Origin of the sequence: Methylotenera oryzisoli (genome assembly GCF_004661485.1) — a bacterium.
Taxonomy (GTDB): domain Bacteria; phylum Pseudomonadota; class Gammaproteobacteria; order Burkholderiales; family Methylophilaceae; genus Methylotenera; species Methylotenera oryzisoli.
In genome coordinates, this window is the sequence record NZ_PQVH01000015.1 from 1 (window position 1) to 56,167 (window position 56,167).

Consider the following 56,167-nt stretch of genomic DNA (forward strand, 5'->3'; position numbering starts at 1 on the left):
ACCACCACGCTTGGGCTGTTGGTGTCGACAACGGCAGCATTACCAGTCACGCCACCAACTTGATTGAGGGTATCTGCAAAACTGTTACCTGACAATGCTTGATCATTAGGCGCTGCAGAACCAAACTCATAAGCAAATCTAAAATTGTTTAGGTCATCGTTAATTCTTAGTAAATCAACAAACCCGAAACCGTAACTATTAGATGAGCCACCCGGGCCAGCAGCAGTTTCTTCTAATACATCACTAATATCCTTACCCTCTTCGATTGCCTTAACCACAGTATCGATGGTAGCAACATTAATCGAAGTATCCAGTGTCGCAGGCACAAATGCCTCTACGAGCTCGTCAGCAAAAGCAATCAGTTGCTCCGCGCCAATATGGATGACCTGCCCGTTCGCTAATTGCAAGTCCACCTCAACACCAGCACCTGTTTTAATCGTGTCTGCAGTCTGAATGTTATCGCCCAATCTCAAATCACGCTGATTGCCGTTATTTGAAATTAATGACGCAGTACCTGTCATCGCAATGATTTTGCCGATTAATGCCATGTTAATATCCTAAGAAATATTAGATGTTGCCGTTAAACTTTTATGAGCTGTTTAGCATTAAACACCTTACGTTAGCTAAAACATATTGTACTAATGGCCAATACAAAGATCTGCTAGCTAAGCAACTATAAAAATCCAAGTCAGTTAGGGTATGATGCCTAAAACCAATGTCGTAACGACATTAAATTTTGGAGCATGCGTGGCTGGTATCACTAACAAAACATTAGGCACACTGAGGTTGCAACTATGCATCGCTGTGATGATGTCTTTGTCATTGTTTTTTAGCTATATCGCTGCAGAAGGCTACGACTTCAATAAACTGGCCACCCTCGCAAAGCAAAGATATGGAGATGAGGCGGCTAATGACTTTTTAGAGTTACAGCAACTAACCGCCACACTCAAAAACGCAAGCGAATCCGAAAAGCTCTCCCAAATTAATAACTTTTTCAACCAAAAAGTCATGTTTGCAGACGACGCCAATGTTTGGGGGCAATCCGACTATTGGGCAACACCACTTGAGTCTTTAGGCTTACATGCAGGTGACTGTGAAGACTTCAGCATTGCTAAGTATGTGTTTCTAAAAGCAGTGAACATCCCTAATGACAAACTAAGGCTCACCTACGTAAGAGCTGAGCTTTTAGAAAATAATAGAAAAGTAGTCAAGGCACACATGGTGCTGAGCTATTATGCGACACCGCAATCAGAACCCCTTATTTTAGATAACCTGATCCCGCAGATATCCCCAGCATCCAGCAGAAAAGACTTATCACCGGTGTTTAGCTTTAACGATAAAGGGCTGTGGGTTGGCAATAGCGCAAAACCAAAATCAGACTCCCAATCCAACCTATCAAGATGGCGAGATGTGCTAGCACGTATGCGCGCAGATGGAATTGAATAAATGAAAGTAAGGATGAACTTATGTCACTAATTAAACAATTATGGTTAGCCATTATTTTAATTTTAGCCTTAGCGTCTAGCGGAAGCTTTATCTTAAGCACCTTATCCAGCAAGCAATATTTAGAAAAGCAGCTACAGATGAAAAATAACGATAACGCAGTCACACTGGCGTTATCGATGACTCAGCTACCTAAAGACCCCGTTACGCTGGACCTGCTACTTTCCGCACAGTTTGACTCAGGCTACTACCAATACATCGCGCTACTGGATACCAATGGCAAGCCACTAAGCGAGCGTGTTAATAAAAACCTTACGACCCACGCACCACAGTGGTTTATCAATGCGATTCCGCTACAAGTAGAACCAGGCATCGCTGATATTCAGGAAGGCTGGGCACAGTTTGGCACATTAAAACTAGAAAGTAACACTACTTTTGCCTACAACAAACTTTGGGATTCAACCATACAAATTGCACTATGGGTAATGCTAATCGGCTTAATCAGCTGCTATTTGGCTGGACAATTGCTTAAAAAAATCCTAAAGCCGCTTGACGATGTGGTAGACCAAGCCCAAGCGATTGGTGAAAGCCGGTTCATTATGATTAATGTACCAAAAACCAAAGAGTTTAAGTCCGTGGTCAACGCCATGAACACCCTCTCCAACCGCGTTAAAAAGACTGTCACTGAAGAATCCGCAAGACTGGAGGAGTTGAGATTTGATAACAACTATGACCATGTCACCGGCTTAATGAACCACGATTACTTTGTTAAAAAGGTCAACGCCAGCATCAGCCACGAAGAGTACTTCAATGAAGGCGTGATGGTGATTACCAGAATACTCAACATTGCAGAAATTGACCAAAAGCTGGGTTACAAAGAAACCAACCAACTACTAAAAATCATTGCAGATGCATTACAGCACTTATGCGAGCAAAACACCGCGTTATCAGCTAGCCGGCTAAGCGGTGCCGATTTTTCAGTGTTCTCAAATCAGCCTGCAGACTGCTATAGCCTTGGCACTACGATCAACAGCGTGTTTGAGAAAGTAAGCAATATTACAGGCCAAGATATCTTGGTAAATTTCCTTACCATCTCTGCGCGCATCACCAGATCAGACAGTGCCGAGCACATTATTAACTCGGTACATCACGTATTAGATGACATCGGTACCGAAGCTAGCAACAATTTACATGTCATCAACTCCGGTGAGTTGGGTCAATATCAAGACCATAACTTACAAGAGTGGAAAAGTTTGCTGACTTCAGCGCTAGATAACAAGAGGATCAAGCTAGAAAGCTATGCTGTAGTTAATCAAGTAGGTGATTTAATCCACTACGAATCACCTGTCAGGTTACAACTTGCCAGCGATGGCAAATGGTTCTGCGCAGGTGAGTTCATCACTTGGGCAGACAAGTTAGATTTAATTAATCGGGTAGATGAACTTGTATTACAAACAGCCGTTAACTCACTAGCACATGGCGCCATGCCTATCGGGCTTAATATATCGGCCAGTGCCATCTGCAATCCCGCATTTATTGATGCCGCAATGACAACGATTAAGCAGCAAATTCAGATTGCAGATAAGCTATATTTTGAGGTACCAGAACAAAGTGCTTTTGATCATTTACCAGAGTTCAGAAAGTTCTGCGTTGCAGTCAAAGCACTAGGCTGCAAGGTGGGTATAGAACATGTGGGCACACGTATCTCACGCTTGGGTGAACTACATGATATTGGTTTAGACTACATTAAAATCGACGCTTCAGTGATTCGTGATATTAATAAAAATGAAGCTAATAAAACCCTGTTGAGAGGGCTCTGCATGATTGCGCACTCAATTGGCGTGATCGCAATTGCCGAAGGCGTGCAAAACAACGATGAGATTAATGCTCTAAAACTGCTTGGCATTGATGGAATGACTGGCCCAGGCATTTCGCTCTAAATAAAACAAGCCTAGCTGAGGACAACGCTAGCGTTGGCACAAATCTAGGCTTAGCCCACTTATTAGTTTTGGCGTTGCTCGGCTACTGCAAAAACAACAGTGTCAGAGTTGGCATCGGCTAATGCGTATTAAGCATTAACGCCAGCTGCAGCCTATCTTTAGCACCTAAGCGCTCAAAAGTTGAAGCCAAATGTGCCTTAACAGTTCGTTCTGTAATATTAAGCAGTTTTGCCACCTCTTTATTACTCAAGCCTTTTGCCACTTCAACCGCCACTTCGCGCTCACGACTGGTCAACTGCTCAAGCAAGCCGTTAACGTATGCGGGCTGATTCCCTACCAATTTAGTAGAGGTCTCAATCAGGCGTAGCAACAACTCCTGTCCTAACCATAAACCACCATGACCAATAACAGTCTTAATTTCCTTTAACATCGCTGAAGGCGAATAAGCATGCGCATAACCCACGGCGCCAGCACTTAATGCAGAAAAACAATCGGCTTGATTAGGTGTGTTTGCCAGCACCACAATTTTTGCGGATGAAAACTGGCTAATAATCTTGGTAATCATGTGACTCAAGCGGTCCGGCTTTTCTTCATTCACATGTAACCAAAACACCAATCCATCACAATCAGCTACGGCACGATCTAACTTCTGAATATCCGTTGCAAATTCCCTAATGATTTCTGACTCTGGAAATGCATCAACCCAATGACTAATGCGTTCAGATAAATTACTAACAAATATATCCCGCATCTATCTCTCACTAAAAGCGTATGACTTTGCTTTTAAAACTGGTTTCAATAAGTAGGAAAGTATGGTTTTTTTACCAGTCATAATATCAACTTGTGCCACCATCCCCGGAATAATCGGCAGCCCTTTACCAAGACTGGATTTAAGCGTACGTACGCGTACAACATAATAGGCATTACCTTTTTCATCGACAACAGAATCCGGTGCAATATTTTCCACAACCCCATCTAATGCACCATAAATCGAATAATCATAGGCAGTCAACTTAACTACAGCAGGCTGTAGCAGGCTAATAAAGGCAATATCTTTAATCTGTATTTTGGTCTCCAAGATTAAAGCATCATCCGTCGGCACCACCTCTAACACTTCTTTGCCAGGCTGAATCACCCCGCCCACCGTATTGTAAAAAAGGCGGCTCACTTTACCATTCACCGGAGATTTTAGCGTGGACTGATTCACCTTATCTTTAAGCGAAACACTGACTTCAGAAACACTGTTCAAACGTGCAGTAATATCATTTAACTCAGTACGTACTTTGCTCTGAAAAGTCTGCTGAACTTCAGAAACCTTACGCTTTGCCTCGCCAATAGCACTTTCAATTCGGCCGATCTGGGCACGCGCCTGATCGATATCACCTTTCGCTTTATTCGTTTCACGCTCTAGTTTTAGAATATCAATCTCAGATACCGCGCCACTGGCTAACAAAGGTTTATTTGCGGCAAGCTCTCGTTTTGAAGACTCATAATTCTTTTCAGCAATCTCTTTACGAAACTGTACTTCAAGCAACTCTTTTTCACGCTGTACCATCTGATCACGCGCAATGGCAATGGCAGAGGTTAACTCATCCTTACTAGAGTTATACAATGCATACTCTTGATCATAAGTCTCAGGCACTTGTTTGCGCACCTCATCAGGCGGATTAAAGCTGATGCCTTCTGCCAATGCTCTCAACCGATATTGCTTAGCCAAGTAAGCCAGATACTGAGATTGATTCTCTCTCAGTGAAGACACTGCGCGCGTTTCATCAATACGAATCAACGGCGCACCTACCGCGACTGATTCCCCCTCACTCACCAATATCTCTGAAACTATGCCGCCATCTAATGACTGAATCACTTGTACTTGTTTCGATGGAATTACCCGTCCATCACCGCGCACCACCTCATCTACCTGTGCAAAAAATGCCCACAGCACCAACAACAACATCAACGCCGCAATCGTGTACAGCAACAATCTAGCCCTCACCGGCGTTTGCTCCAAAATCACCAGATCAGCTTCTTCATGCCAAGGTAGGTCTTCCTTGGTTTCAGTCGGCGTCCATTTATCCAGAAAGTAATAAATAGGCTTAGTCAACCAAGTTTGGCTTTTAAGAAAATGATTTATCGTCCCTAGCTTTTTAAACAAGTCTTCACTCATAGCGCTTTACCAATCTTGCCGTTTCTTAATGCGTCAGTCACTTGTTCTTTTGCACCGTCGGCAACTATTCGTCCTGAATCAATCACGATGATGCGATTCACCAACGCGTAAAGCGACGAGCGGTGCGAGATTAACAATAAAGTTTTGTTCTGAGTGTTTTCAGCCAGACGCGTCTTAATCGCATCCTCACCAGAGTGATCCATGGCACTGGTAGGCTCATCTAATAACAATATTGCTGGCTTGTTAATAAACGCACGTGCCACCCCAACGCCCTGCCGCTGTCCACCAGACAGCGTTTCACCGCGCTCACCAATCAGCATATCAAAGCCTTTAGGATGAGAGTTCACAAACTCATCAATCCCACCAATCCGCGCTACGGCAATCACGGCAGCATCATCCACGTGCGGTGCGGAAATCGTTAAGTTATCGCGCATAGAGCCATAAAACAACTGTGTATCCTGCTGCACATAACCAATACTGCGTCGCAACTCTGCCGGATCAATTTGACGCGCATCTATACCATCAATCAACACAGCACCTTCTGTGGGCTGATATAGCCCAAGAATCAATTTGTGTATGGTTGACTTACCTGAGCCCATGCGCCCAAGAATCGCAACATGCTCGCCTGCTTTAATTTTGAAAGAAACTTTAGTGAGCGCATTGCTTTCAGCACCCGGGTAACTAAAAGAAACTTCTCTAAACTCAATATCGCCATTAAACACCGGCCTAGATAAAAATGTACTATCGGCAGGGCGTTCTACTGGCCTTTGCATAATTTCATCAAGAGAATTTAACGAGGTTGCGGCATTATGGTACTGCGTTAACAAGCCTGCAGTCTGCGCAATCGGTACCAAGGCACGTGAAGCGAGCATGGTGGAGGCAATCAAGCCCCCCATAGTAAGCTCACCATTAATCACCAGATAAACGCCCAGAATCACTAAACTTACGGTGATTAATTGCTGCATGGTCGCTGCACCATTGTTAATCGATGACGACAGTAAACGTAACTTGCTAGAAACCTCAGTTAAGAAATGTGCGCTATGTTCCCATTTACGCTGCATCTGCCCTTCAATCCCTAAAGCCTTCACCGTTTCTAAGCCCACAAGGCTCTCAATCAGGGTAGCGTTTCTGGTAGCACTGGCACGGTACATCGTTTCAGATAAATCATGCATTTTGGTTTGCACGCTAAATGAGTAAATAAGAATCACCACTGCACCCAGCAGGACAGGAATAATCATCGGCCAGGAAATCCAGGCCATCACCCCAATAAAGATCAGACCGAACGGAATATCAATCAGGGTAGTAATCGTGGCAGAGGTAATGAAGTCACGCACAGTTTCAAACGAGCGTAAATTAGATGCAAAAGACCCTACAGAGTTTGGCCGCTGCTCCAAACGGATGCCTAACACTTGCTCCATAATACGCGCGGTGAGCTTAATGTCGATTCGGGTACTGGCCCAATCCAAAAAGTAGCCACGCATGGTACGCAGCACTAAATCACCAATAAATATGAACGAAATACCAAGCGCCATCACCCACAAGGTTTCTGTGGCGCGGTTAGGTAACACACGATCATAAACATTCATCGTGAACAGCGGCATGGCTAATGCAAACATATTGACCACAAATGCTGCCACCATGATATCTCGGTAAATTCGGCTATTTTCGGCTAGAGAGCCCCAAAACCAATGTCTTACGGTAACCTTGCCTACGCTAGGGGCACGCTGGTCAAAAGTAAATCTAAGTTTAGCAACAATAAAATAGCCAGCGCTTCTGGCCATAAGCTCACCTAGAGGCACTGCAACCTCAGCGTCACCAAGCTCCGGGAAAATAACACCAGCGGACATATTATCAAGACTTACATTGGTCACCACGCAAGCTTCATCATTCTTTAACAGCAAAATAGCTGGTAAAAATTCCTGCCTGGTTTTATCCAATGGTTTTTTTAGAATAGTTGTGGCTAAATGTACCCGGCTTGCTGAGCGTTTCACCAATGCTGGCGTCATTTTGCCATCACGTAGCGGTAAACCCGCAACCAGTGCATCACGTGAAGTAGCTACACCATGCAAGCGGCAAACCAAGAATAGGCTCTCTAGTAACGTATCAACAACACCTTCGCTAGCTAACTGGCTCACATCATCTTGGCCCATGAATTCACTTTCTTAGAATCAATTTTGATTACATTATGCAACGAATATACGTATCGTACTAAGTATTAAGCGCTCACTACAATAGAAATAATGTTAAATGTTATTAATTTCTAGAGAAATAAGCACCTATCCATTCGGATAGTTGACAACAAGCAACCATGTTAAGTGCGTCAATGTAGGATTTTAGGACATATCAGCAATGCTTGCAGCATCAGGCAAACGTAGGCTCAGTGAACATCACGCACGATTATTTTGCTGCTCAGCCAGCTCCTTCAGGTAGTCAGCCACATCCCACTCGCAACCGCCGCAACCCGACAGTGCACCAGTCCATTGCGAAATTGCATCCATATCCATCCCGCGTTCAAAGTACTTTTGTAGCTCACCACGTGTGGTGCCACTGCATTGACACATGACTTCATCTGCGGCGTTATCATTCGGTGCATTCATAGGTGAATATAGATTCAAAACTTTGTTGATTGCTTAATATTGTAACACTAGGCAGTTTAACGCTGAGAAAGCGTGGAGTGAAGATACTTGTGTTGATTCAGGATTAAATCACAGACTTAAAAACAAAAACGGCGAATACAGTTATGTATTCGCCGTTTTGCAGATGGAGCGGGAAACGAGGCTCGAACTCGCGACCTCAACCTTGGCAAGGTTGCGCTCTACCAGCTGAGCTATTCCCGCGAAAATCTATGCTAAAAATACTGGAGGCGCGAGCCGGAGTCGAACCGGCCTAAACGGCTTTGCAGGCCGCGGCATAACCGCTTTGCTATCGCGCCATTTCTAGCATTATTACTATACATCAAAAGTATTAAGCTTGATTAAACAATCTAAAACCATACTTTTTTAAAACTAAAACGGCGAAGCTATTATGCATTCGCCGTTTAATATTTGGAGCGGGAAACGAGGCTCGAACTCGCGACCTCAACCTTGGCAAGGTTGCGCTCTACCAGCTGAGCTATTCCCGCGTCGTTGTTACGTTGTGTCATCGTTAAGACAGGCGCCATTATAGAGAGTTTGAAGATATCGTCAAGTACTAGTTATGCATTTTTTATTAAATTATTGTCGCTTAATTTTCGGCATGGCTGCACGCAAATAATAAGCCATTGATAGCAATGTTAAAAATGCCGCAATTACGATTAACACCTGACCAAATAATTTTGTAGGGAATGTGCCTACGTTCGCAATCTCAATACTGTCCCAATATAATAAAAATAAAATTGCCACCATTTGCACTGCTGTTTTCACTTTACCTATCATGGCAACACCTACGCTACTACGCTGGCCTTCACCCGCCATCCACTCACGCAATGCGCTAATGGCAATTTCACGACCAATAATAATTAATGCCACCACCGCGCCTACACGCTCAAATTCAACTAATACAATCAGCGCCGCTGCCACCATCAATTTATCAGCAACCGGGTCTAAAAAAGCACCGAATGATGAAGTTTGATTAAGTTTGCGTGCTAAGTATCCGTCAAGCCAATCGGTAAATGCAGCCACGGCAAAAATGGCGGTAGCTGTCAAATTAACCCAATGCGCAGGAATAGCACCAAACGCGTGTGGATTAGTCGGCAAATAAAAAATCACCACAAACACTGGTATGAGTAAGATGCGAAGCCATGTCAGCATGGTTGGAATATTGCAAATCATATAGTTAATCCCAAAAAATAACGATTTTCAGCGGTAGCTTAATGCAATTCGCCATATATTTTCTCAGCCAAACTTTGGCTGATGCCTTCAACACTGGCAAGTTCATCAATACTAGCATTTTTTACACCTTCTAAACCGCCAAAACGGGTGAGTAACGCCTTACGGCGTTTTGCGCCGATTCCTTCAATATCTTCCAAACTAGATTGCAGCCTCGCTTTGGCGCGCTTGGCTCTATGCCCAGTAATGGCAAAACGATGCGCTTCATCACGAATCTGCTGCAGCAGGTGCAGGCCTTTGTTATCTTTTTCGAGGTTAATCATCTCACCGGTATCTGAGAAGATCATAGTCTCCAGACCGGGTTTACGGTCTTCACCCTTGGCAATACCAACCAGCAAGATATCATCCAGCCCAACTTCGGCCATTACCTCGATTGCCACGCCAAGCTGACCCTTGCCGCCATCAATAAATACCAAGTCCGGACGCTTACCCTCGCCTGCCGCCACTTTCTTATAGCGTCTGGTCAGCACATCGCGCATCGCCGCGTAATCATCGCCCGGGGTAATGCCGGTAATGTTATAGCGTCGGTACTCACTGTTTTGCATATCACCACGATCAAACACTACACAGCTCGCAACCGTAGCCTCACCCATGGTATGACTAATATCAAAGCACTCCATCCGCTCTGTACTATCAGGCAAGCGCAAGGCTTCACGCAAGGCAAGCAGTTTAGCTTCCTGATTGGCGGAAGTGGCTGCACGTTGCCCTAATGCCAGATCTGCATTGGTTTGCGCCATTTTCAACCATACCCGTTTATCGCCGATTGGGTTGGTATTGATTTTTACTTTGCGGCCAGCTTGCTCGCTTAACACTTCTTCAATCAGCTCAGTTTCTATTTTTACGCCAACCACAATCAATGGCGGGGTATTTTGGGCAACATAATGCTGCGCCAGAAAGGCTTGCACTGTAGTTTCCAAGGTTTCACCATCGGTATTCTTAGGCATATAACTGCGATCGCCCAGGTGGCGTCCGCCACGAATCATCACTAAATTAACACAGTGCTGCCCTTGTAACTCAGCACCGGCAATGACGTCAGCATCCGACACGTTAAAGTCGCTGACAAACTGTTTCGCCTGCACCTGATGCAGCGCCTGAATACGGTCTCTAAACACAGCCGCTAGCTCGTAATCTTGCTTAGCCGCGGCAGTATTCATTTGTTCGGCAATGGTATCGATAACCTCAGTGGTCTTGCCTTGCAGGAACATAGCGGCCTGATGCACATCATTACGGTAATCATCTGCCGAAATAAAGCCTACGCAGGGCGCAGTGCAACGCTCTATCTGGTGTTGTAAACATGGACGGCTACGATTGGCAAATACGGTATTTTCACAAGTACGTAGCTTGAAAACCTTTTGTAGTAATTGAATACTTTCACGCACAGCCACTGAGTTAGGAAATGGCCCAAAATACTGGTTACCTTTACGTTGTGCGCCACGATGAAACGCTAGGCGAGAATATTCATCACCGGTCAGCGTAATATAAGGATATGACTTATCATCCCTAAACAATACGTTATAGCGCGGCATCAAGCCTTTAATCAGGTTATTTTCCAGCAACAGCGCTTCTGCTTCGCTACGCGTCACCGTGGTTTCTATACGCGCAATATTACTTACCATCACACGTGTGCGTGGGCTAGGCAAGGTTTTATTAAAATAGGAAGAAACGCGTTTTTTAAGGTCTTTGGCTTTGCCAACATAGATAACCTCATCGCTAGCGTTAATCATGCGATAAACGCCCGGTAAGTTGGGCAAGTTTTTTAGAATGGGCTTAGCATCGAACATGAGCGTATTTTACAGCCCATTAATTGAATTGGATTAAATCAATCACGGTAAATATTACAAAATGCATAGTTACCGTGATCATCAAGCCTGAGATAAATTACTCTGAAATCTTTTTAATATTTTCTAAACCTGATTTGAAAATACCTAAAATCGCGGCTTTCGCTGCGGCATCATCTTGACCAGCAGCACCCGGATTTGCCGGATCTTTACGTTTAAAGTTTGCACTCCAAACTACGGTTGTTTTGCCATCTGCACTGGCTTTAACTTTTAAAGTTGCGCCATATTCACGTACTGGCAATACGCTTTCTGTGATTTCATACTTCATGGTTTTAGCATCAGCATCGAAGCTAGTCAGCACTTCATTAATTTTGCCGCCATCTTGTGTGGTTAATACACGCGTAGCGCCAACTTCAGTTGCGTTGCCACCAGTAATTTCAGTTTTTGCGATCGCTGGGTGCCAGCGCATATCGGCAAAACTACCTACCGTTGCCCATACTTTATCCGCTGGCGCATTGATTTCAATACTTTCTTTCACGCGGATTGTTTCATCAATCGCAGCAGATGCTTGGTTAGTAAACGCAAACAATGAAACCAACATTGCTGTCATAAATTTACTCATAAAAACCTCGAAATATTATTATTTAAGAATACGCCCGCTAAAAGCGGGCGCACAAGAATATACATGATTATTAAAACGAAGGGGACACAACATGATTAACGCATGCAAATGCATGCTAGCAATTACAAATGATCATTTGTAATTTCTACTTAATATTAAGTAACGTTAGGCGTCTAACAGTTCACCGGCGATAGCCCAGTCTTCATAAGCGACTTCTTCAAAAGTAATATAGGTGTAAGACTTTGGCTTATGGGCGACGCGCTCTAATGTTTCGGTGATTTCTTTAGCAATTTGCGCCTTTTGCTCGCGTGTCACTTCACCAGCTAGTTTGATGTTCACGTATGGCATGCTTCATTCTCCTTTAATTGATAAAAGTTTAATGCACTTAACTACACTATAGAAAACCAGCTACAGAAAACAGCGAGCCATGAGCACCAGCTGCAATTTAAAGTTACTCATTTAATTTAATGATCGTGATCATGATGATGTTCGTGTGCATGAGCGTGCTGATGATATTTAGTCAACTGGCCTTTTAAGGTTAACCAAATATCCCGCATTAAATTTAAAGTCAGTATCAATAACAACAATGAAATTAACAATGATAGGATAGGGTCAATCAACATCCAGCCGGTAAAATAGATCACTACACCTGCGACCACTGCGGCAACAGAGCCCAGTAAATCACCTAAAACATGCAGAAAAGCCGCACTATTATTTAAGCTCTCACCATGATGATGGGCCTGATGATGCAATTGTTTAGCCACCACCAGATTAACAATTAAACCGATGCTGGCAATAATAATTAAACCAACCCCCTGCACTTGATGCGGCTGTTGAAACCTTTTAATTGCTTCCATCACAATAAAAATCACGACCAGCAACATAGCGACTGCATTGATGATGGAAACAACCAGCTCCGCATAACTCACACCAGAGTGGTGGCGTGCAACATTGGCACGTTGACTCATTACCGATGCTATCCAAGCCAAGCCAAGTGCGGCAACATCAGAAAACATATGCCCAGCGTCACTTAATAACGCCAATGAACCGGTGTACCAACTACCGACGGCTTCTACGATTGCGAAAATAAGAATAAGTAAAAAAGGGACTAAGTAATGATCGTGATCATCGTGCTTGTGGTGTGTAGATGTATTCATAAGCTAAATGCTAACCCAAAAATCTGGGATAATGTCGCCTTATCACAATTTTTCATTATTCTATGCTCAGTTACCGCCACGCATTTCATGCAGGCAACCACGCCGATGTACTTAAGCATTACGTACTAGGCTTAGTGCTTGCCCATACTGCTCAAAAAGACAAACCATTTTGGTACATAGACAGCCACGCCGGTGCCGGCATGTACAGCTTGCAGCATGGTTACGCAACCCAAAATGCAGAGTTTGAGGCAGGCATCAGTAAACTCTTATCTGCCCAACACCTGCCGCACAGTCTTGCTGATTACGTTGCCAAGATTAAATCTTTCAATACCGGCAATACACTGGAGTTATACCCAGGCTCACCCATGGTGGCTGAATCGCATATGCGAGCAGATGACAAAATGCGCCTGTTTGAACTGCACCCCAGTGATTACGAACTGTTGTCAGATAACTTTGAAGGCTTTGGTAAACAAGTTAAAGTGGAAATGCAGAATGGCTTCAAAGGTCTAAAATCGTGCTTACCACCACCGCCACGCCGCGCGGTAGTTTTGATAGACCCGCCTTATGAAGATAAGCAGGATTACCTATACGTCGTAGACGCAATTAAAGACAGCGTGAAGCGATTCCCTACCGGCACTTACATTATTTGGTACCCGTTATTACAGCGCCCTGAGCCCGCAGAGATGCTAGATAGCCTCTTAGCATTGAACTTACCTAACTGGTTGCATGTCACTTTGTCGATTGAGGCGCCGTCAATGGATGGGTTTGGTATGTATGGTAGCGGCCTATTTATAATTAACCCACCGTGGACCCTACCTAAAACTTTGGCAGAAAGCATGCCAGTTTTAACCGAACTACTGGCACTGGATGCGAGCGCCAATTTCACTTTAGACAGCCAGATTGAGTAAATTTACGCTCAATCTAACTGCTACAATACTCCACGTTTTACGTAATTAATTTAAAGGCTTTTACAAACCATGCAAGAAAAAAATAAACAACATGCGACCGCCTACAAACAAGGCAGCATTATGACTAATATTTTATTTGGTAGCCGCTGGCTACAGTTACCGCTGTATTTAGGCTTGATTGTGGCACAAGCGGTGTACGTGTTCTTTTTCGGCGTAGAGCTTATTCACTTGGTAGCAAGTGCAAATAAAATCGTTGAAGCAGATATTATGCTGATCGTGTTAGGTTTGATTGACGTAGTGATGATTTCAAACCTGCTGATTATGGTAATTGTGGGCGGCTATGAAACCTTTGTGTCACGCCTAAACTTGGAAGGCCACCCAGATGAACCGGATTGGCTATCTCACGTGAATGCCAACCTATTAAAAGTGAAACTGGCGACTGCGATCATCGGCATTTCTTCAATTCACTTGCTCAAGACCTTTATCAACGCACAAAACTTATCAGATAAAGTATTGATTGCCCAAACCGTGATTCACATGACGTTTGTGCTTTCTGCGGTGGCAATTGCTTATATCGACAAGCTCATGTCACATCCACAACCGGCTGAGCACTAAATCACTAATATAACAGCACCACTCTCTGTGGTGCTGTTTCTACTTGCTGTACTGAGAACTTGTGCACGGTAATCGTTTTCTCGTTTTCAGTTTCCACGCTAACGCGCCACTCACCCGGTGCTAAGTTGCTCTTGTAGGTATATCCTCTAAAACCTTGGTAACGACCGCCAGATAAATCAAAACCGATGCGTGACTGCGTCACCCAGCCTAATTTTTTATCATAATGCTGCCAGCGGTGATAAAGCTTTGCCTGCAAGCCAGGCGGGGCAAATATAGAAGAAAAACAATACACGCGCTGCCCTCCTACCATTTCTAAATCATTGCTGGTTTTACGCCAGAACACCCACCACGGAGACGCCTGCTGCGATAACCGATATTGACCATTGGTCTTTTCTAACTCAAATGCCACCACCACATCACGCTTGACCAAAGGCACAGGTGGAATCATATCTGCCGCATAAGCCAGCATTAACAGTGCCGCAATTGCGGCAACTGGCTTGATGCTACCCAGATGATTAGGCGTTTTCTTATACAACCAAAATGCCAAGCTGGCACCAAGTAGCGTACTTAAGTAAAACCAAATCGCATGTATGCTGCCCAGTATAAAAGGCAAGGCAAAGTTAAACAGCAACATGGCACACAAGCCAAACATAGACCAGCTCAGTGTGAAACGTTTGTACTCGCTTTCTAAAAACTCATTCGCTACCAGCAATACAGCCAGCGCCAGTGACATTAACCAAGCCAGCCAATGGCTAGAGCTTTTAAAATACAAAATAAATAAAGCACTGAATAAACTGCCAAACAAAAACTGCAGTAAAAAATAAGGTACACGTGGTGAATAATGCTTTTTAAACAATGAGACTAGCTTGCTCTCACTATTTTCTAAGGGAATCGGGCGGCCAATCAGATAGAGAATCACTGCGGCACAAAACAGGTAGCCAGCAAATATCCATAAATCCAAGGCAGCGACATTTCGGCCTATGGTTAATGCATCCCACACAAAACCCGCCACAAAGAATACGGCTGGCATGATGTCGGCAACTTTACGCACATGGCGCATGGCCGTCTGCACCCAGGCTATATTGGTTAATTGGCTTAACATATCAGAAAAAACGAATAGACTTACAGAAAATGGCCGATAACATAGCCAATAATAATACCAATGATTAACGCAATGGTTAACCCACGGTAAGTGAGCACATCTTTTGAATAGCCGCGTTTAATCGCGACAAATGAAACAATATAACCAATGGCATTTAACAGCCAAATGATAGAGAGGCTCAGCACCTTAACAATTAAGGGACCAACAACAGGCACCAAACCAATCACACCTATAATCCACACAAAAACATTAGATACCACGCCAAACAGCAGGATACCGGCTGCTACTGCTTTTGCGTCCCAGCCGAAATACCATGCCACACAGATAACCGCAACCAGCAACAAACTTAACGGCAACATCCGCTTCCACGCATCACGTTTAGGCGGCTCAATCGCTTTAATATCAAAAATGTGTTTTTGGTCCATGGGTAAACTAACATTAGTTATGATGGAATGATTCTAGCATTGAACTGTACGTTTCGAAGATTGCTAACTCTATAAATAATCCATCATTTCAGCACTCGTCTTTGCAAGTGCTTTAGCGAATAGAAAATAGGATTGGCTGTAGTGCATAAAAACGATAGCGATGAACAAATGGCTTTGACTCTATCCCCTGTTGCAGCGCCTTAGTTGCTCAGATTTAATGGGCGGCAAGCTGAAACTCGCTTTGCTCAAACAGCCGCTTGCCGAAAACTCCCATTAAACCTAAGCAACTAAGGAATGAAGCTGCATAGGATGGCCTTTCACAACCGACTTAGTGCGTTAGCACTTAGTGAGGTTGGGGATGCCCCTTGCGGGTATTCTTTGGTTTCTTTCTTTTGGCTAAGCAAAAGAAAGAAACTCGCCAGTCGGGCGAGACCGACAAGCTAACTAGCGAGAAGTTGTGTGGTTACCGAGCTGATGGCGGAATAGAGTACGTACCAACAACATGAGCAACAGGCTCATCACTACCTTCGGAGAACAAGCTTACTTCGCCCACTGCGAGCGACTTGCCTAGCTTGAGTAGCCTGCACTCGCCGATGATTGCGGCGCTTGCAGAAGGCCTGCGGAGGAAGTTGATGCTCAGGCTCGTAGTAACCGTCAGCGGGACGATTCCAATCTCGCCAAGGATTGCTACATACAGGGCGACATCAGCTACTGCCATGAGTACAGGACCGGAAACCGTGCCGCCAGGGCGCAACTCGGCAACTCCCACTTCATGGCGGACCATCGCGCAACGGTTACCGACTGCCTCGACTGTGCATTTGGTTTGCGGGAACTCTCGGGCAAGGAACTCCGCTATATCTGATACTGATGGCATGGTGGCGAACTCAACGCCTAACGTGGAGCTAAGGGGCTCGCCGCAGGCGCGTCCCAGCGACCGGAGGGAGCGAGCTTGAGCCCAGAGTTAGCCGAAAGCATGTTCAATTAGAAGTTTTCCGTCGAACTTCTTTAACAAATAAGTGCGATCCATTTTTGTTGTGTCTGTCATGTTGTATTTCGCGATAAAAAGAAAAAGCTGATCATCGTCATCATCATTTCTCTGAATTAGAACATCTGTGATCTTTTCCCAATCGTATCTAGCCATGCTTGATAGAGAGCATGGCTCATAAAATGTCGAATGATTAGACCAATATCTTTTGTGAATCTCGATTTTCTTGGCAATTGAGTTTTGTTTGTATTCTTCGCTTCGCGAGTCGGCTTGAAAATAGGCTTCATCATCTTTCTCCGTTTCGTGAAGTTCAGAGAAATAGCTATTCAGAGTTTTGATAACCGCCCTATCGCTTGCCAAGTTGATTTCTGGGAGATTTTCAAACCTCCTCATCATGTTCATTGCTTCGATTATGTCCATAATAAATTCTGCGCTAACGTAAATTAGCCACACTATTTGACGTATATCTTTATGTCAAACCAGCATGGCTAACAATTTCAAACATGTTTAAAGCTTAATGTTTAGACTGCCTCAGCAATCGGGATGACTTTCTTACCATTAGAAAGTGCTTCTAAAGATGGTGTGTAATCTGTCATTTGATCGAAATTCAGGTATTTATAGATTTCAGCCGCGTTAGCCAGCTTGTTACCTACCGTCTCCAAATACTCTGCATGCGTCGGCATACGGCCTAACTTGGCACAAACCGCCGCCAACTCAGCTGAACCCAAGTACACGCGTGCGTCTCTACCCATACGGTTATCAAAGTTACGCGTACTAGTTGAAAACACAGTGGCTTTATCTGCTACGCGCGCTTGGTTACCCATGCACAATGAGCAGCCTGGCACTTCAGTTCTGGCACCAGCAACCCCGAATACAGAGTAAACACCCTCATCACGTAATTGCGCTTCGTCCATACGGGTTGGTGGTGCAATCCATAAACGGGTAGGAATGCCGCCTGAACCTTCCAGCACCTTAGCAGCCGCACGATAATGACCAATATTAGTCATACAGCTACCGATAAACACTTCATCAATTTTATCGCCCACTACAGCCGTTAGTGGCTTGATGTCATCTGGGTCGTTAGGGCAAGCCACTAACGGCTCAGTAATGGTGTTGAGATCAATTTCAATCACATGTGCGTATTCAGCATCTTTATCCGCCTCTAGCAACTCAGGCTTAGCTAACCACGCCTGCATGCTTGCAATACGACGTTGCAATGTACGCGGATCTTGGTAACCATTATCAATCATGTTTTGTAGCAATACGATGTTTGAAGTCAGGAACTCAATCACTGGCTCTTTGTTCAATTTCACGGTACAGCCGTTAGCAGAACGCTCAGCCGAAGCATCTGCAAATTCAAACGCTTGCTCTACTTTCAAATCTGGCAAGCCTTCAATTTCCAGAATGCGGCCGTTAAATACGTTTTTCTTACCTTGTTTACCAACCGTTAGCGTGCCTTCTTGGATGGCAGCGTAAGGAATCGCGTTCACTAAATCGCGCAAGGTAATGCCAGGCTGCATTTCGCCTTTAAAGCGCACTAGTACAGATTCAGGCATATCTAGGGGCATCACGCCCATTGCTGCAGCAAAAGCCACCAAACCAGAACCAGCAGGGAAAGAAATACCAATTGGGAAACGTGTATGCGAGTCACCACCGGTACCGACGGTATCTGGCAACACCATACGGTTTAGCCATGAGTGAATCACGCCGTCGCCTGGGCGTAAACTCACACCGCCGCGGCTGCTCATAAACTCTGGCAAGCTGTGCTGTAATTTAATGTCGACTGGTTTTGGGTAAGCCGCTGTATGGCAGAAACTTTGCATGACTAAATCTGCGCTAAAGCCCAAACACGCCAACTCTTTAAGCTCGTCACGCGTCATACCGCCTGTCGTATCTTGTGAACCAACCGTTGTGGCCTTAGGCTCACAATATGCGCCTGGGCGCACGCCTGTACCTTCAGGCAAGCCACAAGCTCTACCCACCATTTTCTGTGCAAGTGTATAACCTTTGCCAGTATCTTTTGGTGCGATTGATTGAATAAATAAATCTGATGCTGGTAAACCTAAGGCATGGCGTGCATTGGTGGTTAAGCCGCGCCCAATAATCAATGGAATACGGCCGCCGGCACGCACTTCATCCGGCATCGTAGTTGGTGCCAGCTCAAATGTGCTAATGACCTCACCTTGCGCATTTAATACCTGACCTGCATAAGGTTTAATAGTGATGACATCGCCTGTTTGCATTTTTGACACATCACATTGAATCGGCATCGCGCCTGAGTCTTCTGCAGTGTTAAAGAAAATCGGCGCAATTTTAGTCCCTAAGATTACCCCGCCAGTGCGCTTGTTAGGGATGTTAGGGATATCATTACCCATAAACCACTGTACGGAGTTAATGGCTGATTTACGTGATGAGCCGGTGCCGACCACGTCACCCACATAGGCCAGTGGCAAACCTTTTTGTTTCAAGGTTTCAATCGTCTTTAAGCCATCAGGCATTTTGGTCACGAGCATCGCTTTTGCGTGCAGTGGAATATCCGGACGGCTCCATGCCTCTTGCGCTGGGCTTAAATCGTCAGTGTTGGTTTCACCATCCACTTTAAATACAACGACTTTAATTTCTTCAGCCAACTTTGGCACATTGGTAAACCACTCTGCATTTGCCCAAGACTCAATGAGTTTTTTAGCATGCAGGTTGCCTGCCTTCATTTTTTCATCAACATCATGAAATGCATCAAACATCAAAATCGTTTGCGACAAAGCTTTAACCGCAGCATCCGCCATGGCTGGATTAGTCGCAGATAAATCTAACAGCCCTACCAAAGCCTGTACATTGTAGCCACCCAGCATGGTACCTAATAAGGCAACTGCTTTTTCAGCGCTAACTAAAGGGGATACAGCTTTACCATGCGCGATGTCTGACAAAAACGCTGCTTTCACATAAGCAGCCTGATCCACACCTGCTGGTACGCGATTTTCAAGCAAATCGACCAACAGTTTTTCTTCACCCGCTGGTGGGGCTTTGAGTAGCTCTACAAGTTGTGCGACTTGTTCAGCTGATAATGGTAATGGAGGAAGTTGTTGTGAAGCACGTTCTTGCACGTGCGCTGCATAGGCTTTTAACATAACGATTTTCTGCTTAGATTTCTAGTTAAATAAAATTGTGTTTATTATAAACTAGCTTAACTTAATGTTGATTGGTGCATGTGTGATGATTCATGCATTTATAGTGATTAGCGCACTTTCACCGTGCCCGTCACATACAAAATCAAACTATCCGCCAAACTAGTTGGTTAATTGCGAGGCCCCTGCAAAAGGGGTACCGCAGCTCGTGCCTTTAAGCGAAGCTTCGAATCTTTCTAAAACCTCACTCTCATAGCCTTTGCCATGCTTCAGCTCTAAAAAAGCACGCACCTCACTGGCATCGGCGAATCCGTTTTTATCGGTATCCATCGACACCACGTTTTCTTCAACAGTAGGTCCTGTATAGCGACCTTGGGTATCGGTCAGCACATCAAGGATAGTAGCGGCATGCGCAGGCACTACCGCCATTAAACCAAGCATCAAGCCAGCCATTACAGCCACCAAGTTAAACAGCGTAATTCTATGTGATTTCATCAACTTACTCCTTTACACGTATTAAGAGTAAAAATCTGGATAATAATTCATTCAGTCTATCACTTAACTAAACGATAGGCATCTAGCGATGACTCACTGCTGATTACCTCGTTGCTACTGACTAGGCTGGATGAACCACAATCACCTCGCCAGACACTTTGCGCTGTGCTATTTTTTGCTGCCACTCGGCGGGGCCAGTGGTATGCACGGAACTGCCGCGGCTATCAACCGCAACCGTTACCGGCATATCTTGCACGGTAAACTCGTAAATGGCTTCCATGCCTAAATCAGCAAATGCCAATACTTCAGCTTTTTTGATGGCTTTGCTAACCAAGTAAGCTGCACCACCTACTGCCGTTAAATAAACGGAACGATGCTTGGCAATGGTTGCGATGGTTTCCTCTCCGCGCTCAGCCTTGCCCACCATCCCTAACAGCCCAGTTTGGCTGAGCATGGTTTCTGTAAAGTCATCCATACGCGTCGCTGTGGTTGGGCCGGCTGGCCCTACAGCTTCATGTCCCACTGCATCTACAGGGCCCACGTAATAAATAAAGCGATTGGTAAAATCTATTGGCAGCTTTTCACCATTGTTCAACATGGTCACCATACGCTTGTGCGCAGCATCTCTGCCGGTCAGCAACTTACCGCTTAATAGCAAGGTCTGCCCTGGCTGCCAAGCTTCAATTTCTTGCTGCGTAATCGTATCCAGATTCACCCTTAATGATTGTGTACTTGGCGCCCAATGCACATCTGGCCAGTCATCCAAACTTGGTGCCTCTAGCAGGGCTGGGCCGCTACCATCCAATTCAAAATGCACGTGCCTAGTAGCCGCACAATTAGGGATAATTGCTACCGGCAAGCTGGCTGCATGGGTTGGATAATCCAGTATTTTCACATCTAACACAGTAGTTAAGCCGCCTAAGCCTTGCGCACCGATGCCTAGATTATTGACCTTTTCATAGATCTCCAGCCTTAATGCGTCAATTTTATTTTGTGCACCATTGGCTTTAAGCTCATGCATATCGATAGGCGCCATCAGTGATTCTTTCGCCAACAGCATGGCTTTCTCAGCGGTACCGCCAATACCAATACCCAACATACCGGGTGGACACCAGCCAGCGCCCATGGTGGGCACCACCTCTAATATCCAATCAACAATGCTGTCGTTTGGGTTAAGCATGGCTAGTTTTGCTTTATTTTCACTACCGCCGCCCTTAGCCGCAATGCTCACTTCAACCTTATCCCCAACCACTAGCTCCACATGCACCACAGCCGGGGTGTTGTCTTTAGTATTGGCACGCTTACCGGCCGGGTCGCTCACAATCGAGGCGCGCAGTTTATTTTCTGGCAACAAATAAGCGCGATGCACTCCTTCGTTCACCATTTGCGCTAATGAAAGTTCAGCGTCAAAACGTACATTCATCCCCACTTTAACAAAAGCCACCACAATGCCTGTATCCTGACACAGAGGGCGCTTACCCTCAGCACACATGCGCGAGTTAGTCAAAATCTGTGCAATTGCATCTTTTGCGGCAGGAGATTCCTCCTGCGCATAAGCGGCAGCTAATGCATGGATAAAATCAGCGGGGTGGTAATAAGAAATATATTGCAAAGCATCTGCAATGCTCGCAATAAAGTCCTCTTGTTTAATCGTAGTCATCGTGTTGATTTTGCTGTAGCAATGGTTGAGTTGATATCTTTACGTAAGATTTTACCATTCTTAGTGCGTGGAAAATCTTTTGCCAGATAAACCGTTTTTGGCGATTTATAAGCCGCCAGGTGTTGCTTACCAAAATGCAATAAATCGTCCGGTGTGATGCTAGCCTCTGGTTTCAAGATCACATAAATCACCACCAGTAGCTTATCTTTCTCGATTTCTTCACCGATGGCAGCGCAATCTGCCACGTCGGGATGGCCTTTGTACACACGCTCAATTTCATAGGGTGAAACGCGGTAGCCAAAACTTTTAATAATGTCGTCTTTGCGTCCTAAAAACCAGATGTAGCCATCAGCGTCATATTTTGCATAATCTCCGGTAAAAAAGTAGCCATCATGCTTGTACTTGGCAGTTTCCTCATCCAGATTCCAGTAACGTAAAAACAAGCCAGGGTCTGTATCCGTGACGCAAATCATGCCCTCTTCACCTGCAGCCACAGGCTCCCGTGTATCTGGGTTAAGTAGCTGAATCTGATGCCCAGGCTGTGGAAACCCTGCTGAACCAGCACGAATAGGACGGTACTTGCTTTGTGACAAGTAGTATGAAAATTCACTCATGCCAACCGCTTCATAGATATCCAAACCAAAACGCGCACGCCACTGGGTTAACACCTCATCTGACAAGTGCTCACCAGCACTCATATAGTGGCGCATGCTAGGCAACTGCTCTTTGGCTGTCGTGGTTTTTTGTAGAATTTGGCGGTAAATGGTAGGTACACCGATAAAAATAGTCGCTTGGTGCTTTTGAATTAAATCCAGCCACTTTTGCGCATCATTTTTACCTTCATGCACAATCACGGTTTTACCTAAATACAGCGGATCCATCAAACCGGTACCTAGCACATAGGTCCAGTTAAACTTACCTGAGTGCATGATTCTATCTTGTGCCTGCTCACTATAATTAAACCAATACTGGGCTGCGGGTTGCCTTCCCAGTAAGGCACGGTGCGCATGCAGCACACCCTTAGGATAACCAGTGGTGCCCGAGGTGTAAACCAAATAAGCGGGATCTTCCGCCTTGGTGCGCGGCATTGCATCCACCGCTTTCACATTAGCGATTGTTTGCTGTAAATCATGCACCGCTAATTTGCCGGCTGTCGGCATTTGTGTCAGCTGTGTCAGTAGCACATGTCTCAGGTTAGGTGTATTGCCCAACGCGCCTTCCAGCTGCGATTGCATCCCTGTCCAAGCCGCAGCATCGGTCACCAATACGGTAGCGCCCGAATCTTTTGCCAAATAAGCAACTTCTTCTGCGGTAAGCAAGGTAGATGTGGGGACGGATATTGCCCCCATTTTCATCGCGCCTAAGAACGCGATTGGGTAATCCAAACTATTAGGCAGGCGAATTAGCACGCGATCACCGACTTTAACACCAATATCACGCAATATTTGCGCAAATAAATCAGTTTTAAGTGCCAAATCTGCAAAAGTGATGGTAGAGGTACCTAATGCATCATCCTCAACAATCATCGCAATTTCATTTGCTTGCGCCGTACCTAAATGACGGTCTGAGCAGGCTACACCAATATTAAAATACTCTGGAATTTGCCAATCCCACTTTGGAAAGTCAGTCAACATTATAAAAGTACTCCATATGGCCAGTTTTCTCGCACAACCTGTGCAGGTAGTAGTTGTAAGACATGTAAAGCAAATTCCATATCACTGGATTTCAGCGCGCGTAATGCATGCGCCCTTAATAATGTTTGTAAAGCTTTACCAAACATTGGCGGATCCAACATCTCGCCTTCAAACTTAATAGCACCACCCAGCAAAGCATCTGCCTCAATTGCCGCTTTCAAAATACAGACTTTTTGTGCAATTTCGGTTGGGGATGGCGTGTACGCAGTTTTACAAAGGTGAATATGCCCCGGGTGTATCACTTGCTTGCCAGTTAAGCCCATAGCTGCCTCTTTACAAGCATGCTTGTAAACCACGCGCGACTCATTATCACCATGCAAATCAAGCCAGCGGCGCACATCATGCGGCTCAAGATACTTTTCCGGCATAGGACTGGCGCCGATTAACGTTTCTACGCCACCAATCACCCCCTTACCGGCGATGCGCGCTTCAAACATCAATGTGTTCATGTAGAACTGCAGCTCTTCAATCCAGTTTTCAGGCGTAATCTGAATACCCATCGCCTTTGAGAAGTCATGAATACCAAACACCACATGTTTAACCGTGCTGTACTGCATTAAATCTGGGGCTATTTTTAACGACTTAGGATGCTCAATAATAGGCTGTATCGTAATGTGTGGATTGACGCTCAACAGGAAGCTCGAAAGATCTCGCACCTCGGCGGCGCCATACGCTTCGCCAGCCTTGGCCAGCATCACCACATCAATATAGTCGCCCATGTCGCGCACTAATTGCATATCCTGCTCATACTCATCAGTTCTAAATGAGTTAGCGCGGATAGCAACCGTAACGCGCTCATTGGTTTTGCGCAGCAATGGCAGCTCTTTGCGCAACAGATCGCGGCTCATGGCCTTTTGTCGGCAACCATCTTCCAAGTCAAAAATGAGAGTGTGTGCCTGCGTAAAATGCGCATGTTTTTTCATACGCGCCGCCGCCTGATCCATGTCTTCATAAATACCCAGACTAGGCGCATATTTCACCGGCGGATAATACAACTGGATGCCAGGCCAATAGTCGCCCAGCGCTTTGGCGTCAAAAGTGATCGGCTCTTCACCTATATGCATCATCATCTTATTCAGCCTCCTGTATTTTGCTTGACTCGGGTTTATTTAATCGGGCAGTTTTAATTTTATAAATCATTGCGTTTCTTGCACTTTCTTGCGCGCCAAGCGCTTTACCCATAGTGCTGGTATTATTAATCAGCATCCAAAACTCATTGTCTGGCAAGGCGAGTAGCGCATCAAACACTTGCAGTTCTTCTAGGGTCAGTGCATCGTAGTGATGTTGCACAAAATCTTGCAGCACAATATCAAGCTCCAACAGCCCTCTTCTGCAGCGCCATGCGAAGCGTCTTTGTTCTGCATCTCTTAGATTTTCTGCATTCATCATCACGCACCTCAAATCGCCTTAATGGACACCGTTTTTTTGGTTGCTTTCGCCTCTTTTGCCCGCTCGATTTTTAAATCTTTAATGTTGGCAATCGCCGCATTCGGGTTAAGCTTTTTCGGGCAAACATCCACGCAGTTCATAATATTGTGGCAACGATACAAGCGGTATGGGTCTTCCAGGTTCTCCAAGCGCTCTGCTTCTGCCTGATCGCGCGAATCGACAATAAAGCGGTAAGCCTGCATCAAGCCGGACGGTCCTACAAACTTGTCAGGATTCCACCAGAAACTAGGACACGCTGTAGTACAGGCACCGCACATAATGCATTCATACAAACCATCTAGTTTTGCGCGGTCTTCAGGGCTCTGCAAACGTTCGGTTTCAGGCAACGGATCGTCGTTAATCAAATAAGGTTTTACTGAGTTGTAATGCTCAAAAAACTGCGTCATATCAACAACCAGGTCGCGTATCACTGGCAAACCAGGCATCGGCCTAAGCACCACAGGCTGCTCAAGCTCAGATAATTTAGTAGTACAGGCAAGGCCATTTTTACCATTGATGTTCATGGCATCACTACCACACACACCCTCACGGCATGACTTACGCAAAGACAAAGTGTCATCGTGCTGTTTGATACGAATCAGTGCATCCAGCAACATTTGGTCACCCTCTTGCAGTTCAATCTCATAGTCTTGCATGTAAGGCTTTTTATCCGTGTCCGGGTTGTATCTATAAATAGAAAATTTCATATCAATAAACCCTCGCTTTAGGTATAAATGGCTCTACAGTTAATGGTTGCAAACGTACAGGCTTATAAAGTAGCTGATGGTCTTGCTTATAGTAAAGTGAGTGCGATAACCAATTTTCATCATCGCGCTCGGAGAAGTCTTCGCGTGCATGTGCGCCGCGGCTTTCTTTACGGTTGTTGGCTGCATGCATCGTTGCCACCGCCACTTCTATCAGGTTGTCCAACTCCAAGGCTTCGATACGCGCAGTATTAAACACTTGGCTCTTATCTTTAATTTCAATGCGCTTAACACGTTCGGCAATCTCATTGATTTTAGCCACGCCATTTTGTAGCAGATCAGGAAATCTAAACACGCCACAATGCGTTTGCATGGCACTACGCATAGCAGCACCAACTTCAGCCACACTTTCACCGTTGGTTTGCTGGTTGAGGCGCTTAACCCTTGCCAATGTTTTGTCAGCAGCATCACTAGGCAATGGCTTATGGGCTTGGTTTAAAGCAATCTGCTTCACCATTTGATCACCGGCAACTTTACCAAACACGACTAAATCCAATAATGAATTAGAGCCTAAGCGATTTGCGCCATGCACTGAAACACAAGCACACTCACCGACGGCGTACAAGCCGTTCACAACCTTCTCGCCGCCATCTACTGGCTCAACTACTTGCCCATCTAAATTGGTAGGAATACCGCCCATCATATAATGCGCTGTCGGCACAATCGGTATCGGATCAACCACTGGGTCAACATTGGCAAAAGTTTTAGCAATTTCACGAATACCCGGCAGGCGTTTATTAATCAACTCCTCACCCAGATGGTCGAGTTTCAAATACACAGCATCTTTATTTTTGCCAACACCGCGACCAGCTTTAATTTCCGTGGCAATTGAACGCGAAATCACATCGCGGCTTGCTAGATCTTTAGCATTGGGCGCATAGCGCTCCATAAATCGCTCGCCTTCAGAGTTCACCAAGTAGCCACCTTCACCGCGCACACCCTCAGTAATCAGCACGCCAGCGTGCAGCACACCAGTCGGATGGAATTGCCAGAACTCCATATCCTGTAATGGCAAGCCGGCGCGTATCGCCATACCCAGCCCATCACCGGTATTAATAAAGGCATTGGTACTGGCTTGGAATATACGCCCAGCGCCGCCAGTAGCTAACAACGTTGTTTTAGCCTGCAACAAATGGATATCGCCAGTTTCAATTTCCAAGGCAATCACGCCCAGCACATCACCATCAGCGTCGCGAATTAAGTCCAGTGCAAACCATTCGACAAAAAACTGCGTATTTGCCCGGATGTTGCGCTGATACAAAGTATGCAGCATGGCATGACCGGTTCTATCTGCCACAGCACAAGTGCGCGAAATAGGCTTTTCACCAAAATTCTGCGTCATTCCGCCAAATGGGCGCTGAAATATTTTGCCATTTTCCAGACGGTCAAACGGCATACCAAAATGCTCAAGCTCAATAATCGCTTTTGCGGCGTTTTTACACATAAACTCAATTGCATCCTGATCACCTAAATAATCAGAGCCTTTAATCGTGTCGTACATATGCCAAAGCCAGTTATCTCCAGACACGTTGCCCAAAGCAGCGGCCACGCCACCCTGTGCCGCTACCGTATGTGAGCGCGTAGGAAAAACCTTAGACAGCACAGCAACTTTGACACCTGCTTCGGCCAACTGCAATGAAGCACGTAAACCTGCGCCGCCACCGCCGACAATCACTGCATCAAACTGATGATTTTGTATATTCATATGAGACTTAAAGCTTCCATAAAATAATGCATACCCAGCACAGGTAAGCAATCAACAATATATCCACCGTCACTTGCAAAACCGCGCGCAACCTCAGGTTAAACACATAATCTTTAAATACATCCCGCACACCAAGCCAAGCATGCGTAAACAAACTGGCAAAAAACACTAGGGATAACATGCGCCACCACCAAGGTGACATTAAATCCAACCATGACGCATAATCATGTGGCTGCTTGATTGCTAACATGATTAGCATCAGCATTAAGTAAATCACCATCATCACTGCCGAAATACGCTGCGTTAGCCATAAACGCATGCCCGGATATTTTTTTGTTAGTAGTTCTATCAACATAGCGGTGATTGTTACCAAATATAATAAGCAAAACCAAGCATGGAACAGGCGCCTAGTACCAACACAATGCGACTGGAGAATCTGGCTTTATTCAGCGTAGTCATCCAGTGCACGTCTTGCCCCAAATGCCTTAACCCTGCATACAAGTGGTGAAAAAACGGCCAGGAAAAACCAATTAAAAGCAGCTTTAGTGTCCAGTGTCGGAACATCGCACCCAACCTATCAAAGCTTGACTCGCTACTAAGTGAAGTTTGCAGCGCCCAAATCAATGCTGGAATCAATAAAAATAGCACCATGCCACTCATGCGATGCAAAATCGACACCACAGCATTGATAGGCAGGCGAATCGTAAATAAATTAAGATTCTTAGGTCGATTGCGGATTAGAGTTTTCTTAGCCACTACGCTGCCTCAGCTACTGCTTTTGATACTCGCGCTAACAGGCGCGGATCAAACGGTTTAGGAATAATATAATCTTTGCCAAAAGCAAGTGATTGCAGATTGTAAGCAGCTAACACCTCGGCAGGCACAGGCTCGCGGGCAAGCTCACTTAATGCGTGTGCCGCGGCAATTTTCATCGCTTCCGTGATTTGCTTAGCCTTAGCATCCAACGCCCCTCTAAACAAATAGGGGAAACACAGCGCATTATTGACCTGATTAGGAAAATCACTTCGGCCCGTTGCCATCAATACATCACCTCGTATGGCATGCGCCACGCTCGGTAGCACTTCGGGGTCTGGGTTTGCCAAAGCAAAAATAATCGGGTTAACAGCCATATCTTTGATTAAATTAGCATCAAGTGCATTTTTAGCGGAAACACCAATAAACACATCCGCACCTTGCATAGCATCTGCCAGCGTTTTGACTGCGCTAGGGGCAACCGCTAGCTCTCGATTGTTATCATGCAGGTCTGGTCGACTAGTGTCTAAAACGCCAGTTCTATCCACCATCGTAATATGCTTAGCGCCCATGCTTTTCAGCAGTTTGGCACAGGAACAGCCGGCGGCACCCGCTCCTAGAAATACGATTTTTGCCGCCTCGATCACTTTACCCTGCAGGGTCAACGCGTTGAGCAGCGCAGCAGCTACGATTACGGCCGTGCCATGTTGGTCATCATGAAACACTGGGATATCCAAGCGTTTTTTCAGCTCATTTTCTATATAAAAACAGTGTGGCGCCGCAATGTCTTCTAAATTAATGCCACCAAACGTTGGGGAAATATTCACCACGGTTTCAATAAACTCATCCGGTGTTTTTGCATTCACCTCAATATCAAACACGTCGATGCCTGCAAAACGCTTAAACAATACAGCTTTGCCTTCCATTACAGGCTTACTCGCCAACGCACCCATATTGCCTAAACCCAGTACCGCGGTACCATCGGTAATGACCGCAACTAAATTACCCTTATTGGTATATCGGTAGGCATTACTTGCATCTGCATGAATTTCACGCACTGGCTCCGCAACACCCGGCGTATAAGCAAGCGACAAATCATCTTGAGTAGTACAAGATTTAGACGACTCCACACTCAACTTACCTGGCTTAGGAAATTGGTGGTAATCCAATGCGCGTTTTCTTAGGTCATCCATTTTTTGCCTTTTTACAACTCACCGTTGTCTACTAAATTTACATTATCAACATGTGTTAAAAATCTGCAGTGACTAAAAAAACGAGCGTAGACAGTACGACATGCGACACCTAACAACGCCAATGCAGACTTTTAAAAAAATTTACTCAAGCTCACTCATATAATGATGATCATCCGTCAAACACAATCCCAGACGCCATTCCATTGGCTTATCACCATAGGTAAATGAAACGCGCTCTATACTGAGTAAGGGGTAACCTTCTTTTAAACCTAATGCTTTTGCCACCTCTTGATTAGCAGCAACTGCTTTAAGGCGCTCTTCCGCACGAATCATGCGCACACCAAACTGGGACTCATACATGCTGTACATAGAGCCATTGCACTCTTCTACCTTATTGCTATTAAGCCCCTTAAACGGCACAGCAGGCACAATCAAGTGATCGTAAATCAATGGCCGCCCTGAGAAAGTGAGCAAGCGTTTCACCTCTATGGTCGCCGCCCCCGCTTTAATCTCTAATATTTTGGCAATATAGGCATCTGCTTTTGATTTCACACATGAAATCAACTCGTTCTGCAGCAACTCTTTTTTACCATCAATAGCAGTCAACCTTAAGAACCTAAGCTTAGTTACCTCTTCACTATGCGTTGCAACAAAAGTGCCCTTACCTTGCCTGCGAATTAGAATATTCTCGGCAGACAGACTATCAATTGCCTTACGCACCGTGCCTTGGCTCACCTTGTAACGCGCGGCCAACTCCACTTCACTAGGAATCACATCACCCGGCTTCCACTCCCCGCCAATCAAACCCTGCGTGATTAATACTTTAATCTGGTCATATAAAGGTCTATAGCTTGGTGAACTCAATTGCTTATCCATAATTTCACAACCTATGTATTTTAGTTAACAGCAACATGCTTAATTTCCATGATTGAATTTATATCACGCCAAATAAAATTAGTCTAGCATTTTATATCTTATATAAGACATAAGATAAATGTTGACACTTATTTAATTTCATCTATATAATCAAATCAACATTTTTATAAAGTCATATTGATTATGGAACATCTCATCCGTCCAAGGCGCTCCGTGCTATATGTACCGGGCTGTAATCAACATTATCTTGATCGCGCACGCACATTGGCAGCAGACTCTGTGATATTGGATTTGGGCGACCCTATCCTGATCGATGCCAAAGAACAATCCAGGGCTAATGTAGTAGCTGCAATCAAACAAGGTGGCTATGGCTCTAGAGAAGTAGTCGTGCGTGTCAATAATCTTGACTCGATCTGGGGTCATGACGACATTCGTGCGGTAGCGAATATCGGTGCCGATGCAATCCTGTTTCCCAACATTGAGTCACGCGAGGATGTACTAAAAGCACAGCAACTGCTGGATGACGCTGGCGGACATAATGTACCGATGATGGTGATGATTGAAAGCCCGATTGCCGTGCTTAACGCCAAGGAAATTGCCGCTGCATCTGACCGCGTAATCTGCATAGTAATGGCTACTTCAGACCTTATCTCACAGCTGCATGCACACGTTACTCATGAGCGCGTGGCAATTTTGACCTCATTATCGTTGGTGATTTTAGCTGCACGCGCTTACGGAAAAGCCGTGATTGACGGCATTACCAGCGACTTTAAAAACATGCACTCTTTTGAATACGCATGCCGAATTGGCCGCGACATGGGCATGGACGGAAAGTCGTTGGTACACCCAGCGCAAATTGCTTATTGCAATGATGCATACACACCAAAAGCGACAGAAGTCGCCAACGCAAGACTCATCATTACAGCGCTAAAAGAAGCTAACGAGGCGGGCCGCGGCACTGTGGTCGTTAACGACAAGTTAGTAGAACATCACCACATTAAAGCGGCACAACGCTTAATTAAGCTACATGAAGCAATTACCGAGCTTGAAGAAGAATACATATAAATGGCGACCACTATGCAATCAAACAAAACATCATCAGGCCGTTTTTTTGAACACTTCACACTCAATGAAGTGATTAATCACGCCACACCACGCACCATTACCGCAGGCGATGTCGCGCTGTATATCGCATTAACGGGCAGCCGCAATCCATTGCATTGCAGCGAGCCTTTTGCACAAAGCGTGGGCTACCAATCTGCCCCGATAGATGATCTACTGACGTTTCATATCGCATTTGGCAAAACCGTGCCTGATATTTCGGTAAACGCAGTGGCAAACTTAGGTTATGCAGATGTTCGCTTCTTACAGCCCGTATCTGTAGGCGATACTTTAAGCACATCCAGCCAAGTAATTGGGCTCAAACAAAACTCCAACGGTAAAAACGGCGTAGTTTATGTACGTTCCACCTCTGTTAATCAGCATAATCAGCCAGTTTTAAGCTGGGTGCGCTGGGTGATGGTACATAAAAATGACGCCAATGCGCCAGCACCTGAAACGACAATACCTGAATTGCCAGCATTTGTTGCAGCTGATCAATTAAGCATTCCAGCATATCTAACGACTGGCAACTTTGACCAACAAGCAACAGGTGGCCAATTCTACTGGGAAGACTACCAAACAGGCGAGCGCATCAATCACGCGGCAGGCTTGACTATCAACCAGAGCGACCACTCACTGGCTACCCGTCTTTATCAAAATAATGCGCGCTTACATTTTGATGCACACTTAATGCAAAGCTCAACTTTCGGCAAACGTCTGGTATATGGCGGAATCGTGATTTCGGCATGCCGCGCATTGAGCTACGAAGGCCTGGAAAATGCAATCAGCATTGCGGCAATTAATGCAGGCACCCACGCCAACCCAAGCTTTGCCGGCGACACTATCTATACTTTTACTGAAGTACTGGATCGCTGGGAACTACCTAACAGAAACGATTTAGGCGCACTCAGACTACGCATGGTCGGCATCAAAAATATGAATCCTGCCGATTTAGCAGAAACCAAGCAATTTAACAGTTACCACCCCAATGTAGTACTTGATCTTGATTACACCGTACTCATGCCTCGCAAAGGAAACAAATAATGGCTGTGTCTTATAAAAAACACCCGAATGAAGCACTATTTGGCGGAGAAAAACCATTTCCGCTGATTCCGGCCTGCGAGCATTTTGCTGGCAGCGAGAAGCTCATTCTAAAAGCACTATCACTACAAGATTGCATAGGTGCGGTATTTGATATCACTTGCGACTGTGAAGACGGTGCTGCTGCCGGGCAAGAGCGCGAACACGCAGAGATGATTGTGCGTGTATTAAATTCAGACGCTAACAAATACAAAATGGCAGGTGCGCGCATCCATGACTATACCCACCACGCATGGAAATTAGATATCGACATCTTAGTGGCTGGTGCAGGTAAGGTGCTGACTTACATTACCATTCCTAAATGTACCAGTATCGATCAAGCACGTGAAATGATTGAGTACGTTCAGGTTGTGGCTAAAGAGAACCATATCAACCGAGTGATACCTATCCATATACTGATTGAAACCCATGGCGCCCTCAAGCAAGTACATGAAATCGCAGCACTGCCTTGGCTGCAAGTATTAGATTTCGGCCTAATGGACTTTGTGAGCGCGCATCACGGCGCCATCCCAGCCAGCGCAATGCGTAGCCCGGGCCAGTTCGAGCATCGCTTATTAGCACGTGCAAAATCAGAAGTAGTCGCAGCAGCACTCGCCAATGGCGTAGTTCCTGCACATAACGTGACGCTGGATTTAAAAAATGTAGAAACCACATTGAGCGATGCCAGCCGTGCACATAATGAGTTTGGCTTTATGCGTATGTGGAGCATTTACCCGACACAAATTCAGGCCATTGTGGACGCAATGAAACCTAACTTTGATGAAGTGATTGATGCAGCCAATATCCTGCTTGCCGCACAGCAGGCCGATTGGGGCCCAATTCAATACGCTGGTGAATTACATGACCGCGCAACATACAGATACTTCTGGGAAGTGCTGCAAAAAGCCAGATTAACCAAGGTTGAGATTCCAGCAGCAGCGGTTGAAGCATTCTTTTAACGAAACTGAGCCTCTTAAACATCGACGAAGCAGCTATCAGCACCTACCCACGCTGATAGCTGGGGCTTGAATACCACCTCACGCCAGCATGGCATTACAACGTGATTAAATGAACTGAAGGAAATCAGCAACATGAATAAACAAGCAACTGCAGGTACACGTTTTAGAGCTGCATTAAGCGCAGAAACACCTTTACAAATCATCGGTGCCATCAACGCTTACCACGCCCTGCTCGCCACGCAAACTGGTTATAAAGCTTTATATTTATCTGGTGGCGGCGTTGCTGCAGGGTCGTTAGGTATTCCAGATTTAGGCATATCTACCCTTGAAGACGTGCTGGTGGATGTACGCAGAATCACCGATGTGACAGAAACACCTTTACTCGTAGATATCGACACAGGTTTTGGCGGTGCATTTAATATCGCACGTAGCATTAAAAGCATCATTAAAGCTGGCGCAGGCGCTGTGCATATTGAAGACCAAGTGCAAGCCAAACGCTGCGGGCACCGTCCCAACAAGGCGATTGTCAGCCAAGCTGAAATGGTAGACCGCATTAAAGCCGCAGTCGATGCAAAAACTGACCCAGATTTCGTCATTATGGCGCGTACCGACGCGCTAGCCGTAGAAGGCCTCCAATCCGCAATCGACCGTGCCTGTGCCTGTGTTGAAGCTGGCGCAGATATGATTTTCCCGGAGGCCATCACCGAACTAAGCATGTACCAACAATTTGCAGATGCAGTCAAAGTGCCAGTGCTCGCCAACATCACCGAGTTTGGCTCAACACCATTATTTACCGTAGATGAGTTGCGCAGCGCTCATGTGAGCATGGTGCTATATCCACTCTCAGCATTTAGAGCAATGAATCAGGCCGCACTCAATGTATATCAGGCTGTACGTAAAGACGGCACGCAAGCCAACGTAGTTAGCACCATGCAAACGCGCGCAGCACTGTACGAGCACTTGAATTACCACGCTTACGAGCAAAAGTTAGACGCGTTATTTAAGGGAGAAAAGTAGCATGACACTACCTAACACCACCCAAGCAACCACTACTCAAGAACCTAAAAAGAAAAAAGGCGTAGCACTGGCTGGCATTTCAGCTGGCACCACTGCGATCTGTACCGTTGGCCACACTGGCAATGACTTACATTACCGCGGCTACGACATTATCGAGCTTGCAAAATCTGCAACGTTTGAAGAGGTCGCTCACCTGCTGATTCATGGCGAACTACCTAATAAAGCTGAGCTAGCGGCATACCACCAAAAGCTTAAGAAGTTACGTGGCCTGCCAGACGGCTTAAAAAAAGTATTAGAGCAAATTCCTGCCAACGCACACCCAATGGATGTGATGCGCACAGGCTGCTCGATGCTTGGCACACTAGAGCCTGAAACAAGCGACCGCAATATTGAAGATGCAAAAAATTTAGGAGATAGGCTGATTGCCTGTTTTGGCTCGATTTTAATTTACTGGTACCACTTTAGCCACAACCAGAAACGCATCGAAGTAGAAACTGACGAAGACTCGATTGCCGCACATTTCTTACATTTGCTGCATGGCAAAAAACCGTCAGATTTACACATCAGTGCCATGAATACATCACTCGTGCTGTATGCAGAACATGAATTTAACGCTTCTACCTTTACCGCACGCGTAGTGGCCGGTACTTTATCGGACATGTACTCGTGTATTACCGGTGCGATTGGCGCACTGCGCGGCCCCAAACACGGCGGCGCGAATGAAGCAGCCATGGAAATTATTGAGCGCTATAAAACGGCCGATGAAGCCGAAGCTGACATCATGCAACGCATGGCACGCAAAGAAATCATTATTGGCTTTGGCCATCCGGTCTATACCATTGCCGACCCAAGAAACGAATCTATCAAAGCTGTAAGCCGCAAGTTATGTGAAGATAACGGCAATATGACGCTATTTGATGTTTCTGCGCGCATAGAAGAAACCATGTGGCGCGAGAAAAAAATGTTCCCTAACTTGGATTGGTACAGTGCATCCAGCTATCACATGATGGGGATCCCTACCGGCATGTTCACTCCGATATTTGTGATATCGCGCACCACAGGCTGGGTAGCACATGTGATTGAACAGCGCATCGATAACAAAATTATCCGCCCAAATGCGGAATATACAGGCCCGGAAAACCGGCCATATGTACCGCTGGAGCAACGCTAACCCTTAACTCCGTCATTCCCTCGGAGGCGGAATCCATTTAGTTTTACTCTCCGTTTAAAATGGATTCCACTTTTTATACTTCAGACTTGTTTAGTTAAACAACTGGTTATTTAAGTAACTAAGTATTTAACTAACTAAGTCGAAATAATAAAAACCCATAAAGGCCTGCGGGAAGAGCGCACTAAATTAATTTATTTTTACACTTTAAAGGTCCTTAATATGTCGTCGCACATCTCTAACGTTCGTCCCGCACCAGACCAAGTCATTGTTGATATTGCCAATTACGTTGCCGATTATGAAATCAATAGCGACGAAGCATACGACACCGCACGCAATTGCTTGATGGACACATTAGGCTGTGGCTTTGAAGCTCTGGATTACCCAGCTTGTACCAAGTTACTCGGCCCAGTCATTGCTGGCACTGTTGTGCCTAATGGTGCAAAAGTACCCGGCACCAATTTCCAGCTTGACCCTATCCTCGCCGCCTTTAATATCGGCGCGATGATCCGCTGGTTAGACTTTAACGATACATGGTTAGCTGCGGAATGGGGTCACCCATCCGATAATTTGGGCGGCATTTTAGCGGTGGCAGATTATATGTCGCGCAAAAACATTAGCGAAGGAAAAGCACCGCTGACTGTAAAAGACGTGCTCACCGCCATGATTAAAGCGCATGAGATTCAAGGTGTGTTGGCATTAGAAAACAGCTTTAACCGCGTTGGTTTAGATCACGTGATTTTGGTGAAAATTGCCTCAACAGCCGTCGTAACCAAGCTACTAGGTGGCAACAAAGAAGACATTATCAACGCCGTTTCTAACGCGTTTGTTGACGGCCAAAGCTTACGTACTTATCGCCACAGCCCGAATACCGGTTCACGTAAGTCATGGGCGGCTGGCGACGCTACCTCACGTGCTGTACGTTTAGCATGGATGACCATGCAAGGTGAAATGGGTTACCCTTCGGCACTCACTGCAAAAACATGGGGCTTCTACGACGTGCTTTTTAAAGGTAATGCGTTTAAATTCCAACGTGCTTATGGCTCTTATGTGATGGAACAAGTTTTGTTCAAAATTTCATTCCCTGCTGAGTTTCATGCACAAACAGCGGTGGAATGCGCCTTGCAACTGAATGGTGAAGTAGGTAGCCGGCTGCAAACATTAGAGCAGATTGCTGAGATTGATAAAATCGTCATTACCACGCATGAGTCTGCAATTCGCATTATTGATAAAACAGGGCCTCTAGACAACCCTGCCGATCGAGACCATTGCATTCAGTACATGGCAGCCATCGGCCTACTCAAAGGTAACTTGACAGCACAGGATTACGAAGATGAAGCGGCGGCAGACCCACGCATTGATGCGATTCGCAGCAAAATGACCTGCGTAGAAAAAGCAGAATACACGCGCGATTACCTAGATCCTGAAAAACGCTCAATTGCTAACGCGATACAAATCTTCTTTAAAGATGGTACTAGTTCAAGCAATATTGCCGTTGAATACCCGATTGGCCACCGCCGTCGTCGTGGTGAAGGCATCCCTGAATTAGTGAAAAAATTCAAAATCAATTTAGCACGTAGGTTTGATGCGAAAAAACAAGCGGAAATTTTAGAATTATGCCTAGCGCAAAAAACACTAGAATCTATGCCTGTTAATGCATTCGTAGATATGCTCTGGCAGGGTTAAAACATAACATTCACGGCGGGCAAAATCATCCATTTTGTCCGCCCTATCCTATACTTGCCAATCAATCGGTTCTTCACCGCGCTTTTTCAGATATTCATTAATACTCGAAAATTGGTGATTACCAAAAAAACCTCGATGCGCCGACAACGGCGATGGATGAACCGACTTCAGTACCAAATGTTTTTTTGGGTCGATCATCTCCCCTTTTTTCTGTGCATAACTGCCCCACAGCACAAACACCAAACCTTCTCGATGCATATTTAAAGCAGCAATCGCCGCGTCGGTAAAAGTTTCCCAGCCGCGCTTTTGATGTGAACCAGCATTCGCCATTTCCACCGTCAGCGTTGCATTTAATAGCAGCACCCCCTGATTTGCCCAAGCCGTTAAATCGCCTTTGCCGCGCATTTTAATGCCGAGGTCATTTTCGATTTCTTTAAAAATATTGAGTAGCGAGGGTGGCAACGCAACGCCTTCTGGCACTGAAAAGCTCAAGCCGTGCGCTTGACCTACTCCGTGATAAGGATCTTGCCCAATAATCACCACGCGCACCTTGTCAAAAGGCGTGTGATTAAAGGCATTGAAAATCAATGGGCTGGGTGGAAATATCGTCTTGCCAGCAGCTTTTTCCTGTAATAAAAAGGCGCGCAATGATTGCATATAGGGCTTATCAAGCTCGTCACCAATCATCGCTTGCCATGAAGGGTGAAGTTGACCAGGTTTTTCTTGAGACATGAGTTAAACGCGAGTATTGATGGAGATTAGCCCATTATAGACCGAAAATTACGTGCACTCGGCCCCATTTTAGGATCCCAAAGCGAACATTCAACCCCTATCAATTTCACCAAGTTCTAAATTCAAAGGTGTTGGTTTACAATCAAAAAAACAGTGATGTCATGTCTCTATATTAATCATATAAACATAGAGATAATAAAACCATAAAAACAATAAGGGCAATGGATTCCAGCAATGTATAACAATCATCCATTTATTAATATATAGACCCATGGGACTATATAACTACAGTTAAGGCGTCATGAAATGGTATTCGAAGTTGAAACAATCCCTGATAGTGCTTTCAGCGTAGTATTGAAGAGTTTTCAACACAGCAGACTTCCATCTAGCAAATGGGTTGTTGATCATGAGCGAAATATCTACATGGTCCTTATCAACAAATACGGTGGGCCATACGAAGGAACACAAGAGACTCACTATTACCGTATTTTTTGGAAAAGCATTGAAATATCATTGGAAGCTGACCCATTAAATGAAATATACTCAAGTGAAGGTGCTGAACTGAATTGGAGAATTCACAGAATGAATATTCCTGACGGACTCGAACTTCAAGGAGACGAACTTGTGCGCATCATTTTTGATGCATTTGCGGCCAAGGGAATGTCGTTCAATGGGACCCACTACTGCAGAGTTAATGTCGAATGTAGCTCACCAGTAAGATTCGCTCGGTCACGACCATTAACCGATGACGAAATAGTAGCCAATGCTGAGTCAAATAGACTACAAGACGAAATAAAGATTTCATTAGCCAAGCTTAAAGTAGCTATAAAACAAAGGCACGCAAGGGATAGTAGACCGTGGTGGCGAAAATTACTCGGCCTGTGATGCCCAACCCTGTATTAGAGCCGAACTGCACAAAAAAACGGCGCAGCCTGGTCAATTCCATGTTAGCGCTCATCTACATTAGTGTGCTCTGGAAGCATTATTCTACGAGAGTTACAAGGCAGTGTTTTTAGCCCGGTGGCTTTCGGGGTGCTTTTATCTGGCTGTTTTTTGGTGCAATTTTATAGTTTTTTTGTTCCTAATTTCCGTTTGGGTTTGTGGGGTGCGCTAAGTTGACTCTTCGTTGCTTGCGTTACCCTAACCCATAATTCAAGCGGGACGCCTAACAGCGCCTTGTATCTTAATTCAAACGTTAAAGTTATATGGACAAGATGTTAATTCAATACTTAATATGTGCTACAAATCCAAGGTCTAGTTTATGTCATATTTGCCTTAGGCTTAAGAAAAAAGTTTAACCATTTATCACAAATTAAAATTTATATTGGTCTTACAGCCTTACTTTTTATTACACTATCAACGCTAATTTATACTCTATATGCGAACCAGATGATAAAAGTATGAAATATAAAAAGAGCACCCTACGCACTAATCAATTGATATGAAAATAAAAACTTTTTGCCCCACTCTGCTACTAAGGTAAAATAGCGCTTTTATAAAACGCTCATTTCTTTTTGCTATGTCACTTACAACATTAAACGCACTCTCTCCTCTTGATGGCCGCTACCAATCTAAACTTGACGCTTTACGTCCTTATTTTAGTGAATATGCGCTGATTAAACACCGCGCATGGGTAGAAGTTGAGTGGCTAAAAGCACTGGCTGGCGCACCAGAGTTAGCAGAAATCGCTCCATTTAGTGCCGAAACCATCCAAGAGTTAGATGCAGCTATTACGAATTTCAGTGAGGCAGATGCGTCACAAGTGAAAGCGATTGAAGCGCGTACCAACCACGATGTAAAAGCGCTGGAATACTGGCTGAAAGAAAAGTTTGATAGCAACACTGAAGTAAAAAAGGCCAGTGAATTTATTCACTTTGCATGTACTTCAGAAGACATCAACAACTTATCTCACGGCTTGATGCTCAAAACCGCGCGTGACAGTGTGATGTTGCCGTTTTTGAATACACTAATTGCCCGCTTAACCGAATTAGCAGAGCAATTGGCTAACCAGCCGATGCTATCACGCACCCACGGCCAAACTGCATCACCAACCACGATGGGTAAAGAGTTGGCCAACGTGGTATACCGCTTACAACGTCAGCAAAAACAATTAGTTAACAATGAAATTCTTGGCAAAATCAACGGTGCAGTTGGTAACTTTAACGCGCACTTATCTGCTTACCCTGATTTCGATTGGGAAAGCTTTGCAGAACGTTTTGTATCATCATTAGGTCTGACCTACAACCCAATGACGATACAAATTGAGCCACATGATTACATGGCAGAGTTGTACGACACCTTAGCGCGTATCAATACCATCTTAATTGATATCAACCGTGATATCTGGGGTTATATCTCTGTAGGCTACTTCAAACAAAAAGTAAAAGCAGGCGAAATCGGCTCATCCACCATGCCACATAAAGTGAACCCGATTGACTTTGAAAACAGCGAAGGTAACTTAGGTTTAGCGAATGCAGTGTTGCGCCATATGGCAGAGAAGCTACCAATTTCACGCTGGCAGCGCGACTTAACCGACTCTACAGTATTGCGTAATATGGGTGTGGCTTTTGGCTATACCTTGTTAGGTTATGATTCTTGCTTACGCGGCTTGAATAAGCTTGAAGTTAACACTGCACGTTTGGATGAAGATTTAAACAACAGCTGGGAAGTACTAGCGGAGCCGATTCAAACAGTAATGCGTCGCTATGGCATTGAGAACCCGTATGAGCAGCTAAAAGAGCTAACTCGCGGCAAAGGTGGCATTAACCAAACCTCATTACATGCATTTATCAGTGAGTTGGCTATCCCTGCAGATGCAAAACAAGCCTTACTGGCACTGACACCTGCGAGCTACACAGGTAAAGCAGCGGAGCTTGTAAAAACCATTAAGTGAGTTTAAATGCATGTAAATTTTAATGATAAAAGGGCTTCTGAATTTGACTAGAAGCCTGATCATCTACCTAGTCTTATTGTGTTGGGGAGTGCTCGCGTATGCTGATAACGCGAGCTACCAAGTAGAAATCGAAGCACCTGGCCCGCTAAAGACACTGTTAGAAAATCATCTTGACATCATTAAGTGGCGCACCAATCCACGCATGTCTCCCAACGAGTGGAAGCGCTTATCCACTGAAGCGCCTAAACAAATCAAAGAGTTACTCGCAACAGAGGGCTATTTCTCAGCGCAGGTCAGCGTCAAGTCCACGCAAAACCAACTTGAAAACCTCACCGTACTGTCAGTTAACCCCGGCACGCCTACTCTGGTTGGCAGCGTCAATATCAAATTTTCCGGCGACATCACACAAGCGCACAGAGGCCTACCAAACGAGCAACAGCTACGTGAAGAATGGCCACTACCAGCCGGGGCACAGTTCCAGCAGGCTGCTTGGACCGCGGCAAAACGAGGCTTACTGACCAAGTTATTGGTCAACCGTTACCCAAACGCAATCATTACTGATACCAAAGCCAGTATCGATATTCAACAACAAACTGCGACATTAGAAATTACGGTAGATAGCGGCACCACTGTACATTTTGGCGAGCTTCAAATCGAAGGCCTGCAACGCTATCCAGAAAGCATTATCCATCATCTAAACCCGATTAAACCGAACGAAGTGTATAGCCAATCACAGTTGCTCACCTTTCAAACGCGGTTACAGGAAAGTGGCTACTTCCGCACGGTAGAAGTCACCGCGGATAACAAGGCTGCACTTGGCGGCCAACAGCCAGCGCTAGCGCCAATTAAAATTAAAGTGGATGAAAACAAATCGATTAAAGTCAGCACCGGTGCAGGTTTTAGTACCAACACAGGGGCGCGTACACAGCTGACTGTAGAACACTTAAATGTGTTTGACCGTAATTGGCGCATGACATCCAGCCTCAGATTAGAGCAAAAACTACAATCACTATCTGGCACGATTCGCTTACCCACCACTGCAACTGGCTATCGCGACAGTGCCAATATCGCCGCGACCAGAACAGAGATTGAGGGACAAACCACCACAGTCACGCAAGCCGGTGTAAAGCGCGCATGGGGCTCCCTCAAACGCGAACAATACGTTGGTGCTAATCTGTTAGCAGAGCACGTGAATCTGGATAGTGCTGACTCCTCCGACAACTACGCGGCCACTTTAGGTTACGGTATCACCCTCAGACGCACCGATAATAACCTTAACCCTACACGCGGCTATTTATTCAATGCCCAGTTTAATGGCGCACCGTTAGCGTCGCTTGCGAGCGGGACTTTTCTGCAAAGCTATTTAAAAACACAAGCCTATTATCCAATCACTAAAAGCACGCAGTTAATCGCCCGTGCCGAGCTTGGCATGGTGCATGGGAAAAACAGCGCTCCAGCCACCTTCCTGTTTCGCGCTGGTGGTGACCAGTCTGTCCGCGGTTATGGCTACCAAAGCCTAGGCGTAACCGAAGGTGATGCAATCGTCGGGGCACGCTACCTTGCCACAGGCAGCATTGAGGTAATTCAATGGCTCACGCCGGAATGGGGCGCAGCCATCTTTACCGACTTTGGTAACGCAGCGAATAGCCTAAAAGATTTAAAACCAGTGTATGGATACGGCTTGGGCGCAAGATGGAAAAGCCCTGTAGGCCCGATTGGTGCTGACATTGCCTATGGTCAGGAAACTAACGACTACCGCATGCATTTTAATATCGGGGTGATATTCTAATGGCACGCCGCTACTTGCACATTCTGCTCATTAGCATCACCTTACTGCTGTTTTCATCGGCACATAGCGAGATGCCGATTAGCGTCAGCTCAAGCTTAGATAGCTTCAGCCATGATTTAGACAACATTCACCTGAAGCTGGAAAAACTCAGTGCACGCTGGCAACTTTCCCCCTTTGGCGATGGCAAACTGGTCGTTGAACAATTAAAAGCCAAACGCTTGATTATCACGATTAAAGGCAGTGATAGTGAGCCTGAGCAGTCACAGCTGCCCAAACGCATTAATCTGCCACTTCCCATCTCGGTACTACAGTCTGAAATCAGCGAAGTCGTGATTGTCTCGCAAGATGAACGCCAGACTTTTTACAATGTAAAGTTAGCATTTGAAGGCAACGCCAACACACTAAAACTCAGCTTATCACACGCACAAACTCCATGGGGCAATGCCTCAGCACACATCAATATGAGTGCCAGCAAACCATTTACACTCAAAGGCGACCTCTTACTCAAAAACGCTGAACCGCCTTACGCTTATGACTTAAACGCACAATTAAGTGGTGACCTAAATAGACTTAACATTGATACCAGCGCCTGGTTAACATCACAAAATGGAAAAATCAGCCTATTAAAATCAGATAACGAACAGGCTGCGGCACAGCTGCTGGTGCATGGTCAAGTTGAGCTGAATCATCATTATGCGATACGTGTGCATAGCCAGCTTTTAGCCTTACGTCCTGAACGCCTAGGTAACTACCCCGCAGCCAAGCTTAATCTAGATTTAATGTTAGAGGGGGCACTCAAACCCACCCCTATTGCAACGCTCAATATCACCAGCCATGACAGCACGTGGCAAACGCAAGTAGTTTCTGCCTCCGCCAATGCACAGCTCACCGCCAGCGCACTGGAGCAGCTCACATTTGAGCTGAGTGTTGCCGCCAACAAAATTAAAGGTACAGGTAATATTAATGCTCAAAATACTCACCTAACCTGGCAGGCCGACCTGCCAAACCTTGCAACATTTGATCCGGCATTAGCTGGAAAGATTAGCGCGAGCGGTGCAATTGATGGTGCGCTGGATAATCCATCGCTAAATATCAAATTACTTGGTGAAAGAATACAACTCACCAATGGTCTACAGATTAACGAATTAACTGGCGATGCCAACATGCTAGCTGGTGATAACGGCACGATGACTGCAACAATTACAGCCAATAACACCCGATATGGCAACAATGCGCCATTTAATGGCAATATCACTTTAAACGGCACACAAGCAAACCATGTAATCACCATTAACGCTGATAGCAACGATGCTAAATTGCAAAGCACGTTAAAAGGCGGACTTACTTTAAATACATCTTCACTAAAAAGACAGTGGCAAGGCTTGTTGCAACAGCTGGATTACTCTGGGCTAACACCAGTCAAACTCAAAACACCGGCAACGCTAAGTGCAGATGCTGATAGCATCACCCTGACACAAGCGAGTTTGGCGCTGAATCATGGCAACATCAATATCGAGCAGCTCGCCTTAGGCAACGGAAAACTGGCAAGCAAAGGCACGTTATCACAATTAAGCCTGAGCGACCTACCACCAGAACTATTACCGTTGCCCAGCACACTGCAAGGCAGCCCAAGTTTTTCAGGAGAATGGATGGTTGAGACGCAAAACTCAATCAATGCGCACCTTGGCTTATGGCGTGAAAACGGTGATTTCACATTAACAAAACCTGATGGCAGCACGCAGCCACTGGGGCTATCAACAGCAAAACTGGCGCTAGATGTGGTGGACAACGCGCTGCGCGTCGAAGCAGATGTTGATGGTAAGAACTTTGGCACAATCAGCGCAAAACTTGCAAGCCAGCTCACAAAAACAGAAGCGGGATTTAGCTTACTCAACAACGCGCCTCTGCAGCTTTCCGCCAGTGCAAAACTCAATACATTAGCCTGGCTACCCATGCCCACAACATTGATGGATGCAGACCTAGATGGGCAAGTCGCATTAACTGTATCCGCTGATGGTACGCTCGCACAGCCAAACCTGAATGGCACAGTCAATGGCAGCAATATCAACTTTAACTTGCCATCAGAGGGCATCCAGCTCAACAACGGTAATTTCCAAGCACACTTTGAAAGTAATCAACTGCAAATCGAGCAAGCTATCTGGCAAGGTGGCTCAGGTAAGCTAAGCGCTAACGGCTGGGTGCGATTTGAGCAGGGCCAACCCAAGGCTGAGCTTAACTGGAACGCCAATCAGTTTAGTATCTTCTCTAGAGCTGACCGCCTGCTAGTCATTAGCGGAACCGGAAAAACTATTCTTGAGGACAACCTGCTTAGCATTTTAGGTGACTTCAGCGTCAACAATGGCCTAATAGAAATGGCGCAAGAAGACACCCCTACGCTAAGTGATGATGTCATTATCCTAGGGGAAACCTCGATTAAAAAAGAACCATTATTACAAATATTGCTGAACGGGCTGCATATCGGGCTAGGTGACGACTTTACCTTACGCGGTCGCGGCCTAGATGCAAAACTGACCGGAGCATTGACCCTAACCGGCCGCACCGAATACAGACCGCACACAGAAGGCAGCATTGCTGTTTCTAAAGGTACGTTCATGGCTTATGGCCAAATACTTAACATAGAGCGCGGCATATTAAACTTTAACGGCGTGATGGATAATCCAGGCCTAAACATCCGTGCCATGCGCGATAGCAAGCCAGTCAATGCAGGTGTTGAAATTACAGGCAGCGCCTTAATCCCTGAAATTAAATTGGTTTCAGACCCTAATGTACCGGATACCGACAAGCTTGCATGGCTAGTGTTAGGTCACGGTACAGAACAAGCTGGCAAAACTGACTTTGCCATACTGTCACTAGCAGCAGGCGCTCTATTCTCACAAGGGCAATCCGTTCCATTACAAAGCCAGATAGCACGCGCTGCTGGGCTGGATGAGTTCAGCTTCGCCGGCGGTGATGCAGAAAACGCATCAGTCACACTAGGCAAGCGACTAAGCTCACAGCTTTATCTTAGCTATGCCAAAAGCATTAGCGGCCTACAAGACATAGCAAGACTCACATTCAATATCACACCACGCTGGGCACTCCGCGCCGAAGCCGGCAATGAAAGTGCTGTCGATGTGTTATATACTTTCAGCTTCAAATAATCAGATTAATCTCATGAGCGAAATCCTAGTTCTATACTATTCTCAAGGTGGCGCAGTGCGCGAAATGGCGCAGCTGATTGCTCGTGGTGTGCAAAGCGTAGATGGCGTCAAGGCACGCATCCGTACAGTCCCTAAAGTATCAGCCAATTGCGAAGCAACTGAATCTGACATCCCAAGCACGGGCGACCCATACGCGGAGCTGCAAGATCTAGAAGAATGCATAGGCGTAGCGTTGGGTAGCCCTACCCGTTTTGGCAATATGGCGGCACCGATGAAGTACTTTTTAGATGGCACTACCAGTTTATGGTTAAAAGGCGCGATGTCGAACAAAGCAGCGGCGGTATTTACCTCTACAGGCTCTATGCACGGCGGCAACGAAACCACACTCCTCACCATGATGCTGCCGTTAATGCACCATGGCATGATTATGGTGGGTTTACCATACTCCGAACCGGCGCTGTCCGCCACTACCTCTGGTGGCACACCTTACGGTGCAAGCCATATTGGCGGCACTATGGACGACAAACCTATCAGCGATGATGAGAAAAAACTGTGTATCGCCTTAGGCAAGCGCCTTGCGGAAACCGCGCTTAAGCTAGCGAGAAAACTTTAAACCATGAGTCAGCTACACCTAGAAGCGAGACAGTTTTTAAGAAGCACTCGCACTGCCATACTTTCAACCCATTCAGCAAAGTTCGAGGGCTATCCGTTCGGCTCAGTTGCGCCATTTGTGTTAGATCATCAATGCCAGCCTATCATTTTGATTAGCAACATTGCAGAACACACCAAAAACATCGCAACCAACCCTAAAGTATCATTGCTGGTATTTGCTGGTGCTGAGGACTTGCAAGCCAACGCCAGACTGACCTTGCTAGGTAACGCGCATATCATTGATAAAAATGAAGATGCTGATTTACGCGCTCGCTATTTGCGTTATCTGCCGCAAGCCAGCGGTTACTTTGATATGCATGATTTTGCTTTTTACCGCATCCAGATTGAAACATGCCGCTATATTGCAGGTTTTGGCAAAATGGGCTGGCTATCAGGCAGCGATCTGGTGACAGGCATGCCTACAGATTCAATACTGGCAGCTCAGGAAGCACACATCCTCAATCACATGAATACAGACCATGCCGACAGCCTGATTGCCTACTGCCGACATGTGCACGGCGTTGAGGCCACGCAAGCCAATATGCTAGGGATTGATTGTGACGGCTTTGATGTTGCCGCGACTGTGAATAACCAAACCATGACATTACGCTTTGCATTTGCAGCACCTATCCATGATGCACAATCTGCACGTGCGGCCTTGGTCAGCCTTTCCAAATCAATCAACGCTTAAACTCAAGCTTAAACTAACCCTAAAGTAAGCAAACGCCAACGTGAATAAACCTCAAATGATACAAAGACTCCAACTGGGCGCCTCTATTAGCCTCATCGCGCTCATCCTATTAACCTTGGCATGGGAGGCTGTATTAGCACCATTAAAACCGGGCGGTTCATTGCTGATATTCAAGGTATTGCCGCTATTACTGCCTTTATTTGGCATATTGCGCGGCAAGCGTTACACCTATCAATGGTCATGTATGTTCATTTTGTTTTACTTTACCGAAGGCGTAGTGCGCGCATGGGCTGATGTGGGAATTTCCGCCCAACTTGCGTTAGCCGAAGTCATCCTGACCGTCTTATTTTTTACGTGCACGATTTTTTACGCAAGGCTGACACGCCAACCGCCACAAAACAGCGTAAAAAACCCATAAACACATATAAGTTTTTACATAGATACCGCACCAAACATACTGTCTTCTACTATAATTTAGCCATGAAAATACGATTTATAAGCTGCACATGAAAATACTGCTCTCAAATGATGATGGTTACTTCGCACCAGGTTTAAATATCCTAGCCGAACATATTGCAAAAATTGCAGATATTACCGTGGTTGCGCCTGAAAGAAATCGTAGCGGTGCGAGTAACTCTCTCACACTTGACCGCCCGCTAAGCGTAAAAAAAGCATCTAACGGCTTTTTTTACGTAAATGGCACACCAACAGATTGCGTGCATATTGCACTCACAGGTTTGATGGATACCATGCCGGACATGGTGATCAGCGGCATTAATGATGGCGCCAATATGGGCGATGACACCATCTACTCAGGCACAGTGGCGGCTGCGATGGAAGGCTATCTGCTCGGCATCCCTTCTATCGCGGTTTCGATGTCTCAGCATAACTCCACCCATTTTGAAACAGCGGCAAGAGTCGCCGTGGAACTGATCCAGCATTATCAGAAGAATGGGTTCAGCGCACCTACACTTCTCAATGTCAATGTGCCAGATATTCCTTATGATGCATTGCAAGGACGCACGGTAACACGCCTAGGCAAACGCCATAAGGCCGAGCCAGTGGTACAGCTTAAAACACCGCGTAATGAAACGGTATACTGGGTTGGCGCTGCAGGGCAACCTAATGACGGTGGTGTAGGTACCGATTTTCACGCCGTTGCAAATCAGCAAGTTTCGATTTCGCCCATTCAAGTTGATTTAACCTGCCACGCACAGCTGAATGACATCAAACAATGGTTATCTAGCTAATAATACTGGAAATAAAATCGTGGCATTAATCAAATCATCGCAAGCTGGCATCGGCATGACATCGCAACGTACGCGTGACCGCATGCTTAATCGACTGCGCGAGCAAGGCATTAAAGATGAAGTGGTGCTCGCAGCCATTGGCAGCACAGCACGCCATATTTTTGTTGACGAAGCCCTCTCGATTCGCGCTTATGAAGACGTCTCTCTGCCGATTGGCTTTGGGCAAACCATCTCGCAACCGTATATCGTTGCGCGCATGTCTGAGTTACTGCGTAATGGCCAGCCTTTAGAAAAAGTACTCGAAATCGGCACGGGTTGCGGCTATCAAACAGCCGTATTATCTAAGCTGGCTAAAGAGGTTTATTCTGTAGAGCGTATCCGCCCTTTACTATTAAAAGCGCGCGATCATCTACGTAAGCTCAAATGCATTAACGTCAAGTTAGACCACGCAGATGGCAATATGGGTTTGGCCCAGCTCGCACCATTTGATGCCATTATCGTTACCGCTGCGGCAAGCCACATTCCGCCGGATTTACTAACACAGCTGGCGGTTGGCGGCCGTTTAGTGATCCCGGTTGGTACCGATGAGCAAATCTTGTATCTTGTAGAGCGCGTATCAGCAAATGACTACCGTCAAACGCAGCTGGAACCTGTCAAGTTTGTTCCCTTACTCGGCGGCACTACCTCACAATGAATGCATCACGCTGTTTCATCATCTTATTGATTTCATTGCTGAACTTTGCATGCAGCACCACCCAAGCACCGGTAATCGATCGCATACCGCAGGCAAAATCCAATAAGCCGCAAACCAAAACTGCCACCCACAAAGTGGGTACAGACTGGCGCCCGGCAAGCTACGTGGTTAAAAAAGGCGACACCCTATATAGCATAGGCCTTGAGCATGGTTACGACTACAAGGAAATTGCTCAGGTAAATAATATCAGTGCACCTTACCTGATTAAAATTGGACAAACCCTTAAGTTTTCGCCTTTAAATGAGGCCATAGCCACGACAGAGCCGAGTGTGCAGCACAGCACAGCACAAGATAATAATGGTGTTGTCACTTATGCCATCGGTGCTGACAATACTCCAGAAGCAAGCACCAACGCGCACCCCCCTGCAGCAGCAATCAGTATTAACGAACCTAAAGCGCTACGCGAGCCGTACAGTGATGCCGCTTACAAGCAACCGCTGCCAGTCGCAAAAACCATTGCCAGCACGCCCGCATCCACTGCTAATGCCATTAAAAAACCTACTGCAGAGAAAGCACCAGAAAAATCACCTGAAAAACCAATAGTCGAATCCAAGCCTGAGACTAAATCAACAGAACCCGTTGCCGAAGCAAAAACCAAGCTAGAACCGACTGGCGCTTTAACTTGGGCATGGCCTACCAAAGGCAAGGTGATTGCCAACTTTAACGATGCAGGCAATAAAGGGATAGATATCTCAGGCAAGATGGGGCAAGCCGTGCAGGCGGCAGCACCAGGTAAAGTCATTTATAGCGGCTCGGACTTACGCGGCTATGGTAAGTTGGTGATCGTAAAACACAGCGCCACTTATTTATCGGTGTATGCAAACAACAGCCTGATTTTGGTCAAAGAAGGCCAGCAAGTGACTAGCGGCCAAAAAATTGCAGAAATGGGCGATACTGACAGTAACACAGTAAAACTACATTTTGAAATCAGGCAACAAGGTAAATCTGTAGACCCGATGAAGTTTCTCAGTGCAGATTAAATAAGCGCCTCAGGAGCAAAAATGGCAAAACAAGAGCCTAACAAATATCTAAAAAATAAAGACATTAAGCCAGAGAGCAAAGCCAGTGTACTGGCTGCAACAATACGCATGGGTCTTATGCTTGTGGGCATTACTGGGCTTGCTTTAGAGCTGTTTCGTGAGGATGGCTGGCTTTCAACCCTGATGAGCAAGCTGTTTGAATCTACTACCAGCATGCTGATGATTCCAGTCATCATTTTAGCACTATGGGTAGTGAACAAGTGGGTCAGCTCACCTAATAAATCAGAAACCAAAAAAAGCGGCGACCTGCCTATGTACTTCATGATGGCAGTTGGCGTATTCTACTTGTTTAGATTATATACAACCGGCTCTTTCTAGCCCTGCCAGTGCAACGCGAGCTTGCGTAAACGTAGGCGGGGTAAAAAGTGTAATAAAAACAGTACTCTAAATAAAAAAGCACACTAGAAGACAACACAATAAAAAAGCGGCCTAGGCCGCTTTTTTATTGTGTTGTATTAATGCTGAGGGTTGATACTCAGCTTAATCTCAAGGCTAGTTAGCTGCTTGCGCCTGTTGCTTATAGTACTCACGCACAGGCGTCATATCAAAATCACGTGCCCATTTGATAATTTCATCAAACGCCGGCGCACCAATCTCACCTACTTGCGCATGAATTCCTGCTTGCTCGCGAATCACTAAAATACCTGGAATTTGCGTCACTTCAAAATACTCGCCGATTTCAGGGTCAGCTTCAGTATTGACCATACCAAATACGATGTCTGGGTTTTTCTCTGCCGCAGCTTCAAACGTAGGTGTGAAAGCAACACATGGATCACACCATTGCGCCCAAAAATCAACAATCACAAAAGGATTATTTTCTATCGTTTCTTTAAAATTAGCTTTGGTAAGTGCAATAACTGCCATAATTTTGCCTTTAATTGAGTAAGGTAACACCTAAAAATAGCAGTTTATCAGAAGCCATATCTTTCGTTAAGTTTTAGATTCGCAATGTAGCTATTCACTCACACCAGGCACAGGCTTACCCCATGTCGCGCCAAAAAACAGCTCAGACAAAGGCTTTCTGCTACGCGGTGCGGTTTCTCTTGCCAAAATATCACCTTCTAAAGTGGCAATATCCGCTTGGTAACCAACAGACATCATCGCCATCAAGGTGTATTGCTCAGGGATATTGAACGTGGCACGTGCTTTATCAGGATCAAAACCGCCCATCTGGTGTGCCATTAAACCCATGGTCGAGGCTTGTAAACATACATTCTCCGCCGCTGCACCGGTATCGTATTGCGCCCAACGGTTAGCTTTCTGGTTGTGACCAAACAAGGTATCCGCACAAATCAGCAAGAGTACTGACGCATCTTTCACCCAAGCCTGATTACCTGGTACCAGGCAATCAAACGCTTGCTGCCAGCTGGCTGCATCTGTATTTTTATCCCAAACAATAAAACGCCAAGGCTGATCGCCAAAGCAAGAAGGTGCCCATCTTGCAGCTTCCAGCAAAGCAATCACCTGCGCTTGCGTCACGCTCTTAGCTGCATCATAGGCACGTCCGCTCCATCGGTTTGCTAGCGTGTTATCAATCGGCACTTGTGTAATGGCAGGATTATGCATATTTAAGTTATTCCTCAATAAATGGGTAGTCGGTGTAGCCTTTTTCGGCACCACCGTAAAATGATGATGAATCCGCTTCATTTAGTGGCGCATCTAGTTTAAATCGCGCAACTAAATCAGGATTTGCGATAAATGGTACACCATATGCCACTACATCTGCATGACCATTTGCAATCACCGCATTGCCCCGCGCTTTATCGTAAGCCAAATTAGCCATGTAAGCGCCTTTAAATAACTTGCGTAACGCATCAAAGTCAAACGGATCAGATAAACCACCACCATGAATACCACCCTCTACCACGTGCAAATAGGCGAGGTTAAATTGATTAAGGGCCTCTGCCACATAATTAAACAGCGCTTGCGGATTGCTGTCCTGCATATCGTTAAATGGATTAACTGGTGAAATACGTACACCAACTTTATCCGCACCGGCTACGTCCACAACAGCTTTGGTCACTTCTAATAAGAATCGCGCACGGTTTTCAACACTACCACCGTACTGATCTGTACGCTTGTTAGTCCCATCACGTAGGAACTGATCCAATAAATAACCATTAGCCGCATGTATCTCTACCCCATCAAACCCTGCGGCCAAGGCGGCTTTCGTTGCATGCACATAGTCAGCAATAATGCCTGGCAGCTCATTCAGCGCCAACGCGCGCGGTTCTACATAATCGACCAAACCTTGATAAGTAAACGCCTGCCCTGCCGGCTTAATGGCCGATGGCGCAACTGGCAGCGCACCTTCTGGCAGCAAACTAGGATGAGAGATACGGCCTACGTGCCAGAGCTGAATCACAATCTTGCCGCCTTTTGCGTGAACAGCATCGGTAATCTTCTTCCATCCTGCAACTTGCGCGTCGGTATAGATACCAGGCAATGCTGGATAGCCGTGCGCCATGGCTGAAATTGGTGTGGCCTCAGTGACAATCAGGCCAGCGCTGGCACGCTGCTCGTAATAAGTCACGTTTAGAGGCTGAGGCACTCCCTCCGCCCCTGCTCTATTGCGCGTAAGCGGCGCCATGACAATACGGTTGCTCAATTGAATACTGCCTAGTTTTACTGGGCTAAATAGATCTAATGCCATGCTTTACTCCTAACTAATGTTGAATGTCTCAATTATTTTTTGGTCTTATCGGCAGCGGGTTTTACCGCTTCAATCAATAAGGTAATCTCAATGTCGTCACCGACTGGGCTGTTGGGTTTAACCCCCCAGCCAAAACCGTAATCAGAGGCTTTCAGTGAGGTTTTTGCCTCAAAACCACTACGCTCGCCACCCCAAGGGTCGTTACCGAAACCTAGCACTTTAAATGGCAAAGTAATTTCTTTAGTCACACCATGCATGGTGAACTTACCAGTCATCACGCCTTCTGTTGCGCTTTTAGCCTCGATTTTGGTGCTTACAAAACTCATTTCAGAAAACTTCTCTGCATTCAGGTAATCTTTTTCCTTAATGTGCGCGTCACGCTTGGCCAGCCCGCTATTCACACTTAGCACATTAATTTTGGCGTCTACCGATGAATTGGATAAATTGTCAGCATCAATCAAAATATTGCCAGTAATATCGTTAAAAGTGCCGGATGCCTTTGCTACCACATGGCGCACACTCCAGTTAGCAAAACTATGTGCCGCGTCAATTTTATAAGCAACCGGCGCCGCAATCGCTGCGCTCATCCCTGAAAATAGCACCCCTAGTAATAACGCAGTCGTTTTTAAATGTACGTATTTCATATGTCATCCTTTTTTGAACTTAGTTTGTCATCACAACATTTACTGACAACAACTACTTTATTGATGTTTAATACCACTTAAGCCCAGACCTGCTTTCAGTCCAAAAATTCACATTAACACCACGTCAATGTTGCACACGCACCTACCATTCAAGTTAATTGAATAATTAACAGCATGTTATTACTAATATCTTTATACTAATAGCTAATAATTTTGCACGTTTTATTCAAATAATCTGACTAAGGTTGGCTATCAATAATGTCCACTAAACTATCATTAGAGTCACTTGAGGTATTAGATGCTATTGCACGCAAAGGTAGCTTTGCTGCTGCTGCAGAATCCCTATTTCGTGTACCCTCTGCAATTACCTACACAGTCAGAAAACTGGAAGAAGACTTAAACGTTCAGCTCTTTAACCGCAGCGGGCACCGGGCAGAGCTGACTTTAGCCGGAGCGGAGTTACTTAAAGAAGGGCGCAACCTACTCAATGCCGCAAGCGAACTAGAATCAAGAGTTAAGCGTGTGGCAAAAGGGGTAGAAACCGAACTCACCATTGCTGTGAGTGATTTATTTGATATCACCAGCATTTACCCGATCTTAGATAAATTTTATAGCCAGAATTTCGGCACCAGAATCAAACTGACACAAGAAGTATTTGGTGGCGGCTGGGATGCACTGATTAGCGGCCGCGCTGATATCACTTTAGGCAGCCCGGGGGACGCACCACCGGTCAACGGCTTTACGACCAAACCAATCGGCTCAATGGAGTTTAGTTACGCAGTGGCTCCACACCATCCGTTGGCAAAGTTAGCAGACCCGTTACAGGACCAAGACATTATTCGCTACCGCGCTATTGCAGCTGCAGATAGCTCACGCAATTTACCGCCAAGAACCGTGGGCATTTTATCCGGGCAAGATGTGTTGACCCTGCCCAGCATGCACTTCAAACTGCAGGCACAAATTGCGGGACTAGGGGCTGGTTATATCCCCAGAAAAATTGCAGAGTATTATGCAAGTAAAGGGCAACTCATCATTAAACAAGTAGCCAAGCCCAAGCATGAGGTCATGGTTTTTCTTGCTTGGCGTAGCGACGGCGGCAAAGCGCAACAGTGGTTTATTAAACAATTCCAATTACTGAATATAAATGATATTTTATTATCACCCGCACAATGAAAGACATTAGGATGTCACAAGAACAACTGCCAAAGAATTTCGCCCGCATTAATAGCTTTGCAATCAAAGCCATGCAATGGCTTAACGGATTTGCCCATATCATTATTGGCTTAGCGCTTGCTACCTCAGTGATTATGTTTACCTGGCTATTTTTTAAAGATGTGTTTGCAGCGGCAAATGCGCACAACCTGGTACATGGCTTTTTACATGCACTTGGCACACTCATGCTGTTATGGTCGATTTCCGCTCTCATCTCTGCAGAAATACGCTATCTGCAGGGCAGCAAACTTCAGGTAGAAACCTTTGTTGAAGTTGTGCTAGTACTGTTCTTGCGTAAACTCATCGTGATGCCTGTACAGGACGCTTCGCCTACCACGGAAGAGATTGCAATATGGGTAGGTGGTGCCTTTGTTTTAGGCTTGGTTTATGTGCTGGTGCGCTGGGCGCAAAAAGAACAAGATTAAACGCCTGCGGCTACATAAAACAAAGTAATTAATCATATGACAATTAACACCATCAACACGACCGAACAAGACCAAGCCTTCATGAACATAGCGCTAACTTTGGCAAGAGAAGCCGCCCTAGCCGGCGAAGTGCCAGTGGGCGCAATCGTAGTGAAAGACGGTGTGATTATCGGGCGCGGCAGCAACGCACCTATCACGCTGCACGACCCAAGCGCTCATGCCGAGATTCAAGCCATGCGCGATGCCGCACAACACCTAGGCAACTATCGTTTAGTAGATTGCACACTGTATGTCACATTGGAGCCATGCGCAATGTGTGCTGGCGCAATCCAACACGCACGCATCGCTAAACTGGTGTATGGTGCCAGCGACCAGAAAACTGGCGCCTGCGGTAGTGTAGTTAACCTCATGGCTGAACAAAAACTCAACCATCACACCACGGTCGCCAGCGGCTTACTGGCTGACGAATGCGGCATGATGCTATCCAACTTCTTTTCTGAACGGCGTAAATTAGCAAAACTGCAGCGCCAATAAAAAACCCGCTTCGGCGGGTTTTTTATTGGCGC

Annotated in this window: 55 protein-coding genes and 3 tRNA genes; 24 read left to right on the plus strand and 34 right to left on the minus strand. The window is 45.7% G+C overall.

Annotated features, from left to right (window positions below; all coding sequences use genetic code 11):
- A partial coding sequence (locus tag C3Y98_RS11970) for a retention module-containing protein (RefSeq protein WP_135278833.1) occupies positions 1-548 on the minus strand: 548 nt, incomplete at its 3' end.
- 199 nt (positions 549-747) lie between these two features.
- Between C3Y98_RS11970 and C3Y98_RS11975 the strand changes: the two genes are divergently transcribed.
- Both C3Y98_RS11975 and C3Y98_RS11980 read left to right on the plus strand, forming a co-directional pair.
- Positions 748-1,446, plus strand: a complete 699-nt coding sequence (locus tag C3Y98_RS11975; RefSeq protein WP_135278834.1) for a transglutaminase-like cysteine peptidase — start codon at positions 748-750, stop codon at positions 1,444-1,446.
- 20 nt (positions 1,447-1,466) lie between these two features.
- On the plus strand, positions 1,467-3,383 hold the full coding sequence (locus C3Y98_RS11980; protein WP_135278835.1) for a bifunctional diguanylate cyclase/phosphodiesterase: 1,917 nt from the start codon (positions 1,467-1,469) through the stop codon (positions 3,381-3,383).
- 118 nt (positions 3,384-3,501) lie between these two features.
- On the opposite strand, the gene C3Y98_RS11985 is transcribed toward C3Y98_RS11980, so the two are convergent.
- The 12 genes from C3Y98_RS11985 to C3Y98_RS12040 all read right to left on the minus strand — a co-directional run bounded on the left by C3Y98_RS11985 (position 3,502) and on the right by C3Y98_RS12040 (position 12,970).
- Positions 3,502-4,134 carry a response regulator transcription factor gene (locus C3Y98_RS11985; RefSeq protein ID WP_135278836.1) on the minus strand — a complete coding sequence of 211 codons (633 nt, stop codon included), beginning with the start codon at positions 4,132-4,134 and terminating at the stop codon, positions 3,502-3,504.
- Positions 4,135-5,547, minus strand: coding sequence for an HlyD family type I secretion periplasmic adaptor subunit (locus C3Y98_RS11990; protein ID WP_135278837.1), 1,413 nt, complete (start codon positions 5,545-5,547; stop codon positions 4,135-4,137).
- On the minus strand, positions 5,544-7,697 hold the full coding sequence (locus tag C3Y98_RS11995) for a type I secretion system permease/ATPase (RefSeq protein WP_135278838.1): 2,154 nt from the start codon (positions 7,695-7,697) through the stop codon (positions 5,544-5,546). Before C3Y98_RS11995 ends, C3Y98_RS11990 begins: the two co-directional genes overlap by 4 nt.
- Before the next feature lie 237 nt (positions 7,698-7,934).
- On the minus strand, positions 7,935-8,144 hold the full coding sequence (locus C3Y98_RS12000; RefSeq protein ID WP_135278839.1) for a (2Fe-2S)-binding protein: 210 nt from the start codon (positions 8,142-8,144) through the stop codon (positions 7,935-7,937).
- A gap of 164 nt (positions 8,145-8,308) precedes the next feature.
- A tRNA-Gly gene (locus C3Y98_RS12005) sits at positions 8,309-8,384 on the minus strand.
- Positions 8,385-8,405: 21 nt separating this feature from the next.
- Positions 8,406-8,479 (minus strand) — tRNA-Cys (locus C3Y98_RS12010).
- 113 nt (positions 8,480-8,592) lie between these two features.
- A tRNA-Gly gene (locus C3Y98_RS12015) sits at positions 8,593-8,668 on the minus strand.
- A gap of 91 nt (positions 8,669-8,759) precedes the next feature.
- The gene (gene pgsA / locus C3Y98_RS12020; protein ID WP_135278840.1) at positions 8,760-9,356 is read right to left on the minus strand and encodes a CDP-diacylglycerol--glycerol-3-phosphate 3-phosphatidyltransferase; all 597 of its coding nucleotides are present in this window, start codon (positions 9,354-9,356) and stop codon (positions 8,760-8,762) included.
- A gap of 38 nt (positions 9,357-9,394) precedes the next feature.
- Entirely contained in the window at positions 9,395-11,194 is a 1,800-nt protein-coding gene (gene uvrC / locus C3Y98_RS12025; protein WP_135278841.1) for an excinuclease ABC subunit UvrC, read from the minus strand.
- A 97-nt stretch (positions 11,195-11,291) separates the two neighbouring features.
- Positions 11,292-11,813 carry an SRPBCC family protein gene (locus tag C3Y98_RS12030; protein ID WP_135278843.1) on the minus strand — a complete coding sequence of 174 codons (522 nt, stop codon included), beginning with the start codon at positions 11,811-11,813 and terminating at the stop codon, positions 11,292-11,294.
- Between the two features lie 165 nt (positions 11,814-11,978).
- Positions 11,979-12,161 carry a tautomerase family protein gene (locus C3Y98_RS12035; protein WP_015831720.1) on the minus strand — a complete coding sequence of 61 codons (183 nt, stop codon included), beginning with the start codon at positions 12,159-12,161 and terminating at the stop codon, positions 11,979-11,981.
- Between the two features lie 116 nt (positions 12,162-12,277).
- Positions 12,278-12,970 (minus strand): cation diffusion facilitator family transporter, encoded by a 693-nt coding sequence (locus tag C3Y98_RS12040; RefSeq protein ID WP_135278845.1) that lies wholly within the window; start codon positions 12,968-12,970, stop codon positions 12,278-12,280.
- A 62-nt stretch (positions 12,971-13,032) separates the two neighbouring features.
- Here C3Y98_RS12040 and C3Y98_RS12045 point away from each other — a divergent pair, with 62 nt between their 5' ends.
- A complete protein-coding gene (locus C3Y98_RS12045; RefSeq protein WP_135278846.1) occupies positions 13,033-13,878 on the plus strand; it encodes a 23S rRNA (adenine(2030)-N(6))-methyltransferase RlmJ in 846 nt (281 codons plus the stop codon).
- A 69-nt stretch (positions 13,879-13,947) separates the two neighbouring features.
- Complete coding sequence (locus tag C3Y98_RS12050) at positions 13,948-14,493, plus strand: TIGR00645 family protein (RefSeq protein WP_135278848.1); 546 nt, start codon at positions 13,948-13,950, stop codon at positions 14,491-14,493.
- A gap of 4 nt (positions 14,494-14,497) precedes the next feature.
- On the opposite strand, the gene C3Y98_RS12055 is transcribed toward C3Y98_RS12050, so the two are convergent.
- The 16 genes from C3Y98_RS12055 to C3Y98_RS12130 all read right to left on the minus strand — a co-directional run bounded on the left by C3Y98_RS12055 (position 14,498) and on the right by C3Y98_RS12130 (position 30,695).
- Entirely contained in the window at positions 14,498-15,595 is a 1,098-nt protein-coding gene (locus C3Y98_RS12055; RefSeq protein WP_245234378.1) for a DUF2914 domain-containing protein, read from the minus strand.
- A 20-nt stretch (positions 15,596-15,615) separates the two neighbouring features.
- Entirely contained in the window at positions 15,616-16,020 is a 405-nt protein-coding gene (locus C3Y98_RS12060) for a hypothetical protein (protein WP_135278850.1), read from the minus strand.
- Positions 16,021-16,483: 463 nt separating this feature from the next.
- Positions 16,484-16,894 (minus strand): PaaI family thioesterase, encoded by a 411-nt coding sequence (locus tag C3Y98_RS12920; RefSeq protein WP_135278851.1) that lies wholly within the window; start codon positions 16,892-16,894, stop codon positions 16,484-16,486.
- A gap of 87 nt (positions 16,895-16,981) precedes the next feature.
- Positions 16,982-17,425, minus strand: coding sequence for a hypothetical protein (locus C3Y98_RS12070; RefSeq protein ID WP_135278853.1), 444 nt, complete (start codon positions 17,423-17,425; stop codon positions 16,982-16,984).
- Positions 17,426-17,526: 101 nt separating this feature from the next.
- Positions 17,527-20,130: a bifunctional aconitate hydratase 2/2-methylisocitrate dehydratase gene (acnB, locus tag C3Y98_RS12075; RefSeq protein ID WP_135278855.1), complete on the minus strand. Its 2,604-nt coding sequence runs from the start codon at positions 20,128-20,130 to the stop codon at positions 17,527-17,529.
- A 159-nt stretch (positions 20,131-20,289) separates the two neighbouring features.
- Positions 20,290-20,622 (minus strand): hypothetical protein, encoded by a 333-nt coding sequence (locus tag C3Y98_RS12080; protein ID WP_167759941.1) that lies wholly within the window; start codon positions 20,620-20,622, stop codon positions 20,290-20,292.
- 121 nt (positions 20,623-20,743) lie between these two features.
- Positions 20,744-22,282 carry a fumarate hydratase gene (locus C3Y98_RS12085; protein WP_135278856.1) on the minus strand — a complete coding sequence of 513 codons (1,539 nt, stop codon included), beginning with the start codon at positions 22,280-22,282 and terminating at the stop codon, positions 20,744-20,746.
- Positions 22,279-23,916 (minus strand): acetate--CoA ligase, encoded by a 1,638-nt coding sequence (locus C3Y98_RS12090; protein WP_135278858.1) that lies wholly within the window; start codon positions 23,914-23,916, stop codon positions 22,279-22,281. Before C3Y98_RS12090 ends, C3Y98_RS12085 begins: the two co-directional genes overlap by 4 nt.
- A complete protein-coding gene (locus tag C3Y98_RS12095; protein WP_135278860.1) occupies positions 23,916-25,046 on the minus strand; it encodes an HpcH/HpaI aldolase/citrate lyase family protein in 1,131 nt (376 codons plus the stop codon). Before C3Y98_RS12095 ends, C3Y98_RS12090 begins: the two co-directional genes overlap by 1 nt.
- A 1-nt stretch (position 25,047) precedes the next feature.
- The gene (locus C3Y98_RS12100; RefSeq protein ID WP_135278861.1) at positions 25,048-25,365 is read right to left on the minus strand and encodes an FAD assembly factor SdhE; all 318 of its coding nucleotides are present in this window, start codon (positions 25,363-25,365) and stop codon (positions 25,048-25,050) included.
- 8 nt (positions 25,366-25,373) lie between these two features.
- On the minus strand, positions 25,374-26,111 hold the full coding sequence (locus C3Y98_RS12105; protein ID WP_135278863.1) for a succinate dehydrogenase iron-sulfur subunit: 738 nt from the start codon (positions 26,109-26,111) through the stop codon (positions 25,374-25,376).
- A gap of 1 nt (position 26,112) precedes the next feature.
- Positions 26,113-27,873, minus strand: coding sequence for a succinate dehydrogenase flavoprotein subunit (gene sdhA / locus C3Y98_RS12110; RefSeq protein WP_135278865.1), 1,761 nt, complete (start codon positions 27,871-27,873; stop codon positions 26,113-26,115).
- Positions 27,874-27,880: 7 nt separating this feature from the next.
- On the minus strand, positions 27,881-28,228 hold the full coding sequence (gene sdhD, locus C3Y98_RS12115; RefSeq protein WP_135278866.1) for a succinate dehydrogenase, hydrophobic membrane anchor protein: 348 nt from the start codon (positions 28,226-28,228) through the stop codon (positions 27,881-27,883).
- An 11-nt stretch (positions 28,229-28,239) separates the two neighbouring features.
- Positions 28,240-28,629 carry a succinate dehydrogenase, cytochrome b556 subunit gene (sdhC, locus tag C3Y98_RS12120; RefSeq protein ID WP_135278868.1) on the minus strand — a complete coding sequence of 130 codons (390 nt, stop codon included), beginning with the start codon at positions 28,627-28,629 and terminating at the stop codon, positions 28,240-28,242.
- Complete coding sequence (locus tag C3Y98_RS12125; protein WP_135278870.1) at positions 28,629-29,819, minus strand: malic enzyme-like NAD(P)-binding protein; 1,191 nt, start codon at positions 29,817-29,819, stop codon at positions 28,629-28,631. The genes sdhC and C3Y98_RS12125 overlap by 1 nt, the downstream gene beginning before the upstream one ends.
- A 141-nt stretch (positions 29,820-29,960) precedes the next feature.
- A complete protein-coding gene (locus C3Y98_RS12130; RefSeq protein WP_135278872.1) occupies positions 29,961-30,695 on the minus strand; it encodes a GntR family transcriptional regulator in 735 nt (244 codons plus the stop codon).
- Between the two features lie 183 nt (positions 30,696-30,878).
- Here C3Y98_RS12130 and C3Y98_RS12135 point away from each other — a divergent pair, with 183 nt between their 5' ends.
- From C3Y98_RS12135 to C3Y98_RS12160, 6 genes are all read left to right on the plus strand, one after another.
- Complete coding sequence (locus C3Y98_RS12135; RefSeq protein ID WP_135278874.1) at positions 30,879-31,760, plus strand: HpcH/HpaI aldolase/citrate lyase family protein; 882 nt, start codon at positions 30,879-30,881, stop codon at positions 31,758-31,760.
- Positions 31,761-31,772: 12 nt separating this feature from the next.
- Positions 31,773-32,840, plus strand: coding sequence for a MaoC family dehydratase (locus tag C3Y98_RS12140; RefSeq protein WP_135278875.1), 1,068 nt, complete (start codon positions 31,773-31,775; stop codon positions 32,838-32,840).
- The gene (locus C3Y98_RS12145; protein ID WP_135278877.1) at positions 32,840-33,835 is read left to right on the plus strand and encodes an HpcH/HpaI aldolase/citrate lyase family protein; all 996 of its coding nucleotides are present in this window, start codon (positions 32,840-32,842) and stop codon (positions 33,833-33,835) included. The genes C3Y98_RS12140 and C3Y98_RS12145 overlap by 1 nt, the downstream gene beginning before the upstream one ends.
- Before the next feature lie 132 nt (positions 33,836-33,967).
- Positions 33,968-34,852, plus strand: coding sequence for a methylisocitrate lyase (prpB, locus tag C3Y98_RS12150; protein ID WP_135278878.1), 885 nt, complete (start codon positions 33,968-33,970; stop codon positions 34,850-34,852).
- Position 34,853: 1 nt separating this feature from the next.
- The gene (gene prpC, locus C3Y98_RS12155) at positions 34,854-36,023 is read left to right on the plus strand and encodes a bifunctional 2-methylcitrate synthase/citrate synthase (RefSeq protein ID WP_135278880.1); all 1,170 of its coding nucleotides are present in this window, start codon (positions 34,854-34,856) and stop codon (positions 36,021-36,023) included.
- 219 nt (positions 36,024-36,242) lie between these two features.
- Positions 36,243-37,706, plus strand: a complete 1,464-nt coding sequence (locus C3Y98_RS12160) for a bifunctional 2-methylcitrate dehydratase/aconitate hydratase (RefSeq protein ID WP_135278882.1) — start codon at positions 36,243-36,245, stop codon at positions 37,704-37,706.
- A 48-nt stretch (positions 37,707-37,754) separates the two neighbouring features.
- Here the strand turns inward: C3Y98_RS12160 and ung are convergent, their stop codons facing one another.
- Positions 37,755-38,438: a uracil-DNA glycosylase gene (gene ung / locus C3Y98_RS12165; RefSeq protein ID WP_135278884.1), complete on the minus strand. Its 684-nt coding sequence runs from the start codon at positions 38,436-38,438 to the stop codon at positions 37,755-37,757.
- A gap of 306 nt (positions 38,439-38,744) precedes the next feature.
- Here ung and C3Y98_RS12170 point away from each other — a divergent pair, with 306 nt between their 5' ends.
- From C3Y98_RS12170 to C3Y98_RS12220, 11 genes are all read left to right on the plus strand, one after another.
- Positions 38,745-39,323, plus strand: coding sequence for a hypothetical protein (locus tag C3Y98_RS12170; RefSeq protein WP_135278886.1), 579 nt, complete (start codon positions 38,745-38,747; stop codon positions 39,321-39,323).
- Between the two features lie 634 nt (positions 39,324-39,957).
- Entirely contained in the window at positions 39,958-41,331 is a 1,374-nt protein-coding gene (gene purB, locus C3Y98_RS12175; RefSeq protein ID WP_135278887.1) for an adenylosuccinate lyase, read from the plus strand.
- A 43-nt stretch (positions 41,332-41,374) separates the two neighbouring features.
- Positions 41,375-43,120, plus strand: coding sequence for an autotransporter assembly complex protein TamA (locus tag C3Y98_RS12180; RefSeq protein ID WP_135278889.1), 1,746 nt, complete (start codon positions 41,375-41,377; stop codon positions 43,118-43,120).
- Positions 43,120-46,281 (plus strand): translocation/assembly module TamB domain-containing protein, encoded by a 3,162-nt coding sequence (locus C3Y98_RS12185; protein WP_135278890.1) that lies wholly within the window; start codon positions 43,120-43,122, stop codon positions 46,279-46,281. The genes C3Y98_RS12180 and C3Y98_RS12185 overlap by 1 nt, the downstream gene beginning before the upstream one ends.
- Positions 46,282-46,294: 13 nt before the next feature.
- A complete protein-coding gene (wrbA, locus tag C3Y98_RS12190) occupies positions 46,295-46,894 on the plus strand; it encodes an NAD(P)H:quinone oxidoreductase (RefSeq protein WP_135278892.1) in 600 nt (199 codons plus the stop codon).
- A gap of 3 nt (positions 46,895-46,897) precedes the next feature.
- On the plus strand, positions 46,898-47,623 hold the full coding sequence (locus C3Y98_RS12195) for a HugZ family pyridoxamine 5'-phosphate oxidase (protein ID WP_135278894.1): 726 nt from the start codon (positions 46,898-46,900) through the stop codon (positions 47,621-47,623).
- A 55-nt stretch (positions 47,624-47,678) separates the two neighbouring features.
- The gene (locus tag C3Y98_RS12200) at positions 47,679-48,041 is read left to right on the plus strand and encodes a DUF2069 domain-containing protein (protein WP_135278896.1); all 363 of its coding nucleotides are present in this window, start codon (positions 47,679-47,681) and stop codon (positions 48,039-48,041) included.
- An 88-nt stretch (positions 48,042-48,129) separates the two neighbouring features.
- A complete protein-coding gene (surE, locus tag C3Y98_RS12205) occupies positions 48,130-48,873 on the plus strand; it encodes a 5'/3'-nucleotidase SurE (protein WP_135278897.1) in 744 nt (247 codons plus the stop codon).
- 55 nt (positions 48,874-48,928) lie between these two features.
- Positions 48,929-49,567, plus strand: a complete 639-nt coding sequence (locus tag C3Y98_RS12210; protein ID WP_135278919.1) for a protein-L-isoaspartate(D-aspartate) O-methyltransferase — start codon at positions 48,929-48,931, stop codon at positions 49,565-49,567.
- Positions 49,564-50,607: a peptidoglycan DD-metalloendopeptidase family protein gene (locus tag C3Y98_RS12215; RefSeq protein ID WP_135278899.1), complete on the plus strand. Its 1,044-nt coding sequence runs from the start codon at positions 49,564-49,566 to the stop codon at positions 50,605-50,607. Before C3Y98_RS12210 ends, C3Y98_RS12215 begins: the two co-directional genes overlap by 4 nt.
- 21 nt (positions 50,608-50,628) lie before the next feature.
- Positions 50,629-50,985: a hypothetical protein gene (locus C3Y98_RS12220; RefSeq protein ID WP_135278901.1), complete on the plus strand. Its 357-nt coding sequence runs from the start codon at positions 50,629-50,631 to the stop codon at positions 50,983-50,985.
- Positions 50,986-51,159: 174 nt separating this feature from the next.
- On the opposite strand, the gene C3Y98_RS12225 is transcribed toward C3Y98_RS12220, so the two are convergent.
- The 4 genes from C3Y98_RS12225 to C3Y98_RS12240 all read right to left on the minus strand — a co-directional run bounded on the left by C3Y98_RS12225 (position 51,160) and on the right by C3Y98_RS12240 (position 53,964).
- Entirely contained in the window at positions 51,160-51,531 is a 372-nt protein-coding gene (locus tag C3Y98_RS12225) for a thioredoxin family protein (RefSeq protein WP_135278902.1), read from the minus strand.
- A gap of 90 nt (positions 51,532-51,621) precedes the next feature.
- The gene (locus tag C3Y98_RS12230; RefSeq protein WP_135278904.1) at positions 51,622-52,233 is read right to left on the minus strand and encodes a nitroreductase family protein; all 612 of its coding nucleotides are present in this window, start codon (positions 52,231-52,233) and stop codon (positions 51,622-51,624) included.
- Between the two features lie 7 nt (positions 52,234-52,240).
- A complete protein-coding gene (locus C3Y98_RS12235) occupies positions 52,241-53,320 on the minus strand; it encodes an alkene reductase (RefSeq protein ID WP_135278906.1) in 1,080 nt (359 codons plus the stop codon).
- 32 nt (positions 53,321-53,352) lie between these two features.
- Positions 53,353-53,964 (minus strand): YceI family protein, encoded by a 612-nt coding sequence (locus tag C3Y98_RS12240; RefSeq protein ID WP_135278908.1) that lies wholly within the window; start codon positions 53,962-53,964, stop codon positions 53,353-53,355.
- 258 nt (positions 53,965-54,222) lie between these two features.
- On the opposite strand from C3Y98_RS12240, the gene C3Y98_RS12245 reads away from it, so the two are divergent.
- Genes C3Y98_RS12245 through tadA form a run of 3 tightly spaced genes read left to right on the plus strand, consistent with a single transcriptional unit; the run spans position 54,223 to position 56,135 of the window.
- The gene (locus C3Y98_RS12245) at positions 54,223-55,137 is read left to right on the plus strand and encodes a LysR family transcriptional regulator (RefSeq protein ID WP_135278910.1); all 915 of its coding nucleotides are present in this window, start codon (positions 54,223-54,225) and stop codon (positions 55,135-55,137) included.
- Positions 55,138-55,148: 11 nt separating this feature from the next.
- On the plus strand, positions 55,149-55,601 hold the full coding sequence (locus C3Y98_RS12250) for a phosphate-starvation-inducible PsiE family protein (protein ID WP_135278911.1): 453 nt from the start codon (positions 55,149-55,151) through the stop codon (positions 55,599-55,601).
- A 36-nt stretch (positions 55,602-55,637) separates the two neighbouring features.
- Positions 55,638-56,135 carry a tRNA adenosine(34) deaminase TadA gene (gene tadA / locus C3Y98_RS12255; RefSeq protein ID WP_135278913.1) on the plus strand — a complete coding sequence of 166 codons (498 nt, stop codon included), beginning with the start codon at positions 55,638-55,640 and terminating at the stop codon, positions 56,133-56,135.
- Positions 56,136-56,167 lie beyond the last annotated feature (32 nt).

Bases quoted from the DNA above. Each gene is read 5' to 3' on its own strand.
- C3Y98_RS12040 (WP_135278845.1), bottom strand. From the start codon at position 12,970: ATGAATACATCTACACACCACAAGCACGATGATCACGATCATTACTTA.
- C3Y98_RS12045 (WP_135278846.1), top strand. From the start codon at position 13,033: ATGCTCAGTTACCGCCACGCATTTCATGCAGGCAACCACGCCGATGTA.
- C3Y98_RS12240 (WP_135278908.1), bottom strand. From the start codon at position 53,964: ATGAAATACGTACATTTAAAAACGACTGCGTTATTACTAGGGGTGCTA.
- C3Y98_RS12245 (WP_135278910.1), top strand. From the start codon at position 54,223: ATGTCCACTAAACTATCATTAGAGTCACTTGAGGTATTAGATGCTATT.
- tadA (WP_135278913.1), top strand. From the start codon at position 55,638: ATGACAATTAACACCATCAACACGACCGAACAAGACCAAGCCTTCATG.
- C3Y98_RS12100 (WP_135278861.1), bottom strand. From the start codon at position 25,365: ATGATGAATGCAGAAAATCTAAGAGATGCAGAACAAAGACGCTTCGCA.
- C3Y98_RS12135 (WP_135278874.1), top strand. From the start codon at position 30,879: ATGGAACATCTCATCCGTCCAAGGCGCTCCGTGCTATATGTACCGGGC.
- C3Y98_RS12230 (WP_135278904.1), bottom strand. From the start codon at position 52,233: ATGCATAATCCTGCCATTACACAAGTGCCGATTGATAACACGCTAGCA.
- sdhA (WP_135278865.1), bottom strand. From the start codon at position 27,873: ATGAATATACAAAATCATCAGTTTGATGCAGTGATTGTCGGCGGTGGC.
- C3Y98_RS12105 (WP_135278863.1), bottom strand. From the start codon at position 26,111: ATGAAATTTTCTATTTATAGATACAACCCGGACACGGATAAAAAGCCT.
- C3Y98_RS12920 (WP_135278851.1), bottom strand. From the start codon at position 16,894: ATGCCATCAGTATCAGATATAGCGGAGTTCCTTGCCCGAGAGTTCCCG.
- pgsA (WP_135278840.1), bottom strand. From the start codon at position 9,356: ATGATTTGCAATATTCCAACCATGCTGACATGGCTTCGCATCTTACTC.
- C3Y98_RS12225 (WP_135278902.1), bottom strand. From the start codon at position 51,531: ATGGCAGTTATTGCACTTACCAAAGCTAATTTTAAAGAAACGATAGAA.
- C3Y98_RS12220 (WP_135278901.1), top strand. From the start codon at position 50,629: ATGGCAAAACAAGAGCCTAACAAATATCTAAAAAATAAAGACATTAAG.
- C3Y98_RS12250 (WP_135278911.1), top strand. From the start codon at position 55,149: ATGTCACAAGAACAACTGCCAAAGAATTTCGCCCGCATTAATAGCTTT.
- uvrC (WP_135278841.1), bottom strand. From the start codon at position 11,194: ATGTTCGATGCTAAGCCCATTCTAAAAAACTTGCCCAACTTACCGGGC.
- C3Y98_RS12140 (WP_135278875.1), top strand. From the start codon at position 31,773: ATGCAATCAAACAAAACATCATCAGGCCGTTTTTTTGAACACTTCACA.
- C3Y98_RS12090 (WP_135278858.1), bottom strand. From the start codon at position 23,916: ATGTTGACTGACTTTCCAAAGTGGGATTGGCAAATTCCAGAGTATTTT.
- purB (WP_135278887.1), top strand. From the start codon at position 39,958: ATGTCACTTACAACATTAAACGCACTCTCTCCTCTTGATGGCCGCTAC.
- C3Y98_RS11995 (WP_135278838.1), bottom strand. From the start codon at position 7,697: ATGGGCCAAGATGATGTGAGCCAGTTAGCTAGCGAAGGTGTTGTTGAT.
- wrbA (WP_135278892.1), top strand. From the start codon at position 46,295: ATGAGCGAAATCCTAGTTCTATACTATTCTCAAGGTGGCGCAGTGCGC.
- C3Y98_RS12080 (WP_167759941.1), bottom strand. From the start codon at position 20,622: ATGAAATCACATAGAATTACGCTGTTTAACTTGGTGGCTGTAATGGCT.
- C3Y98_RS12235 (WP_135278906.1), bottom strand. From the start codon at position 53,320: ATGGCATTAGATCTATTTAGCCCAGTAAAACTAGGCAGTATTCAATTG.
- C3Y98_RS12060 (WP_135278850.1), bottom strand. From the start codon at position 16,020: ATGGACCAAAAACACATTTTTGATATTAAAGCGATTGAGCCGCCTAAA.
- C3Y98_RS12215 (WP_135278899.1), top strand. From the start codon at position 49,564: ATGAATGCATCACGCTGTTTCATCATCTTATTGATTTCATTGCTGAAC.
- C3Y98_RS12050 (WP_135278848.1), top strand. From the start codon at position 13,948: ATGCAAGAAAAAAATAAACAACATGCGACCGCCTACAAACAAGGCAGC.
- C3Y98_RS12125 (WP_135278870.1), bottom strand. From the start codon at position 29,819: ATGGATGACCTAAGAAAACGCGCATTGGATTACCACCAATTTCCTAAG.
- C3Y98_RS12130 (WP_135278872.1), bottom strand. From the start codon at position 30,695: ATGGATAAGCAATTGAGTTCACCAAGCTATAGACCTTTATATGACCAG.
- C3Y98_RS12000 (WP_135278839.1), bottom strand. From the start codon at position 8,144: ATGAATGCACCGAATGATAACGCCGCAGATGAAGTCATGTGTCAATGC.
- C3Y98_RS12070 (WP_135278853.1), bottom strand. From the start codon at position 17,425: ATGGACATAATCGAAGCAATGAACATGATGAGGAGGTTTGAAAATCTC.
- prpB (WP_135278878.1), top strand. From the start codon at position 33,968: ATGAATAAACAAGCAACTGCAGGTACACGTTTTAGAGCTGCATTAAGC.
- C3Y98_RS12185 (WP_135278890.1), top strand. From the start codon at position 43,120: ATGGCACGCCGCTACTTGCACATTCTGCTCATTAGCATCACCTTACTG.
- sdhD (WP_135278866.1), bottom strand. From the start codon at position 28,228: ATGTTGATAGAACTACTAACAAAAAAATATCCGGGCATGCGTTTATGG.
- ung (WP_135278884.1), bottom strand. From the start codon at position 38,438: ATGTCTCAAGAAAAACCTGGTCAACTTCACCCTTCATGGCAAGCGATG.
- C3Y98_RS12210 (WP_135278919.1), top strand. From the start codon at position 48,929: ATGACATCGCAACGTACGCGTGACCGCATGCTTAATCGACTGCGCGAG.
- C3Y98_RS12030 (WP_135278843.1), bottom strand. From the start codon at position 11,813: ATGAGTAAATTTATGACAGCAATGTTGGTTTCATTGTTTGCGTTTACT.
- C3Y98_RS12035 (WP_015831720.1), bottom strand. From the start codon at position 12,161: ATGCCATACGTGAACATCAAACTAGCTGGTGAAGTGACACGCGAGCAA.
- C3Y98_RS12085 (WP_135278856.1), bottom strand. From the start codon at position 22,282: ATGACTACGATTAAACAAGAGGACTTTATTGCGAGCATTGCAGATGCT.
- prpC (WP_135278880.1), top strand. From the start codon at position 34,854: ATGACACTACCTAACACCACCCAAGCAACCACTACTCAAGAACCTAAA.
- C3Y98_RS11985 (WP_135278836.1), bottom strand. From the start codon at position 4,134: ATGCGGGATATATTTGTTAGTAATTTATCTGAACGCATTAGTCATTGG.
- surE (WP_135278897.1), top strand. From the start codon at position 48,130: ATGAAAATACTGCTCTCAAATGATGATGGTTACTTCGCACCAGGTTTA.
- C3Y98_RS12170 (WP_135278886.1), top strand. From the start codon at position 38,745: ATGGTATTCGAAGTTGAAACAATCCCTGATAGTGCTTTCAGCGTAGTA.
- C3Y98_RS12095 (WP_135278860.1), bottom strand. From the start codon at position 25,046: ATGATGATGCATATAGGTGAAGAGCCGATCACTTTTGACGCCAAAGCG.
- C3Y98_RS12145 (WP_135278877.1), top strand. From the start codon at position 32,840: ATGGCTGTGTCTTATAAAAAACACCCGAATGAAGCACTATTTGGCGGA.
- C3Y98_RS11990 (WP_135278837.1), bottom strand. From the start codon at position 5,547: ATGAGTGAAGACTTGTTTAAAAAGCTAGGGACGATAAATCATTTTCTT.
- C3Y98_RS12200 (WP_135278896.1), top strand. From the start codon at position 47,679: ATGATACAAAGACTCCAACTGGGCGCCTCTATTAGCCTCATCGCGCTC.
- C3Y98_RS12055 (WP_245234378.1), bottom strand. From the start codon at position 15,595: ATGTTAAGCCAATTAACCAATATAGCCTGGGTGCAGACGGCCATGCGC.
- acnB (WP_135278855.1), bottom strand. From the start codon at position 20,130: ATGTTAAAAGCCTATGCAGCGCACGTGCAAGAACGTGCTTCACAACAA.
- C3Y98_RS12195 (WP_135278894.1), top strand. From the start codon at position 46,898: ATGAGTCAGCTACACCTAGAAGCGAGACAGTTTTTAAGAAGCACTCGC.
- C3Y98_RS12160 (WP_135278882.1), top strand. From the start codon at position 36,243: ATGTCGTCGCACATCTCTAACGTTCGTCCCGCACCAGACCAAGTCATT.
- C3Y98_RS11980 (WP_135278835.1), top strand. From the start codon at position 1,467: ATGTCACTAATTAAACAATTATGGTTAGCCATTATTTTAATTTTAGCC.